The sequence below is a fragment of the Neptunicella sp. genome (assembly GCF_048268085.1).
In the GTDB taxonomy this organism is placed as follows: domain Bacteria; phylum Pseudomonadota; class Gammaproteobacteria; order Enterobacterales; family Alteromonadaceae; genus Neptunicella.
The window spans coordinates 1-57,671 of the sequence record NZ_JBLWWF010000008.1; the positions used below are offsets into that span (position 1 = coordinate 1).

Here is a 57,671-nt window from a genome sequence, read left to right on the forward strand (position 1 = left end):
GCGTGTAAATCTATTCCACAGTAGTATGGATGCAGGTTAGTATAGAATCTCATTGAGTCTTCTCCTTTTGGGTTTGAGCACCTTCAGCTTAGTCAAAATGACTGGGCTGAGGGAGGAGGCTCAATGAGTATCAAGTTGCTCCACACGGATAAATTACTCGCTGCACTCATAATTTACCGGTGAGCAAGGCGTTAGCAGGCCAGTTCTTTTTTCAGTGTTTTTAACTGAATGTGGTGTGCCAGGCGGTTGGCATTTTAGCCTTGAGTTGTGGGTAAAATCGGTGCAGGCTAACCGGTAAGTTAGCCAAACAGTAAACATCAATTACTGAAGATAAAGAGGCAACGGAATGTCAGTCATACAATGCAAAAGGAGTTCGCACAGTTTGTTAGTTCATCAAATAATTCAAGCAGTTATGCGCTATGCGGCTGCTAATAAGCGTTATGCATCATCATGAAGAAACTTAATCATTGGCAAAGACTCGGGGTAGTACTTACAGGTATTTATGTTCTGAGTGCCTTGGCATTTAGTATAAATTCCTACACTAACTCCGACAATCCAAGCCCTTCGGGTACTAAGAGGACATATTTCTTTGTCATTTATACACCGTTTGATGAAAACGAAGTTGCTAGCTACAAAAAAGCGAAATTTGAGAAGTGCCAAAATGAAGGGATTTGGCTTAAAGACCACTCTGGAAATGACACAAGGTTAGATGATGATGGCTGCAAAGGTCTTGCAGAATTAGATCTTGGGCAAATGGCTCATAAATCGCCTAATTATATTGGTTTTTCAATTTTTTTAATTTTAGTGCCAATGCTTTTCTGGCTAGCCGTATGGCTAGTTATAAAAACCATTGGCTGGGTGCTGGCTGGCAAGTCCAATGCATAACAAGGCCATTAAATTTGCTCCCTTCGGTCGCCCGACGCTCGCAAGCTCGCGCGGTTTATGGCGGCGTTATGTTGCAAAGGAGATGCAGAGTATGAATCAAGTTAAGAATAAATTTCAGGTAATTGCGGCGACAATATCTACGCTTTATTTTGGGTTATTTGCCTACGGGGCTTTTCTCGTTATTCAAGAATTCGAAAATGTATTCAATTCTCTAGAAGCTGAATTACCTATTCAAACTTCTATATTAATTAACTCCTATCGTTATTGGGGTGTTTTAGGTTTAATTTCGGCTTTTATTCTTTATAAAGTTAGCAAAGGCCACAGTAGTAAATCCATGAAGCTATTAACTTTGCTATTTGTATTATCAGTTTTACTAGTTGTTTTTGCTGTTTGGGGTATTTATAGTCCTGTACTGGAAGGTAATGAGCAACCTGCAACATAACAAGCCATTACAGTAACGGGACTGCTAACAGCTTGCTCGGTTCCGCTTCGCTTCACATTTTAGCAAGCTATTATCAGCTCCTGAATGGGTCGTTATAAGCACAAGGAAGTTTAGTTATGAAAAATAAATTTGTTTACTGTTTAAAAATGGCAATAGGTATTTCTATTGGTACAGCTATATATCAACTATTAATTCATTCAGAGTCTGCGTTTGACTTCTATAGACCTGCTTTTGTGGGGGGATTTTCATTCGTGCTTTTATATATTTACTATTCAATAAAGTCCCGTAAAAATGGTTAATGTGCGTATAACAAGTTTATTAAATATCGTTACGGCCAAAAAACGGCCTCTACTGGACGGGCAAATAACGCGCGCCATTTATAAAAAGCGTTATATGACTGTTTAATACATATGGATATTTTAAGAATTAATAAATTAGCAAACATGAGCGCCTTAACGTTTTCAGTTGCTCTTATGGCGTACATGTCCTTCGCATTTTATTCTGAAAAGCTAGTGGGTACTTTTTTGATAGGTTTAGTGGCGACTGTAATTCCGATCTTGTTAGCTACAGCCGGTAGCAATTTCTTTTTGAAGCGAACACAAGGTATCACTTCTATATTTATTTTTTGCGCTTTCTTCGTGGTTGTTTTAACTGGTTGCTGTATGTACCTTTACTTTTTCTTTTTCCCATCTGACAAGGCTACTGGATTAGAGTTTCTATTAATTCCTATATCTCAACTAATGGCACTACCATTTGCAGCTCTTTTAGGGATGGTTTTAAAAAACAATGTCAAAATCACATAACAAACCAATATTGCTGGGACGTTATACATATAGGGATGTAGCTTAGACTCATGATTAAAACTATAAATATTTCTAAAGAAGATTACTTAAAATACTCTGACTACGCGGTAAAGAGGCTATGGAAATCAAAGAATAAAAGCTCCGGCTTTTTGAGAAATATGATTGTATGGTTCTTTTTAGCTATTGGTTTCATGTTTATTTTTCAGGTCAAAGCAACCACTTTTGAAAGCTTTCATTGGCAGTCTGCAGCAATAGCTATCGCCCCATTTTTAATTTTTATAGTCGCTTACTATTTGAATGTGCGTAAATTCAAGATGCTCTGCATTCCAAACGAAAATGGGCTGATGATTGGCGAAAAATCAATTGAAGTAAATGCTGAAGGGATTGCGGAAGCTAACTCTCTTGGTAACTGCTTTTATAGATGGAAAGCTATTGAAGCGATAGAAGAACATGAAGGCAGCATATACATATTCGTAGATAACCTACTCGCATTAATTCTGCCACCTGAATCATTTACTTCAGAAGAAGAAAAAGAAGAATTCAAAGGATTAATTAAAAAACATAATATAGTCACAAACCTGTAAATTTAGCATTCACTCGTAAGAATGCGCTAAAGCTTTTGAGAATTGTCGCCAATCCCAAAGACGCTACACTCCGTTAATGAGTTGTAAATTATCATCATGGCAGTGTAAAAAATGGTTATCCCACAAGCCTTGCGTAGAACCTTAATCAAGGTACGTTTAAGCCCCTCACCTTGACACTTAAGAGTTATTACTAATGAGAAATATAAAAACCACTCTGTTAGGCGGACTATTCGTTTTTACACCGCTTTCTCACGCCGATTTTTTTGACGACTTTGATAATAAATCAGTAGCGGGTTGGCAAACCTTTACCGGTGATGGCAATGCGCAATTAACATTTTTACCCATGGATGGTTTTGCCCGTATGCAAGTCGATGCAACCAAAGACCAACACAATATTTATTGGACCATTATTAAACGCGATGTTGCACAGTCGTTGGATATGGAAAAGCTTAAAAGCCCAGACTACGAATTGCGCGTGGAAGCTCGCGTACGGCCCAGCCATTCGCCGCGCCGGGTCAACTTTATGATCAACACACAGCGCACAACGGATTTTCACGAACACCTTCGTGAATATGACTTAGGGCAGAATTCTGATTGGCAAATTATCAGTATGACCACACACAACTTTGACGCTGTTCCTGGTGATCAAGTTAATGTACAACTTGGCGTTACCGATTGGGGGCCAGGCAAATATTACTTAGATGTGGATTATTATCGCGCTGAAGTGGTTAAAGTGAAGAATGCAAAACCAGATGTCGGCGAACCGCTTGTTTATCATCCTCCGATCCCTGCGCTTGAAACCTTCAAACACCATGTGAACGTAGCACACGATGCGACCATCAACTCAGCGTTCCCTTTAGTTAATTTCAATAATTGGACATCCGACAATGAACGCGTTTTAACGGTTAGCGCAGGGCAATATCCTGTGTTGCGTTGGGATCTGCAACGCTTTCGCGGGCAAAAGGCGACTGGTCCGGGCGTACTGGAACTGACTACACAATCGGTACAGAAAGGTGGCGACTACATAGGGGCACTCGGCGAAGATTTTGGTATTGAGTTCGATAAGGTACGCGTATTTGAAATTCTCGGGGGCGATGAGAACTGGCAACAAAATAGTGTGACCTTCGCCAGTTTTACCCGGGGAAAAGATCTGCAATCCACTATTAACGGCCAAATGATTTTCGATACCGACGTTGCTCAAGCTAAGGGTAAAACCCTGGTTACTATCTCGCGCCCCGTAATGCAACGCATACTCGATGGCACCACGCGCGGACTCCTGCTGCAACCACTCGGTGCGCTCGAAGTGTCGTTTTACGACTCTGAACAAGGCGATGGTAGCCAAGCTGCCAAATTGCATTTCAACACTGGCGCTAATTAACTATTTGATGCGGTGCAAGGAAGCACAAGCAATTCTCAGGTGAAACATCAGCAATTTAGGTCAATTTAAGCTCAAGTCTGTATTTGCTAACTTCCTGCAAAACTTTATTTATAACGAGGCTAACAATGAACCGATTTTTTAAAAAGTTATCCATAGTTAGGCTGCTAGTGCTATGCGCGGCAATTGGCCTTATGGGTTGTGCGGCACCATCAACAAAAAGCCCGTCGCAGAATCAAATACATACCTGGGAGACGCAGGAAATTGTGCTTCTTGCAGATAAGTCTTACCCAAATTATTACACCGATGTAGACATGTGGGTTCAGCTTAAAGGGCCAGGATTCGATAAACGTGTATATGGTTTCTGGGATGGCGACAAGCGTTTTGTAGTGCGCGTGGTTGCTACCAAACCGGGCAAATGGACGTGGCTTAGTGGGTCCAACCATCCTGATGACGTTGGGTTGAATGGCCACTCAGGTTCCTTCACTGCAATTAAGTGGTCTGCTGGTGAAAAAAAACAGAATCCTAACCGACACGGTTTTGTCCGTGTCTCGCCCAATGGTCACGCCCTTGAATATGCCGATGGTACGCCCTTCTTTATGGTGGGTGACACCTGGCTGGCAGGTACAACGTGGCGCTTGCCATTTCGCAATGCGCCCACCTCAAACGATTACCAACCTGGCCCAGGCATTGGTTTTGAAGATGCTGTCGCTTTTCGCAAGAAGCAGGGGTTTAACTCTGTCAGTATGATTGCTTCCTTTCCCAATTGGGATGCAGATTTAAACCCCAGTACCTATGCAGATAAAAATGGAATTTACCTCAGAAATGCGTGGGAAAAATTCGGTTATGACGTAGCGAGCGAAAAAGGAACCGATGCGTCGGGCGGCGTGAGTTATTGGGGGGCGTTCACTGCCAAGAGTATGCGCGATGAGTACGGCAACTTGCCATTCGCTATGTCTGAACAGCATAAAGGTGTTTCAGATTTTACGCGCATCAACCCTGCGTATTTCAAAAGCCTCGATCGCAAAATGGCTTATTTGTCTAAAATGGGATTTGTGCCGCTGTTAGAAACGGTGCGCCGCGATGCGGGCCCGTCATGGAATGCCTATTTTAATTTCAATGAAACGTTTGCGCGTTACATGCAATATTTAATTGCGCGTTACGGTGCCAACAATATCCTATTTAGCGGTATTCATTTGGATTGGATCCCAAAAGATTTTAGCCTGACCGCCGCACAATTTAATGAAGCGCTCACTTATCACTTAAAAAAATATGGCCCGCCACCGTTTAACCAACCGGTTACGGTGCTAATTGATCGCTCCACTTATGCAGCCTTTGGGCATGCTGAACAAGTCCCTTGGCTGACCATGCACAGCGTGGGTAACAAACCGCGCGATCATCGCGTGAGTGAAGCATTGGAAACGCAATTCAAACTGACACCCGCTTATCCAACGATTAATTTCGAACCCTATTACACCGGCTGGCTGCACGAAATTAACAAACCGGCGGGTGAAGAACCACCGGCAAATTCTGCACGGGATAATTATTTTTCGCGCGCACAAATGTATGGCTCGGTGCTTTCGGGCGGATTGTCTGGTCATGTTCACGGCACGGCCGCCTATGATCTCACCTCTACCGGTGAACCCGCAGGTGCGAGGCCGCATTTCTGGGATGCATTGAATTACGAATCCGCCAACTACATGCAGCATCTGCACGCATTTGTGCAGTCACAAGGCCGCCGCTATCAGGATTTATTGTTAGCGGCTGATCAGATTTCGCCGCGTAAAGCGCCTGGCAGTCCAGAAGATGGCCTCGATGGTTGGTCTTACATGATGCGCACTGCGGAAAAAGATTTTGCCCTGCTTTATTTTGAAAATAAATCGGTTGTGCCACAGTTAAAAGGCTTCGTCCCCGGAAAAACGTATACATTGAATTGGTTCGATCCAATCAACGGTAAATGGCAAAAACCGGTTTCGATGACTGCAAATAGTGAAGGCACCTTAAACATGCCGAATTTTCCGCAAGATGAACAAATCGCCAGCCGCGATTGGGCCGCAAAAATTACTCTTTAAATTGATGGGCAAGACGTTCTTTAAATTAGAGCCTAATTAACGAACGTCTTGCCGATCCTTTTCAGTCGTGTTTTCACAGGTCAATTCGCCCCAGGAGACGTTAGGGCAGCTCCCTCCTATCTTTATTTGCATGCTTGCTATCTGAAGGTTTGACCCAAGATCAATTAATATTACTGTCTTGCATTTATTTTAGATAACCCGGAGTTTCGATTATGCAACAACTTAAAATTGATATTGTCTCGGATGTTTCCTGTCCCTGGTGCATTATTGGTTACCAAGGCTTAAAAACTGCGCTGCAACAACTCGATGGTGAGATTCAGGCCGAGATTGAATGGCATCCTTTTGAGCTTAATCCGACTATGCCCGCCGAAGGGCAGGACATTGTTGAACATATTACCGAAAAATACGGTATTAGCATTGAGCAAAGTGAACAGAATCGCGAAAACATCAAACAAAGAGGTTTAACCGTGGGCTACGAATTTGGTCATCGTGGTGGGGGGCGAATTTATAATACCTTTGATGCCCATCGCTTACTGGACTGGGCTAAACAGCATAACAAGCAAACCGAGTTAAAACTGGCACTGTTTGATTTGTATTTTAAACAAGGTGGCAACCCTAGTGATCATAAGCAATTGTTAGAAACCGTTGCCCAAATCGGCCTGCCAATTGAGGAAGCAAAAGCCATTCTCGATTCAGATCAACGCACCCAACAAGTGCGTGCTGAGCAGCAGCAATATCAACAAATGGGTATATCTTCGGTTCCAGCCTTTATAATCAATCAAAAATATCTAATCAGTGGCGGTCAGCCACCCGCTACTTTTAAACAAGCTTTACAGGACATTGCTGAAAAAGAGCTCAGTTAACCCCGCTTCCCCCCAATGCGCCTATTGACGGGCGCATGCTAATTTCCCGTCATTGAATACCAATTATCCAAGCTCAATTTTATTTCACCGTGCTATTGCATACCTAGAAGTATTAGGTATATATTTTATACCTAATACTTCTAGGTATAATATTGAGTCTTATATGAACCTTTCAAAAGATTTAATGGCGGCGTCCTCCACCCCTCTGGTTCTGGGGATTATCGCCGATGGTGAGAGCTACGGTTACGAAATCGTCAAGCGAGTTGAGGAGCTTTCCGGCGGCGCATTGAACTGGACTGACGGAATGATGTATCCCCTGCTGCATCGTTTGGAGAAACAGGGATATTTACAGGCCAATTGGCATATGGCCGAAACCGGCCGCAAGCGTAAATATTACGCCATCACTCCCGCTGGTCATCAATTTCTGGCGCAGCAGCAACAACAATGGCAAGTCATTAATAAGACGCTAAGTCGTATTTGGGATGAAATGAAAGACATTAATCACAGGAGTCACGATGATGGATTCCAACCAGCCTAGTAGTGATGTTGCTATGTTCGATCTCGAAGCGCAAATCCAGCAGTGGAAAACCTATTTGGCCCAGCATTCTGCCATTGTTGAAGATGATTTATATGAACTGGAAGATCATTTACGCGGCCAGATTGATGATCTTAAAACGGCAAGACTCAGTGAAGACGAAACGTTTCTGATTGCAACCAAACGCATTGGTAACCTGAATGCCCTCTCCCGCGAGTACGCCGAAGTTCATTCCGGTAGACTGTGGAACAATCTTGTTGTATCCGATCCCCGTCATACATCCAGCCATGTCGATCTGCTCAAAGTACTGTTATTAGCAGTTTGTGCCGCCATCAGCGTTAAAGTACCGGTGTTATTTGGACTCGATTTTGACGACGACGCGACGGCCTGGTTTTTTCTGCACAATATCAGTCTTTTCTTTGTGCCTTTTATAGGTAGCTACTTTATCGACAAACGCCAACTGGGAGTGAATGGCTACAAGTTACTGCTTGCGGTGATGATTCCGTGTGTTTTGATAATGAACCTTTATCCTTTCCAACTGGAAGGTTCTACCAACATTCTGGCGATAATGCATTTGCCGCTGGTTATCTGGTTTGTCGTAGGAGTGCTTTATACCGGTGACTGGTGGCAGTCAGATACTCGCAGAATGGATTTTGTCCGTTTTAGCGGTGAATATGTCATTTACTTTGTTCTTATTGCCTTTGGCGGGGTGCTACTTACCGCGTTTACGCTAGGTATGTTCCACTTTATCGGCTTCGATATTGAATGGTTGGTACAGCAATGGATTATTCCCTGTGGCGCGATAGGTGCGACTGTCATCGTAGCTTGGCTGGTTGAGGCCAAACAAGCCGCAATCGAAAATATGGCGCCAGTTCTGACTCGAGTATTTGCTCCGTTATTTACCCTGATGTTAATGGTATTTTTGGCCACCATGCTCATTAGCGGCAGCGCGTTTGACATGCAGCGAGATGTCCTGATTGGGCTGGACTTAATGCTAGTCTTGGTACTGGGATTGGTTCTATATGCAATTTCATCACGTGATGCGATGACACCGGTTGGTTTATTCGACTGGTTACAATTGCTGTTAGTTAGTACAGCGTTACTAGTGGATTTGTTTGCGTTACAGGCTATTGCTGGTCGTATATTTGAAATGGGTATGACGCCAAACCGTGTTGCAGCATTGGGAGAAAACCTCATCTTGATGGTCAGTTTATGTGGCTACGCATGGCATTATAGTCGTTTTGTTAGACGACAAACCGGTTTCGCTGCACTGGAACGCTGGCAAACTCACTATATTCCCTGCTACGTTATTTGGGCAGCGATAGTCGTGGTAATATTTCCACTCATATTTGGTTTTAGCTAAGTGATACCCCGTTGGCAAAACAACGGGTTATAGACGTTAAGTCAGGTAACTCAATATCGGCAACACTTGTGATTTGAAGGTAATCCCTATACTCTTAAATCTCGATGTACTTGATTCGTATCATTTCACTAACATAGCCAGAATAAGGATAATCAATTGAAAAAAATATCGTTTTTTTTATGTGCCATGCTAGCTATATCCACTGCAAATGCTGCAGTTGTTCCTTCTAGTCAAGTTATACAAAAGCAGCAAAGTATTTATACTAGCCAACAAATTTCAGCTCTGCTTGATTCTTCCGAAGTACAAGCCAACCTGATTAAATTAGGGGTCAACCCAGCCGATGCTAAAATGCGTATTTCTCATATGACGGATCAGGAATTGGCGTCGTTTCATGAGCAAATGCAAGATATGCCCGCTGGTGGTGGTGTGGTCGGTACTATCGTCACCGTACTAGTGGTTTTAGCGGTATTGGATGTCGTCGGTATTACTGATGTTTACTCATTTATTCGGCCGATTAATTAAGATATTGCCAATCAATTTCACTACATGTAAAGCTGGCATCATTGCCAGCTTTTTATTATTACTATGTGCTTGTGCAACACCACCGCAAACGGCGCATATTCTGGCTAATCAGCCCAACATTCCCGTTAAGCATGAAATAACCAACGTCCCGTTTTTTCCCCAACAGGAGTTTTATTGTGGGCCGGCTGCGCTATCTGAGGTTTTCAACTATTATGGCGTAAAACGGTCCCAGAACGATCTTGCCGCCGATCTATTTGTCCCCAAACTTGAAGGCAGCTTCCAGTTAGAAATGGTTGCCACCACCCGACAAAACGGTTTTGTTGCTTATGCCGAACAAGGCAATCTTGAACAGTTATTGTCTTTGGTCAGCCAAAATATTCCCGTTGTGGTGTTACAGAACGTCTCTATTCCGTGGTATCCCATGTGGCACTACGCGGTGGTGATTGGTTACGACCTAGACAAACAGCAGTTAATCCTGCGCTCAGGAGAAATAGCAAGGCACATCGTTGAACTAAGCGTATTTGAAAGAACATGGCAACGGGGAAAATACTGGATATTGGCGGCCGTTCCCCCCTATTCCACTAGCCCATATTTTCATTCATTTACTTATGCCCGTGCCGCACAGGATTTACTCGATGTTGGCAAAACGGCTCAAGGTAGGACGGCATTACAAAGCGCTATAAAACAATGGCCAGATTATTGGTTAAGTTATTTCCTGTTGGCTAACCAATTTCTTGAACAAGATCTAATGCAGGCTAATCACTGGTATCAGCAGGGTTATCCCTTCGCAAAATCCCAACCCAATTATCTAAACAACTATGCTTATGCATTACATAAAATGGGTTGCCAATCCGCTGCCGAATCGATGATCACTGCGGCCCTAAAACTGACACCAAATGATGCCAATCTTATCGACACCCAACAAAGCATTTCAAAGCCGGTAACTGACCAACAATGCCCAGCATGGATTAAAACGTCCCCTGCACCGGCAGAAGAATAACATCGCCACAAACCTCAATTAGCACCAACCATCAGGATGCGTTAATTTCGGTCTGCTTAACTTTGCTATTGATTAATTTCCGGTTCAACCAGATTAGCCAGGTATTGCAAGGACTCCTGCCAACCCAAATAACACATTTCCACCGGGATAATGGCTGGGATGCCCGTTTGTTCAATCAATAGTTCAGTACCACACGTCACTTCTCTAAATTCAATGGTCACTATTATTTCTCCCGGTAAATTGGGATCATCAAACACGTCGTTATAACGCAACTTTTTAGCCGGCTCGACTTCAAAATAAGTCCCACCAAAACTATGGCTGTGGCCGGTAGTAAAATTGCGGAACGACATTTTAAACGTACCACCAACGGTTGCATCCAAATGCTCTACCGTACAGGTAAAACCATGTGGCGGGATCCAGCGCGCCACCGCATCGGGCTCGACAAAAGCACGAAATACTTTTTCCGGCTTGGCTTTCAGTACGCGATGCAAGGTAACAGTGTTAGCGCTTGTCATGATGTTGTCCTCAATTATTGGGTTGTTTGAACAGGGATTGTAAGTATCGTCTCAAGTGCTGCAACGATTCGACAACCACTTGTGTGTCTTGTTTGGCTTTGGCAAAAATAAACGCTCCTTGTAGTACCGACTGAATAAAATAACCGACGCTTTCGGCACTCCATGGGGCATCAGATGCATATAAGCGTTTAGCTTCTCTCACATCCAACGTTAATTCGGCAATATGAGCGGCCATCCCCTTATCACACGCTTCACGAACAGCCGGATGAGTATGATAGGTTTCTTGCACCAGCGTACCGAGTAAACAGGTAAACTCGGCTACGTGGCCCTGAATGATCGCCATGCGTAAATCCACATAGCCCAATAAACGATCAACCGGATCGGCTGCCTGATGATAATCAGCATTGGCAAATAGCTCACCGGTAAATTCATTCCAGTATTCAACCGCACTAAGGACGAGTGTTTGTTTGTTTTTAAAGTGATGGAAAAAACTGCCTTTGGTGACACCGGCACGGGCACAAATTTCATCTACGGTAGTGGCTGCATGACCTTTTTCTCGAAACACCTGTAACGCCACTTTTAGCAAGGTTAGACGAGAAGAAGGTCGAGTTTTATTTAACGTTGCCACAATCCGCTAACCGACTTGCTCTTCACAAAGAGCTTTAGCGCGCGACTTGGCATGAGAGATATTTTCCATCGACATAATGATAAACGCCAATGCACCTAGTAGCATAAATCCCAGTACTAACGGCACTATAGTGCCATTATACAATTGTCCAATATAGGTTCCCAAGGCAATACCGAGCACCGATGACAAGGCGCCAACGATGGCGGCCGCTAGTCCGGCAATATGCCCCATGGGTTCAAGTGCTATCGCATTTAAGTTGCCAAACATGATGCCGAAACAAAACAAAATGACTGCACCATAAGCAAAAAACACAAAAAATGGCGGATCCTGAAAATAACTGTAAATAAACAAAATAGCCGATGTGCCACTGATAATGGCCGCTCCAATCAAGCACAGCTTGCGCATTCCAAAGCGCTCAACAAGTTGAGAGTTAATAAAAGAAGATACGCCCAAGCCAAAGGCCTGCAGACCAAAATACAGTGCAAACATATCCCCCACAGCATACTGAACCTGAAAAACTTGTGGGATGGAATTCAAATCACCAATGAGTGCACCAAAAATACAGCCCATTACCACGGTGTAACAAAGTGTGGTTTTGTTAGATAACACGGTAATTGTGCCGTTAATAATATTAGACACTCTAAAGGGCACTACATTTTCCGGATGTAAGGTTTCCTCTAGGCGCAACCAGGCCCACGTTCCTATGCCGATGGCGTACACGATATAGAGCGTAAAGATCGTTTGCCAACTGGCAAAAGCGAGAATCAATTGTCCCAATGCTGGCGCCAGGATAGGGACGGTCATAAACACCATCATGACCAGAGACATAATCTTCGCCATTGCAGCGCCGCTGTATTTGTCGCGCACAATCGACATTACTGAGAGGTAGGGCCCAGATACACCTAACCCCTGGATAAATCGCCCTGTCAGCATCACTTCAATACTGCCCGCTGTCACACAAATAACACTACCGAACAGATATAGAGTCAGACCTACAAACAATACTTTTTTACGACCTATCGCATCAGATAAAGGCCCACTGACCAGTTGCCCCAAAGCTAAACCGATAAAAATCGCACTAATGATAAATTGAGCCTGGTTAGGGTGTGATACCTGCAGGTCACGCCCGATAATGCCCAGTGCAGGCAATAACGCATCGATAGAGATCGCCACAACTGACATCATAATTGCCATCAATGCGATAAATTCTTTATTACCCATCACGTTTTTTACATCCGTCATCTAATCTAACCTTCGACTAATACGTTAAATCCGCCATAGGTCATGCGCTTGCAATCAAATGGCATGTTTTCAGGATCACAACCTTCCATGATTTGTGGATCCGCATGTACCTTGGCATTAACTTCATCCCGATGCTCACGGGATTGATAAACGACAAAGGCAAACACTATCAGCTCTCCCTGCTCGGGCTTAAATAACTGCGGAAAGGTTTTACAGAAACCATTATCTGTAACATCATCCTGAACACATTCTTTGTATTCCAAGGCTCCGTGTTTTTTCCACACTTTAGCCGCATTTTGGGCCAGTGCTTTGTATTCATCTATACGTTCGGCAGGCACTGCCAATACAAATCCGTCTACGTAGCTCATATCACTCTCTCATCATGGTTAATCTTCAAGGAATCAATCGGCATATAAAAACCATACCAATTAGTATGGTTAAAACATACTCGCCAGTATGTTCATTGTCAAAGACATAGTTAAATTTTATTTGTACAAATATGCATCACTCAATTATACTGTATATAATTACAGTAACCGGAATTGAATTATGATTTCTAACTGCGGAATTAAAGCTATTGATGAACTGGTCATAAAACATGGGATCAGTTATGAACAAGTAGATAACCCTTTTCAAAAAACATTGCATTTACCGGCGTGTGAATCGGCCATGTCCACTCGGGCGGCAATTCTACCTTTTGGATTACATCGCTTTCCTCCATCCATCTGGTTAAAACTCACCACCGACTGCCAAAATAAAAGCACTATATTGCACCAGTTCCGTCTACCACAACTAGGGGGCAAAAGCATATGTTGGGTATTGCTGGATACCCGTGGCCAAGTGTTGGAACTGGCGGTATGCATTCACAAGATACGCTATGTAAAAGCAGCCAAATACTTAGTTAATTTATTGATACATCATGCTGAATCACCACAATATGACGAATTGGCATTTGCATAAAGCAACCTGTTAAAAGGGTCGCGTTAACAGGATTAATTTGTAATAGTAGCAGGGTCATAATTAAACTATTACAAAAGCTATAAACATGAAAAAATTTTTATTCCTATTCTTGTCGTTACTGTTTACTCATGCGGCAATTGCACAACTCTCCCCTACCGAAACTAAAATTATTGAGCATATCGATTCAAGCAATCCACAAGCGATAAAACTATTAGAAAAAATTGTAAATATTAACAGCGGAACCATGAATTTTACTGGTGTACGTCAAGTTGCCGAAACATTGTTACCAGAATTTATTCAACTCGGTTTTAACGCTCATTTTGAAGACGGCAGTGTATTTAATCGAGCCGGGCATTTAATTGCAGAATTGCGCGGCGGCAGTGGACCTAACATTTTATTGATAGGTCATCTGGATACCGTTTTTGCGGCCAACAGCCCATTTCAGCAATTTAAACTATTAGATAATAATCTGGCCAGCGGTCCCGGTATTTCAGATATGAAAGGCGGCGATATAATAATCTTACAGTCACTCAGAGCATTAAAAGCCGCGCATCAATTAGACGATATGAACATTACCGTGGTAATGACCGGTGACGAAGAACTAAGTGGCAGACCTCTAGCATTATCTAAAAAGGCGCTTATCGATGCCGCAAAGTGGGCCGATATTGCCATTGGTTTTGAAGATGGTGATGGTAAACCAACCACTGCTAATATTTCACGTCGCGGTACTATCGATTGGACTTTAACAGTTAAAGGAATTGCTGCGCACTCGTCACAAGTGTTCAGCAAAAGTGTTGGCGCTGGAGCCATTTATGAAGCCTCGCGAATTCTCAATAGCTTTTATCAACAATTACGCAGTGAACCATTATTGACCTTCAACCCAGGCAGAATGATGGCTGGAACAGACGTAACGAATGAAAAATCGACCAATACTGGCACCACTTTTGGTAAGAATAATGTCGTTGCACAATCTGCCATTGTTACCGGTGATATTCGATCTTTATCGCTTGAACAATTAAATCGAGTGAAAGAAAAAATGCGTCGTATTGTGGCTAATCATCTTGCCAATACCAACAGCGAGATCGAATTTGGTGAAGGTTACCCTCCCATGGCTCCCACTCAAGGCAATAAAAAACTACTTAATCTGTATAGTCAAATCAGTGAAGATCTGGGTCAGGGTAAAGTCGTTGCGGTTAATCCACTTGATGCAGGGGCGGCCGATGTATCATTTACTGCTAATGATGTTGAGATGGCACTGGATGGGCTTGGCTTAAGCGGCTCGGGAGGACATACCGTAAATGAAACTGCCGATTTATCAGCCCTGCCTGCACAAAGTAAACGGGCAGCATTGTTACTCTACCGATTAAAACAATAAATCTTGTTTACACGGCGTTCCGTATACATTAGCGGAACGCCGTATCCTATTTTTCCTGTTTTATATTTGAATAATCTTTATTTGCGGTTGCAAGCAGCTTAACTCATCCCCATTATCAGCGGTTGCTAAATTAATTTGCATCACCTTCGTCCCCAATCCACTGCAATTAACCGACAAGGACACAATGAAAATACCTAAACAAATCCAGCCACTGGTTGATGATGGCTTGGTAGATGAAGTAATCAGTCGCTTAATGAGTGGCAAGGAAGCGGATGTTTATGTCGTGCGCTGTGCTGATCAAATACAGTGTGCCAAGGTATACAAAGATGCAGTAAAACGCAGTTTCAAACAAGCCGTGCAATATCAGGAAGGTCGCAAAGTACGCAATAGTCGACGCTCTCGAGCTATGAGTAAAGGCTCCAAATTTGGCCGTAAACAGCAAGAAGAAATATGGCAGAATACCGAAGTTGATGCACTGTATAAATTAGCCGAGGCCGGTGTACGAGTGCCCAAACCTTTTGGTTGCTATAACGGTGTACTGCTTATGGAACTGATCACGGACGAAAATGGTGATGTCGCAGACCGTTTGAATGACGTTAGCATGTCTGCTGAACAAGCCGTAGAAGATCACGCCTTAATGATGCGGGATATTGTACGTATGCTTTGTATCGGGTTAGTACATGGCGATTTATCCGAATTTAATGTTCTGGTCGACGAGTATGGTCCGGTGATTATTGATTTACCCCAAGTCGTCAATGCCGCAGCGAATAACAATGCAAAGTCACTGTTTTTAAGAGATGTGGAGAATATGACCCGTTATTATGGCCAATATGAACCAACGCTGCTCAATACCCGATATGGAGAGGAAATATGGTCGTTATACGAAGAAGGAGCCTTAACACCAGACACAATATTGAGTGGCGAATTTACCGATAGTCAACAAAGCGCGGATGTAGACTCAGTTTTAGAAGAAATTAAAGCCGCCTTTGAAGAACAGCAACTGCGTGAAGCTCGCGCACGGGAATCTGAAACACCGGATTAATCGATTTGACACCAATATGCTGGCAGGCAGCTTAGTGATAATTTAGGAATTTTTCATTTTATTGCAATTATGCTTTAGAATGGCTGGCTTAACATTATATAGATTTTCTGTAGTGTTTTTGCCTGAATTAAATCAACTACTTACAACAAAATAATAAAAAGAATAAAACGACAAGGCTGAACAGCTATTATGCGCACATTACTACTTGCCATACTATTTTTTACCTGCCAAATCAGCGCTGCCGAGAAAGTGCTCAAAGTTGCCGTTAATCTCGGCCAACCGTGGGCTTATTATGAGCAAAATAAAGGGGTTACCGGAATCGATGTAGAATTGATCCGCTATATCTTCAACCAGCATGGGTATACCACCGAGTTTCATCTGTTAGCGTATAACAGACTGATCAAAGAGTTCAATGACGGTAAATTTGATGTAGCCAGTCCTGCCGCATTTTCATCCGATACGGGCTATTTCAGCCAACCTTACCTGCCGTTTAAAGATGTCGCAGTGTCATTAGAAAAGCATCACCTGAACATCAAAAGCGTAAGTGACTTAAAAGGCAAAAGCATCATCGCTTACCAACAGGCTAAATCAGTTTTGGGGAATGAATTTGCAGATGCCGTAGCTCACGCAAGTTATCAGGAATTTGCCCAACGTGAAGTCCAGTTAAAACTGTTAGCTAACGATCGAACCGATGTCGTCATTGGGGAACGTCGCTTATTAACCTATATCAATAAAAAGCTTTACCCAAATCAACAACTGACTATTCACCCAATATTTGCCACGCAATCCTATGGCGCGGTATTCAAAGATCAAAACCTACAACAATTATTTGATTTGGAACTGGCAAAAATGAAAGCATCTGGCAAGTTTCAGGAAATATTAGATATGTGGCCTTAATTCCACCGACGGGAGTGAATTGCAGTGAAATGTTTTGTTAAAAGCCTCATTGGCATGTTTTTACTTTTTAGCAATTTATCAGTTGCGACCGAAAACGAAACTGCAAATTTAACTATCAACGTTTTTGCTATTCCTTCTCAACCCATTATTCAACTGGTCAATAAAACCAGTGACGAGCTACAAAAGCTCGGAATGCACAGTTTTTTTGCTCAATATATTCCCGTGCATGCCACCCTTTATTTAACTGACTTTCCATCCGGTGCCAAAGCGTTAATCAAGCAACGCATTGAACAAATTGCGCAACATTATCAAGCCTTTGCAATCGAGGCTAACGGCGCAAGCATCACTCAAGGTAACTGGGTATTTATTGACTTAGACTGGAATAAAACGCTACAAAGATTGGCCGATGACGTGACCTTGGCCATAGAGCCTTTGCGTATAACCGAGCCAGCCTTACCTGACTGGGTTAAGCACTACCCAACCAAACTTCAGGCATTTAAACGCTACGGTAGCCCGAACGTATTCCAGAATTTTGAACCCCATCTGACATTATTAGCTGCGGAAACTGATCCTAAACTGGCTGATTTTGCTCAACACATTCAAACCCATCCGCCTCAAGCCTCAGGGCAAATCATCGGGATCGGCATTGCGATTGTAGACCAATGGGGACAACCTCAAGAAGTTCTGGCGCGTTACTTGTTTCAATAGGCATGTAGTCACACCAATTAGATAAGGTTAGCGTTATTGACATCCGGATTTTACAATTCATCTGCAAATACAGTTATTCGATGACAAATTTTACCAACAAGGTGCACAGCCATTCTTGGCACAAATAGTTGAATTGGATTTTGATGGAACCACATCGCAGCGAACAAGAAAAAATTAACCTTGAACATCAAGCAGCCAAGCTGTTTATGCGCTGGTATGAACATGATACAGGTAAACATATCCGCCACTTGTGGCACAATCGCCCCAATAAACCAGACACTTCCTGTCTGCTAGAAGGCCAACGGCTGGATTTGGAAATTGCTCATTTATACGGCAGTGAACAGGAAGCCATGGAAATTCTGGGACGGGAACTAAGCGATGAAACTCGTCAGGAATTACGCAAACTGACCCAAACCAATACTCCCGATAAAAGGTTATTAAACGCCCTGAATCGAATATTATTCAATAAATCCCAAAAGCATTATAAAACCGAGCATGTCTGGCTAGTCATTCGTAATGCTCATCCAGCCTGGGACGCTAAGCAAATTAGTGATCTTCAACATTGTATCAACATTCCCGCTTCACACCCCTTCGAACAAATCTGGATGGTCGCTGACTGGGATGGTAAAAGCGGCATAGTGCAATTATTCCCTTGAGCACTGCTTCCACCAACAATTTATAGCGGATCGCAACTATCCACTGAGCGACTCCCAACCGGTATTTTTTCCACTTTGTATTGGCGAAAAAATGTGCTGTACTAATTCAGTATCCACCTTGTTGTATGTGTTACACCCATTTTCATCTTAAAATAGTACGAACTGGACACGACACGATGACATCACTTAAACGAATATCCCTTTATCTGCTGGCGGCCTTGTTCGCGCTGATTATACTTAGCCTGGCTGTTATCTGGATTTGGAGCAGCATTATTCTGAATCGCTCCTACGTGCCACAACAACGACATTTTAAGGTGGCTGTAACCGCCGATATCAACGAAGGAGAGCGACTGGCCCGGATTGTCGGCTGTATCGGTTGTCATGGCAATGCGATGCAAGGTGAAACCATGGTTGACGATATGTTGATCGGCAAACTGGTGGCACCCAATTTAACCGAATTCGTAAACAAGTATTCAGATGAACAACTGGAAGCAGCGATTCGTCAGGGTATCGCCGCTGACGGGCGCGGACTGTTAATCATGCCCGCCAGTTACTTTTCTGCCTTACGTGACAGTGATTTAAGCAATATTATTGCCTATATTCGCCAAGCACCGCACAGTAACGGACCAACGGACAAAACCTCGCTGGGCGTGATGGGACGGCTACTGGTGATTAACGGTGAATTACAAACTGAGCCCAATTTACCCATGTATAGCGCCAGTCCCGAAATCGACAATAAAGCGTTTATCGGTGGTGAATACCTCACGCAAATAAAATGTGGCGAATGCCATGGTCGGGATCTATCTGGTTCTACTGCTATGGGAATGCCGACTCCGTCCCTGATCGTTGTCAAAGGTTACGACCTGACTGAGTTCAGTAAACTGATGCGCGAAGGGGTGGGAAAAGGTAACCGCGACGTGGGCTTTATGGGTGAATTATCACGCAGCCACTTTAGCCATCTGAACGATACCGAAATCGAAGATTTGTATTTTTATTTGCATAACCGGACGTAAAGTAAAACGGATATTGTCCAGCTGTACGTGCAAATAAAAAGGCCAATGAAAGATCATTGGCCTTTTTAAATCAATTCACAATATTATTTATTAAGCTTTCTTCTTTGGGTAAACAATCCTGCCAATGCCAAACCAAATAATGCAAATGTACCTGGCTCAGGAACCGCACTGAAATTCAGATCCCAACCAATTACATCAAATGCAACGGCATCAATGAAAGTTACGTCACCATACTCACCAAAAGCAAAAGTAGGATCCATAATACCAATGCCTAGGTTATCTTTAAAATGACTGGCTTGACGTCCATCTCCGCCATAAACACCTGTTGAAAAGTCTGCAATGTTTGTTAATCCACCATCGATGGAGAAAAACGCGTCTGAACCCGGATCAAAATCCCGCACACCTAGACCTGCCAATACGCTTGCATCTGAAAAGCGGAATAAATCCAAAGCAGACGCCTCAACGTAACCATCTAAATCCAAATTAGGATCAATCAGTCCCGAATTATAAACAATGTCATAATCATCTACGGCACTTACAAATCCCAATGCATGACCTATTTCGTGAATTGCCACTCCCACAAAATCCATTTTGTCACTGTCTATTCCATCGGTGCGGTCAAAATCAAAAGCGAATTCACTACTGAAAGTAATTTGTGCATCATCTTGTTCCCAGCCCCAAAAGCCTTCACCTAAACCTAATGCTTTGGCATTAGCCTGAGTCAAATATAATGTGGCATTATCTGCAGTGCCATCATTATCCAATTCAGGCGATATGGGCGCACCTGGATTTTCTTGATCTAAAAAACTAAAGTTACAAAGATTATTACCTTGATCTTCACAAACCAGACTTGAAACGGCAGACGCATCAAATACAGACGAGGCATCATTAAACATTGCATTAGCGACGTCTTGATAATAATAACCATCTCTGTTTGAACCAGTTTGTCCAATAACAAACTCATCTAATGCAGCAAAACCAATTCCTAGGTTAACGGTAATATTGTCAGTAAATAAACTAGACCAGAACCCTGCAGCTTCCTGAAAACCTGCCAACGCCTTTTGCCCTTTCTCACTCGCAAAATCCAACGCGTCATAATTCAAATTAATCATTGTCGCATTGGCACAATTAACAGCTAAAACCGCCGTAACTGCAACTACCGTTTTTTTTAAATTTATATTAAGCATATATACCCTTTATTTATAATTTTATTGTATACACAGTACATGTATTCCATGTCCCCTGAATCAGACTTAGTAGCAAAATTCACACCAAATAAAATAATGATTAAATTTCAATACCTTGTGTAAAACCTTACTAAAAAGCCTTAGTAATATGTAAAAAATTCAGACACTTACATAATTATGCATTTACTTGTTAAGGTTAAGTTTTTATGCAAGATAAATGCATTTTTATTGAATTTTCACATGCTCGGTTTATAGGGATATCACGACATTAACTTTATCTGGGAATGTCGGAATGAACGGCAAAATAAGAGGTTATTTTATAGGAGGCAGATCTATTTTACTGGCCACTCTGATTGGTAACGGAAAACGCGATTAGACTAATAGTTGCTGTGCTCGCTGGCGAAACAACTTACCCATTTTGAGCACTCTGCCCCCTTCCAGCGTCAAGGTATCGGTATTGATTGCGGTCACTTTGCTATTGTTAACCACATAGGATTTATGCACCTGAGTAAACTGCGTATCCGGTAAACTGGCTTTTATCTGTTTTAAACTGCTGCTGATCAACGTCATGTTATCGCCCTGCCACAGTTTTACGTAGTTACCGTAGGCCTCTAACAAACTTATATCGCTCAACAACCACTTACGCTTGCCACCATCCACTTTCAAGACAATAGATTTTGACTGCCGGGATTCAGTGACATCAGACAATTGCGTTGACGCACGCAAGCGCACTTTGTCTAGCGCCATGCTCAGACGCTCGGCACTTACCGGTTTTAACAGGTAGTCGGTCACATCCAGCTCGAATCCTTGCAACGCGTATTCCTGATAGGCGCTGACAATGAGTACTTGGGGTCGGTTTGCCAATACTTTTAGCAATTCAATGCCACTGAGCGCCGGCATATTGATGTCCAAAAACATCAAATCAACCTGATGATTCGCCAACCAGGAAAGTGCCTCGGTGGCGTTATAACAGCGGCCTACTACCTCCACATCAGGGTGTGCCATAAGATGATGCAATATCACCTCATGGGCCAAAGGCTCATCATCGATGATTAATGCTGTTAGCATGGCGTCAGTTCCAGATGCATATCAACCCGCCATTTATCATCCTTGATCCCACATTCAAACTGGTGTCGCCCGGGATAAATCAGTGTCAGTCGCCGCTTAAGGTTGTCTAATCCCACCCCTGGAGAATGGTTATTGGTGTGGCTCGACAAGGAGTTTTCACATACCAGATGCAACGTATCGCCTTTTAGTTGCAAATCAAACCGGACAAAACTTTGACCGGATTCAGGTTCAATCCCATGTTTAAATGCATTTTCCAACAAGATAATTAACAGCAATGGCGGCAAACTGTAATGCTCCGCGCCCTCCGGCCAATTCAGTTCCAGTCGGCATTTATCGCCAACCCGAATTTGTTGCAAGGCGATAAAATCTTGCAGATAAGCGACTTCTTGAGCCAGTGTCACTTGCTCTTTTTGGCCTTCATAAACGGTGTAACGCAACAGGTTGGACAATTGCATCACCATTTCCGGGGCATCTGCGGACTTTTTCAGCGTCAGGGCATAAAGATTATTCAACGTATTAAACAAAAAATGCGGATTAATCTGTTGCTGCAATAATTTAAGTTCGGTACGCATTTGCTGCCGCGAGATCTGGGCTAATTCAGCATCCTGTTGTTGACGTTCAAAAGCCAGAATCAATGGTGTGCTGACTGCGAGCAGAGCAAACATAAATTGATAATTGTATTTATCAAACAGATTGTGATTGCCCGAAGGTAACAGCGTAAAATCGACAATATTATTGATCGGCAACAGCAATGCCAGTGCAGCCAATATAGGCGTCAGCACAATCAAACACACCATCACCACCATCACAAAAGCCAAGACGCCCTGTTTAGCTAATGTTTGACGAATAAACCAGTAGCGGTTAATGATATAAACTAACCCCATCAACAGCGCTAACAGCGTGAATTGCCAAAGATAATTACAAAATCGCAGGAATTCAGACAAGATAAGCCCTACATCGATAATCGGATTGAGCGGCTGGTTTATCATAGGATCAACATGACTATTGAACAGTCCTGCCATTGCAATCGCCCACAGGACCAATAAAAATAACACAGCAGCATCCAGCGAAAATAACCGCGATATAAATTGCATCATTCTATTGTGATGACGGGTTTTTAATCCGCGATTCATAAACCAGCTAAAACTGGCCAGCATGGCGAATACCCAGCCTTGTACACTGAATAACGATATAACAGCAATAAAGCTGAACGATTCACCTAACAAAAATAATGTCAGCGGATAAAGCCAAAAACCGCTCAACCAGATAACTATTGACCGTTTTCCCTGTTCAACGCTGGCAAAATAATGTGCCAGTAACAGTGGCAAGCTCTCGACAAACAGCTGCAATACAATATTCAGATAGCCACTGACCGCATGTAATCGTAGCGATAAAAACCGGATATGAGATTCAAGCAGGATCGCAGCAAACAGCGGTAACAGACAATAAAACATTGCCTTGATCTTATGGTAGTGATTGGCAATAAAAACAGCCGCCATCTATTTTCCCCAAACTGTATATGACTGATTATCCTGCCGATGGCCGCCCTATTTTGCAATATGATGATGACCAAATGGCCAAATTCGATGATAAAAGTCAGTTTGGCGGTTAATCTCCACGGTTCTGGCACTTGGTCATTATTTTCAGCCCCTTTGTCATTGATAAATTGCTCCTTCGCTACATCGTCCTTACCTTAATCAGCATATTCACATATAGGGATAACAACGATGCTGAACATTCGTCATATTAATAAAACGTATCCGGATGGCACCCAGGCGCTAAAGGATGTCTGTCTTGATTTACCCACAGGCATGATCGGATTACTGGGACCCAACGGTGCCGGAAAATCGTCGTTAATGCGTACTTTAGCCTGTTTACAAACCGCGGATAGCGGTCAGATGATTTTTGATGGTATTGACCTCACACAACAGCCGGATGAGCTGCGTAAAGTGCTGGGATACCTGCCGCAAGATTTTGGTGTTTATCCACATATCAGCTGTATGGCCTTACTCGAACATATCGCGATATTAAAGGGGATGGACAAGTCGGCCAGAGACCAACAGATCCCGCAATTACTCGCATTAACCAATTTGTCTGATGTAGCGAATAAAAAAGTCGCAACATTTTCGGGCGGCATGCGCCAACGTTTTGGTATTGCCCAGGCATTGTTGGGCGATCCTAAATTTATCATTATGGACGAACCTACCGCCGGACTGGATCCGGTGGAACGTGAACGGTTGCATAATATGCTGGTTAGCATCAGCCAAAATAGACTGGTGCTGTTATCCACCCATATCGTCGAGGATGTGGAAAACCTCTGCCATCATGTTGCGTTGATGTTTGCCGGTAATGTCACCGAAAGTGCCGATGTACAAAGTTTAATTGCGCCACTTGCCGGACATATATGGCAAACCGGTACGATCCCTTCAAACAGTACCAGCCAGATACTCAGTAAAAGCTTCCGTTTTGGTGTCCCGTCTTTTCGTCTTTATAGCAAACAAAAACCAACCGAAGACGCGGTGCTTGTTGAGGCCAGACTGCAAGACAAATACTTCTTCGATCTGTTGGCCCAGGGAGAAGCCTGATGCTACTACTCAATGAACTGCGTTTTTGTTTTCGGCAACCGATTATTCTACTGGGCAGTGTGTTGTTACCGCTATTTGCCTATATATTGTCAGTCGGTTTGGCAGTGGGCGATGTCAGTGCCAGCAAACAGCTGATCCTGACCCAAAATAGTTTGGTTATGTTGGCCGTGCCGTTAATCCTTGGCGCATTTGCTCCGGTGATTATGCTGCGTGACAGCCATGCCAATATGCAAGATCTGATCAACGTAACACCGGTCAAATATTCCCGTCGCTGGTTACTGCGCTTTGTTACCGTCGCAGGACTGGCCACCCTGTTGCTAACGTTCAGTTTTATGCTGATCCTGATAAGCCAATCCATTCACGCTCAATTGACTTCTCAATTGCTGGGTATCAGTGTATTTAATCTACTGCTGGTGGTTTTGCCTGCCGTGCTATTTAACAGCGCTGTCGCCCTTTGGCTCACTAAACGCTTTTATGACGGGATCAGCATTTATGTATTTTTTGGCCTACTGCACCTTGGTTATTTGATGCTGGCCAGCATGACAGGCTCGCCAACTCTTGCCGGTAGCAGTATCACCAGTCAATCCTTGTATACTGGCATGTTGTGGCTGGATCCTTACGGTATTACTGCCCTGATTAAGTATATCGATACCGCTAAGCCTTTTTTCAATCTTCCTTTGTTGGGTAACCGTGTTTTTTACCTTGGCTTAACCGTCATCATTATCTGGCATGCGCTGAAACTACCTAGCGAAAGACAATCCGCCAAATCTCACCGTCAGCAACCTCATAAGGACACCGTTCCTGCGGCTATTGCACCGTCTCAATATCAAGCCAGTCCGGTTAGCAACAAGTCCCGCTCGCCTGTTGGCACCTTGGTTAGAACCGCATTTTCAGAGCTGTTAAACAACAAAGCGACGTTATTACTGCTATGTATTTGGCCATTGCTGTTATTCAACGAAGTGTTTTCCGGTATTGACTATGCCGAGCCTATGTCAGTCGTTGCACCGACCAGTATCGATGCACTAAACCGTATTGCCTTTGATGTTGTTCCGGTGTTCGGTGCCTTTTTACTGGCATTATGGAGTTGGCAAATTTGCTGGCGCGAAAAGATCTGCAATATCGCCGAACTGGTCGCCGTCACACCGGTGAAAAATCGCCACCTGCTGATGTCACACTTAATAGTGATGTGGTTGATGACTTTGATATTGCTTGTTCTTGCATTTGCCGCAAGTAGCATGGCCGAATGGCTAGCCGGCAGCCAGTGGATAGTATCGCATTATCTTCTGCAGTTCGGACTAACCGGGTTGCCGTTGCTGTTACTTGGCGCGATATTGGTTGGCATTCATCACCTGTGCCGCTCCAAAGCGTTGTCAGGTGGGGCAATAGCCCTTGTGTTACTGGTTAAATTTACCCCGATAATGACCAGTCTGGGTCTAACACATACGCTATGGAATATTGCAGATAGTCCTTTGCAAGCACCGGATCATTTTTGGGGGTATAGCAACAGTTTATCGGTTTATTGCCCCTATATGTCATTTTGGCTGTTGATCACCGCGAGTCTAATTTTCGTTGCTATTCGCTATTCTCATCGTGGTACCGCGTTAGCCGCGCCGTCGCGAAAATCGAGTTCATTACCTTTGTGGGCAGCGTTAGTCATAAATTCATTGGCCGGGTTAGCCCTGCATCACACGCTAATAAGTGAAAAACCGCTAATGAGCACGGATAAACAGAACGCCTGGAAAGCCTTATATGAATCAAGATTCAGTCAATGGCAACACCAGCCACAGCCCAGTGTGGTGCAAATAGATTCCAATGTGGATATTTACCCCAACCAGCAATTTGCCAAATTTAACCTCCGCTTTACTCTGGAAAACCGCACCAACACGCCTGTTAGCGAAATATTGATAGGACGTTATGGTAACTATCCTGCGGCTAGCATCAGTATCAATAACGCCACACTTAAGACATTCGATAACGATTTAGGACAGGTCGTTTATCAGTTCTCACAGCCCATGCAGCCAGGAGATAAACGCGAGATAGTAACAGTATTTAATTATACAACACCGCAACTGTGGCCATTGCGCTCACACCAGTTTGTCAAACCCCAACTCAGTTACCTGCGTTCTGTTCCAATACTGCCGACCATCGGTTACCAGCCAACGTGGCAAATACGAGATGAGCAAACGCGGATTAAATATGATCTGCCAGCGCTGAATTTGCCCAAACCTTCTGAACTGTTCAAGCATGAGCTACAACCTAATCGCCAATACCAGTGGGTGAATCTGAATAGCCACATTTCCACGGCCAAAGGACAATACGCCTTAACACAAGGCAAACTGGTCAGTCGCACAGAAGATGATGAACGGGTCTATTTTCACTATCAAACCAGTCAACCGGTTCGCAATATACCAGCCTGGTTCTCGGTACCTGATTCCATGCTGGTGAATTCCGAGTCGACAAGCCCGTCTGTTGCAATAAAGGTGTTTAGCACCGAAAAAAATGATGCCGCACAACTCAATTTAACCGCGATGACTGATACGCTTAACTGGTTTAGCCAACATATTGTTCCTTATCGTGCTTCGCAACTTAGTCTGGTAGCAATACCGGATATTGGTGCAACAGGTTATGCTCTGCCGCAAATCATATTAATTGGAAATCGGGTTGGATTTCATGCCTCCCCTTCAGCCACGGCCGGCTTTGATCAACGTTATCGTCGCGCCGTGCACGAAACCGCCCATCAATGGTTTGGTCATGATATTGGTAATGGCGTGCTGGAAGACAACGCTTTTTTAGTCGAGTCAATGGCCAAATACGTCGAACTGGTATTGATTGAACAACGCTACGGACACAAAACGATGCTGGCATTAGTGGATTATGAACGGCAACGATTCAATAATGTCCAGCGCGGTAACGTACAACAGCCATTAGCGTTAATAGATGCGACGCAATCCCATGACATGTATTCACGCGCCACACTCGTATTTTATCACTTGCGCGATGCGCTCGGTGACGAGGTGATAACGACTGCACTTAAACAGTTATGGCGGCAACACGACTACCCGAATACACCGGCAACCTCGATGGATTTTGTGCGGGCGTTAAAACAGCAAAGCCCTGAACAGCAACATCAACTTATTGATGAATTATTACTAGGCACCGACTTGAGTAAACTTTAACGTGGAATATTAAGAATGACATTGCAGAACGGAAGTTCCGCAGTGTCATTTAACCATCTACGAACATATTGATTTAAAATAAAGCAATTCTATTATTCATTATAATTTGGTGCTAACTTATTGAAAGGCCATGGATAAAGGTGAAATAAAATGAAATTAGCAAATATCCTATCGACAGTGAATCAAGTCGAAAAATCAAAATTTATCAATTTCCTAGATCGAATCTGTACTGAAGCTATTACCCACGACAAAGAACTCGCGCTCAGAATTAATAGTATCGACGGTCAGATTAAAAATGCCTCCAGTGGCGAAATCACTCAGCTTTTTAACCTCGTATTACCTTACTTTGAGAAATGTGTAAAAGAGCACCTTGCGATGATCGGAGCTCAGGCAACCTTGCTTACAAACATATTAAGTAGAGATGGCAATAGCATATCCCGCGTATCATGGATCGAAGCACTTTATACCAAAGAATGGAAGTTGATTAATACTCGATCTAAAGAACTACAAGAAATCATTCAAGCATCAAGTGATGATACTTTTGATGAATCTAAACGATTAGATATTTATTATTCATGCTTGAAAGAAGCTTATACAAATGATGAAAGAAATAATCGTGATGCCAAAATAACAGATGATGAAAGAGGTATTATAAACTTACTTGCGAAGAAGTTAGACATTACATCAGATAACAAAGCCGCAATAGAACATCTCGTTAGTTCGATCCCTAAATCAGGTGTTCAGGATTCATTAAATGCTTTAAGAGAAATTGGATTGCTTTTTATCAGTCGCAAGCGTCAAGTTGTATATGTTGCGGATGAAATTGTTTCATTACTCAATCAAATGCAAGGAAAAGAGCTTGCTGATAAACATTTGCAGAGAATATTAAGAACCTTTAGTGATCCAGAGTTATCGAATATTTTAAAAAATCACGGCAAACGAATTCGTGGTGTTGAACGGAAAGAAAAAATAGATGTAACTTTAAAAATGGGACTTCCTGTATCTCAAATTCTCGAAGTAGATCTTTATAGTAGCGATACAAACATTAACGACAGAAAAGAACGTTTAAAACAATTAATAACTGACTTGGATTTAGATCTAGATAAACTTGGAACAACACTCAATGAACGTTCAGGACTAATTATAAATGCATTAAATACATCTGCTGAAAGAGAATTTAATGCATTGAGTGCAACCGGGTTTAAAGAATTATTTCTGACTTTACAAAAACATTTCCCGATATTACCTAAACTTCTTCGTAACGAATTTGAGCTGGAAGACAATGAAGAACTCGATATTGATAAACTAAGAGCCTTGAGTATTACACCTCATGATATTCTTTTCATGCTCTCAAATGACGAGATAAAGTCAGTCAACGAAAGTATGGGTTTAAGCAAACGCGGAAACTTACGACTTAATATTTTAGAGAGTTTTGCTGATGCAACAGATAAGTTAGTTGAAAACTTTGATGCTCTTGCCAAACGTGATTTAGCGACACTTAAAAGTGAAGGTATTGAAATTTCCGAAGCCGATATTGGTATTAAATTTGAAGAAGTAACCAAAGCTATATTTGAACAATTAGGACTATCGGTAGATGAGGATCTGCGCAGGTCAATTAATACAGCTAAAGACAAGGCCGATATACTAATATCAGTGAGTGAAGACGACGTTATTATTTGCGAAGCTAAAACCTGTAAAAATGGTGACTTTGCAAAATATTCATCTACGTCAAGACAAGTAAAAGCCTACGTTAATCGCTGTGAAGCAACAGGTAAAAGAGTCGCACAGGTTTTAATCGTTGCCCCTAGATTTTCAAATGATTTTGTTGAATCTGCAGAAATGGATACTGAAGTGAATATTTCTTTGCTAGAAGCTGCTGGATTAAAGCAAATATTGGATGCATTTAACGCCAGAAGACATCCTAAATTTTCTGCAAAATTATTCACCAAAGGTGGATTGCTAAAAGCAGATTTAATTGCTAAAAATATCTAGCGATATATGTTCAAATCATAAACAACGGTGCTATAACTCCTGCTTAGATTGATTAGCCTGTCATTTGTAAACGACTGCATGATAACAGCGAAGGTTCGTCGATCGCCCCCTGATCCCCTCAGAATATACAACTGTGAAAGAATATGGCTTAACAGCAGATCAATCAGGATGATTGATCTGCTGTTAATTAGCTCAGTGTAATTGCTGAGCCTGTTTGGTGGCCTCAGCAATAGTGCTGGCGGCCCTGCCGCTGATAGGGCTAATCATGAAACGGTAACTGTATGGCTCAGCTTTAAGAATATACTTGTCGATAGGCATTGCCCCCCAACTGTCGTTTCCACCCAAACCGTTTTGTCGATAATCGATGAGCACTTCCACCAAGTCACGTTTGACAATATCGGTATAGTGTCGCTGAGCTTTATTAATACCGGGATCAAAATCCTCGCTCAACTGATGATGGGCGCTAAAGTCGATGGTTTGTAATCCACTAAATTTAAGCCCTTCACCAGAAGCATCGGTTAACGCTGCCCAACGCACATCAGAACGGTTGCCGTTTTCTTGTGGACGAATGTAGGCGAAGCCCAAATCATCAACCATACCGCTATATAGCCCCACAAAGGCGGCACTTTTTCGATCGGGATAATTTTCATAGGGGCCACGGCCATAATAAGTCACATGTTCGTAACTGACTGGCAGTTGTAGCGAGGTACCAAAACGTGGCAATTCACTGGGTTGGTCGGCGGCATCCCCAACATCTAATGCCAGACTAACCAATATCTCACCATTGGCATTAATTTGATAACGAGCGCTCGCCGATGCATTAGCCGCAGCCAGCAAAATATGTTGCTCCAACTGCACGACATTGGCGGATTGCTTGGTAATTTTAACGCCATTACCCTGTTGTTGTTGGGTCGCAGTTTTCCATGCCTTGGCTCGCTCTGGTAGTTTATTACCAAAATCGTTATCGGTGGGCGCACGCCACAGATTCATTTTCAACGGCTGTTGTAATAACGATTTGCCATTGAGTACATAGGAAGCCAGATAGCCCTGTTGGTCAAAACCAATCTCGGCATTAGCCGTATGTACCACTAATCCATTGGTTGACTGGGTAACCGACAATTTTCCGGGCTGAGTTAGCATCTCTATGTTATCACCAGCTTGCAGCTGGATTTGTTGTTTGGCCAGCACCTCGCCGGACTCCACCAATGGCGTACCGGGTTTAGCCAGAGCATAAAATTCAATAAAATATTCTTTACCTTTGCTCAACTTTGACAATTGGCTTGGCATCGCAAAGCGCACTCGAACCTGTGGTGCGGCTTTAAGATCCAGTTCACCTTTTTTAATCACGGCACCGTTTTCCACTAAGCGCCACTGGAAATCATAGCGACTTAAGTCGGTGAAAAAGTTCTCGTTATATACTTCAAACGTTGTTTCTCCCAGTTGAGAAAAGTGTACGTCCTGATAGACCTTTTTCACTTCATATAAAGCAGGATGCGGGGTACGATCCGGATTGACCAACCCGTTTAAGCAGAAATTAGCATCGTTATGCACATTAGCTGGTTCAAAATCACCGCCATAAGCCCAAAACTCATTGCCATCCTTATCTTGCTTAATTAGCCCCTGATCGACCCAATCCCAGATAAAACCGCCCTGAAATTGCGGCTCTTTGCGTACCATATCCCAATCATCTACCAGGTTGCCTGTACTGTTGCCCATTGCATGAGCATATTCAATCCAGATAAACGGGCGTGACGGTTTAGTATCCAGATAATCTTGTATTTCGGGCATTCTGGCGTACATCCAGCTAGTGATGTCGGTGTGTGGCTGATGGAAGTCAGTTTTATGTCGCTCGGCTCTTTCATAATGAACCACCCGCGAATCATCGCGTTGTTTGAGCCATTGGTAACCCTTGATAAAAGTAGGTCCATCACCAGCTTCATTACCCATTGACCAAAAGATAATAGAAGGATGGTTTTTATCTCGCTCCAACATGCGCTGGATACGATCCAGATGCATCGCCTCAAATTCGGGTTTGTTGGCTGGCGTATCATCCGATTCATAGCCGAAACCATGGGATTCGATGTTGGCTTCATCAATCACATAAATGCCGTATTGATCGGCCAATTTATAAAAATACGGATCGTTCGGGTAATGCGAGGTACGCACTGCGTTAATATTATTCTGTTTGAACAGCTTGATATCATTCAGCATCGACTGTTTGGATACGACGTGCGCAGTGCGCTCGTCATGTTCATGGCGATTAACGCCTTTAAACAAGATAGGTTGACCGTTGACTAATATTTGCCCGCCTTTTGATTCAATTTTTCTAAATCCAATCGACTCCCCTACCACTTGCTCAATCTGCCCAGATGGCTGCACCGTTTTTAACACTAGCGTATATAGATTGGGAGCCTCTGCTGACCAAGCCTTAACATCTTTTATCTGCATAGCCGTATCTATACTCGTGGTCTTGCCTGACGCAATTGCTATCTGCTGGGCGTTTTGCTCGATTAGCATTTTATTGGCATCGTAAAGCTCGGTTATCAGCGTAACCTTATCTGCGGTTTGTTTGCCCGCATTGGATACGTCTACCGACAACGCCAATACGCCATCGGTATAATTATTGGCTAACGAGGTTTTGGCAAAGAAATCGCTGACATGCACATCGCTCGCCTGATAGATGTACACATCCCGCTCAATGCCGCTGACTCGCCAAAAATCCTGATCTTCCAGGTAACTGCCATCACTAAAACGAATTACCTTTACCGTTAATTGGTTTTGGCCTTCTTGAAGTGCCCCATTGATATTAAATTCCGTCGGGGTTTTGCTGCCTTCGCTGTATCCAAGATACTGCCCATTCAGCCAACAATAAAAAGCTGAATTAACTCCGCCAAAATGCAAAATGGATTGTACTCCGTCCTTGATAGCTGCCACCTCAAAGGTTTTAACGTACACTCCTGTTGGGTTGTTATCATGGGGAACTAATGGTGGTTGTTTCGCAAAGGGGTATTCAATATTGGTATAAATAGGATAGTCATAACCGTACATTTGCCAGTCAGACGGCACTGGTATCTCAGCCCACCCGCTTACATCCAAGTCAGCTTTGCCAATATCCAACGGCACGACCAAGGGGTTGGCATACCATTTAAATTTCCAATTGCCATTTAGTGATTGATAAAACGGAGAGCTTGCATAGTCATCGGCAAAGATCTTGTCGGTCGTATCATAAGGAACAAAACTGGCGACTGGCTTGAGCGCATTAACCCGAAACACACTTAGATCTTCCCATTCGCGACTGTCCGTACTGACCGTATTGGTCGTTGGCTGCTTGCCAGACTGACAGCCGACCAGCAGTACAAAAAATGCGGCACCAAGCCCTAGCCAAATGTGCTTTTTCATCCGATGTGTCCCCAAAACGTTAATTAAGTTGCCATAAACCTATCGTTTTAATCAAAGTTACATATAATTCAGTTACTTATATAAACATACTAAAACATTTTTAGGCTAACCAATCAATTGGTTAGGGCACTTTCGTTAATCATCATGTGGGACTTATCCAATCTAGCCCATTGCTAACTGTTCAACCGGTTCTTTCATCAATACATCCACATGTCCAATCACAGAGTCACAAGCCAATTCAATCAGGTCATATAGTTTGTTTAACTGCGAGGTTAAGCGCTGAATCGGCTGTTCACCCGACACCTGCATATTGAGACGCATAGCCCCACTCGCGGTGTACATTTCACATTGCTCAATACTAAAACCACGATAGCGTGTGACTTGCAATACTCGCTCCATCGAGGCCGGAGTATTAGTTAATAATAAATTCAGTTGGTAGTGCATTTGGGTTGCTCCCACATTTTATGGTTGGCGGTATTCGGTGGCACAATCGGCCATACGTTGTCGGTTGAATTGAGTTGAACATGCAGTAAATAAGGTCCTGAATGCGCCAGCATGCGTTGTAAGGCCGCTGCTACCTGCTCACCGTGCTGGATAACCTCGCTGGCGATATCAAACGCGGCTGCCACCCGAGCGAAATCGGGATTGTCAGACAGATCGGTTTCGCTGTATCGCTGTTCATGAAACAGCTCTTGCCATTGTTTGACCATGCCAAGACGCTGATTATCCAGTAGCAGGATTTTCACCGGCAAGGGATAACGACGTAATGTCGCCAGTTCCTGTACATTCATCATAAAAGAGCCGTCACCGCACACCGCAATAACCTGTTTATCCGGATGGGCTACCTGAGCACCGATTGCAGCCGGTAAACCAAAACCCATGGTACCGAGTCCACCACTGCTCAAATGACAGGTCGGGTGATTAAATAACATGTGCTGGGCGACCCACATCTGGTGTTGGCCCACGTCACAGGTTATCACCGCGTCATGGCTAATTTGCTCACTTAAAGTGCGCAACATGGAAGGAGCGTCAACAGGTTGTCCGGGTTGTTGAGCGGAATAAATGCGGGATTTTTGCTGCTTTAACTGGTGAATATACTCAAGCCAGTCGGATTTTTCCGTGATACAGGTCAGTTGCGGCAAGATGTCATTTAAATTACCTAACAAACTAACCTCGGCATGGCGACGTTTATTGATCTCAGCCGGGTCAATATCGATATGCAACAATTTGGCATTAGGCGCAAACTCGTCAAGTTTGCCGGTTACCCTGTCATCCAGTCTGGCGCCGATGACAATCAACAAATCACATTGTTGTACGGCCAGATTGGCTGCCGGTAGTCCATGCATACCCAACATACCCAAATAACCGCCATGCCTGTGATCTGCACAGCCTAATCCCTTTAACGTGCTGACTACCGGAAAATGATTGCGCGCCACAAAATGTCTAAAGCTGCTAACCGCATCAGCCATGCCCACCCCACCGCCTACATACACAATCGGTGAACGGCTTTGATCCATTAACTGATTGGCTTGCTCGATTTGTTGCTCACTACAATGGGAATAAACAGTGTCTTTAGCAGGCTGAGTCAAAATTTCAGGAACAGCGCCCATCAGAATATCTTTCGGTACATCAACTAAAACCGGTCCGGGGCGACCTTCACTGGCAATCTGGAATGCGTTGCTCAGGCTGGGTAATAAATCCTGGGGATCCATCACCTGCATACTGTGTTTACAGATACTTAATGACAAGCCCAACACATCCACTTCCTGAAACGCATCCGAGCCCATTGAAGGGCGGGCAACCTGGCCGGTAATTACCACCAGTGGCACCGAATCCAGTTTGGCATCGGCCAAACTGGTTAACAGATTGGTGGCACCAGGGCCAGACGTTGCCACGCACACCCCCACACTATTGGTTGAACGGGCGTAACCGATGGCGGCAAAGGCTGCGCCTTGTTCATGACGACAAAGGTAATGCTTGATGGGTGATTCAATCATTGCGTCGTACAAAGGCATAATCGCCCCACCGGGATAGCCGAAAATGGTGTCTATTCCTTGTTGACTCAAATAATCCAAAATGGCTTGTGCGCCTGTCATTGTCTTTCTCTCTTTTTTCGGGGCCAAAAACGAAAAAACCCCCGGACTTTCGTGCGGGGGTTTTTATGAAACTAGGCTTAATTTAGGCCAAACGCTTCCCCCGCGGAGATGGAATAATCACCACGACGAGTACGACGTTTAGTACTAAAGAAGCAAAAAGGTTCATGTTAAATACAGTTTCTCAAATCAATTCATTAACTTATATACTAGGAATAACACGATGTTAAAAATCAGGTCAACCATTAATTTTGATTACATCTCAATTTATTTTACCGGCCGGTCTGCCGAATTTTCATATTCTTATCAAAATTATTTCCTTTCAACAAATTGGGTATATAGTAAACAACGGTAATTGATAACCTTTCTTTTACTGCTGCGTAGCAGCTTTGCTACAAACATTCACAAGAGGATCGTGTATGAAAATGTCGAAAATAAATCTAACTATGTTAATCACTCTGGCTTTATTTGGACTGTCGAGTTGTAGTGAAGCCAGCAAAGATAAAGCGGAAGAAGCACAAAAAGAAGCGGCTGCCAAATTAGAACAGGCCAAAGAAAAGGCCGGAGAAATGATGGATGATGCTGGAGACGCTACCAGTGATGCCTATGATTCAGCCAAAGAAAGTGTCGAGGACACCTATGACTCAGCCAAAGAAAGTGCTGAAGATATGATGGATGATGCCGAGGACAAAACATCAGAATTAAAAGAAGACGCCGCTCAGAAAATGAAAGAAGCCTGTATCGCTGCCAAAGAACAAACTGGCGATGATCCGGAAGATTGTGAGTAGCTTATCACTGTGAGAAATTGATCCTGAAATCAATTTCTCACAACCTTTTGGCTTTTACCTGATTTCAGGCAATTCCAACCTCATCAATTACTTCAAATCAAAACCATGAATAGTGGACATCAGACGATAACGTTTTTGCAGCAGTGACATATCTTGCGTCGTTATTTGTTTATCAATCACAATACGTTGGTTATCTGCAAATTCAGGCCACTCGGGTAATTCAGACCCGTTAGGGTTACCGGTCTTGATAAAATTGATAAAATACTGCTGCATTTTGGCAGATATGGCGTAATCGTCCTGATTCCAGTCAAAGACTTTATTCGTCGCCAAATTACCCATGGCATATTCAATTTCAGCCGAATGCACCGCTCCACGACTACTAGGCTGAACGGGCTTATCGTTGCTCTTTTTGACCAATCCACCGGCAAGAGCGGGTTCCATGTCTCCGAATTCCGGCAACATTTGTGGTCTTGGGTGAGCGTATAAATAATAGAAAACATTCTGTTCACCACCTTGATTGACCAAATCGACCCATAACCAGGTGCTATAACTTAAAAATTTATCGCTGGCCAATTCTTGCGCAGCATCCATCACCGACTCACTATCTCGCGCCGGATATAACGGCAGCAGTTGTTGATAATGCTGAGGATACAAATGTTTAACAGCCGCCTTAAAGTTATCGACAGTGGGAGGATGCTCGCCCAACACTTGACTAGCGCTGCCTTCCTCAGAATTGACACCAGCCAATAGCGGTACTTTGGCGTACTGCCCTTTTTGTAGCATGTGCAAAGGATCGTCGGGGAAAAAATAATCATCAATATTGGGGTTAAACCAAATAAGCTGTTGCTGCTTCGTCTTTTCAAGCAAGGTTTGCGCACTTAAGCTGCGTAATTCATCAATCGATTTCGCTCCAAGCTTTGTCACCATATCAACGCCTTGCTGTTCGGCCTCATTTAATGACTTGGGAGAGTGATGGGAACCAACGGTGGATCCGCTTTCTCCAATTGCACCGGCAATTAAATCGCGACTTAACGGAGAAACCATTAATGCACTAACCGACATCGATCCTGCTGATTCTCCAGCAATCGTAATACGTGTTGGATCGCCACCAAATGCCGCAATGTTGTCTTTTACCCAACGTAATGCCGCCACCTGATCAAGAAAGGCATAGTTACCTGAACCGTGATAGCTTGACTCAGCACTTAATTCAGGGTGCGCCAGAAAACCGAATATACCTAAACGGTAATTAACCGTTACCGTCACAATACCGTTTTGCGCCATGCTGGCCCCATCATAACGAGGCTCGGAACCGTCACCGGCGATAAAGCCGCCACCATGGAAATACACCAATACCGGCTGTTTGGTTTGTGGAGTTAAATCAGCACTCCAGATATTTAAATATAAACTGTCTTCACTAATGCCTGGCGAACGAAAATTCATATCACCAAAAATGGGGAGTTGCATGGAACGTGCAGCAAAAGCCTTAGTGGCTTTAATCCCCGACCAAGGATCCATTGCTACCGGTGCTTTCCAGCGTAATTCGCCTACCGGAGGTTTGGCAAACGGCACGCCTTTAAATTCATACAATTTACTGTCTGGTTGATATAGCCCTTCGATGGTGCCTTTAGTGGTATCAACTTGTGGGGCGGGGGTTGCTGCACCAACGTCAACTGAAACCATTGCCAATACCCCAAACATTAACGTTAACCTTTTGATTGTACTGATATTAATCATCATTTTTTAAATCTTAATGGACAAAAAAATTACGTTAACATCAATTTAACAGCACATCTAGAGATTATCAGCACTCGCGTCATCTGACTCTGACGATACCTCTAACTTGGCAGCATCTTCCAACTTGGCCCGTTCAGCTTTGGAAATATAAGGAGGCTTTTTTTTAGTAGCACTTTTTGCTTTAGCGGCTTTAAGGCGTTTCTGAAATATTTGGTTTAATTTCTTTTTTCTATTCATCGAAAATTCTGGCTCATTGGCAATGGAAGTGGCAGGAATACAGTGAATCACCGCATTGAAGTTGCCATTATAGCGGATTTGCCAGGATCTGTTGATCTTTGCTGTGTGTTTTACTTCAATACACATTGCAAAAAGCTGTTAATATGCGCGCCCTTGGCCACGCTTAGTCGGGCCTCGTTCTTTTTAGCTTTTTATAGGTAGCAGAATGTCAGAAAAAACCTCCCGCAATAGACGTATCCGCAAGAAATTGTACTTAGATGAATTTGCCATTTTGGGCTTCGAATTTAGTTGTAAACTCTCTGGTAAAACAGAAGCCGAATATGAGCAGTTTTTTAACAGCCTTGCAGAATTGATCAATACACAGCATCTTTATATGACGTTTGATAACGATAGCGAATGGCTTGAAGGCTCGGTTACATCGGCCGATCGCTATGGAAACGCCACAGAAGAAGACCGCAGCGCGTTACAAACCCTGTTGAATTCCAGTGACATCGTTAGTGAAGTAAAAGTCGGTGAGCTGGTTGATGCCCTTTATGGCATGTAAACACTAAATAGCGAATCGATTAAAACAGTCGGCAAGACATTCATCAAGGTCTTGCCAATCATCATAATTGTCGGCGTTACAACGTTGTTCAATCGTCAAAAAATGCGTACCTAAACCTATACTGCCGCATTTTATTTAATTGCCTCTGAGACTAGAAAATTCACCACGATTTACTGTATAAATGCACGTTGAGATGGATTTTCAGGTTGCAGTTTAGTTTGTTGCATTTCCCTCAAAACCACCAAACGATATTTTTATAAAATCCCGTATCAAAAGGAATTATTGTGTTCAACATCAAATCAAAAACATTACATGCAACAATACTCGCCGTTGCTGTTGCCAGCGCTATTTCTGGTTGTGCTACCACCTCATCTAAAGTGATAGAAACGCCCACTGTTGCAAGTTACAACACCAATTACACCGGTGAAAAAAGTAAGCTGGTAGTAGGCCAATTTGTTAATCGCTCCAGTTTCCAGAATGGCATTTTTTCAACCGGTCAGGACAGATTAGGTAACCAGGCTAAAACCTCGTTAATGAGCCACTTACAGCAAACCAATCGATTTGTAGTGTTAGATAGAGACAACATGCAGGCATTGGCTGATGAAGCCAAACGTGCCGGTACTCAACAAACTATATCTGGTGCCAAATTTGTGATCACCGGTGATGTAACTGAATTTGGTCGTAAGGCTATTGGTGACAAACAACTTTTTGGTTTACTGGGTAAAGGGAAATCTCAGATTGCTTATGCCAAAGTGACATTAAATGTGGTTGATGTGACGACTTCCGAAGTTGTGTATTCAGTGCAGGGAGCCGGTGAGTATAGCCTTTCTGAACGTGAAATCATTGGTTTTGGTAGCACCGCAAGCTACGATGCCACTCTTAATGGCAAGGTATTGGATTTAGCCATCCGCGAAGTGGTCAACAAACTGGTTACCGGAATCGAATCTGGCGCCTGGAAGATATAACGCAAGGTAGCTTTATGAAAAAATTACTTTTGGCTGCAATGCTAATTGTTGGCGTGTCCGGCTGTAAAACAACGGAACCAATGTACTACTATGGTGACTTTAACAGCGCCGTTTATAGCTATTTCAAATCTAACGAAGTGACCGTTGAAGAACAAATAACAATCTTGCAAGAAGTCATACAAAAAGCAGCAGCCCACAGTAAACCTGTCGCTCCTGGGGTTCATGCACACTTAGGCATGCTTTATTTCGAAACAGGAAATAATGAACTTGGTCGTCAACATTTAGAACAGGAAGAAATGTTGTTTCCCGAGTCAAAACACTATATTGATTTCCTGCTGAAATCATCCAAGGAGGCCTAAAATGCAGCACATTAAATGTTTAATGGCTCTTCTGGTCGTGACTCTGGTTAGTGGTTGTGTAAGCTTGCCACCAGCCCATGATTACAGCGCCTTCAGAAACGCGGATCCACACTCAATTTTAGTGTTACCACCGATTAACAATACCACTGAAGTCGTTGCTCCCTATAGCGTGATGTCGCAGGTTATCGCCCCTATTGCCGAATCCGGTTATTACGTTTTTCCGGTGGCGGTTGTCGATCAGACTTTCAAAAATAACGGTCTCACTATCGCCAATGATGTGCATGCCGTTCCAATCGATAAGCTACATAATATATTTGGCGCGGATGCGGCCTTGTATTTAACCATTGATGACTACGGTACAAGCTACGTGATTATTTCCAGTGAAACACGCGTCACTGTATCGGCATCATTGATTGATTTACGCAATGGTTTGGTGTTGTGGCAAGACACCGCGACAGCTTCTTCTGCGGAAACCCAAAATAGCAATGGTGGCGGGCTTATCGGTGCGCTGGTTGAAGCGGCTGTAAGCCAAATTGTAGATACCGTTACCGACAGAGGCTTTGATATTGCAGCCATCACCGCCAACCGACTGTTATCATCCGAAACCCACAACGGTTTACCCTATGGTCCTCGTTCGCCCAAATATGGCCAACCTGCCCCCAGTGAAAAAGCTAAATAATGCTTTATTTAGTGAAAGTTGATTAACAATTAACTTACTGATAATAAGCGAGTATTCGCTCGCTTATTATCCTGTTTATGTCACCAATGACACCATTAGCCAGCTCGTTATTTACACTGCCGATAATGCAAGGGAGATTGGCCTAACTCGCGTTTAAACACCCGGCTAAAATAAGTGGCATTAGTAAAACCCAGCACCTCAGCCAACGTCGCAATATCGGTTTTGCTGTGCGTAAGTAAACGGCAGGCTTCGGTGATTAATCTATCCATAATGATTCGACTGGCGGCGCGGCCTAAATGTTGTTTGCACAACACATTCAGATGCCCGGGTGTCACCGCCAACAACGCAGCGTATTCTGAAACTTTATGATAGCGATGATAATGTGTTTCAAGTGACTGACGAAAGCGGCTGACGGTATGGTTGACCGCTATTTCCATTACTTGCCCATAGCAACCGGTATACCAGCGATTAAGATACACCAGTACCTCGTAAGCAATAGCTCTCAATAAATTGGGGCTATCCGGCTGGAGTTGGTTGACTTCCTGATGCATCGCCTCAAGTCTGTCCAGCAAACACTGTTGTTGGTCGTGTTCCAGCCTTAAACTGAATGGCCCGGTATGGGTATGGAAGTAATGCAAGCGATGCAAAAAAAGCGGATCGCTGAAGTGCTTTAATAAAAACTCGGCAGGAAAGAATAAACATATCCCCTGTAAATCCTTTACATACCAGCGTCGTACCTGCCCGGGAGTGGTGAAAAATACCTGTCCGGCAGAAACCGTATACTCTTTGTCATCCAGCCAGAACGTCCCCTGCCCTTGGGTAATCAGAGTAATATCATAAAAATCCAGTACGTAGGGCTCAATCGTCCGGGCAAAGGATGGCATATCGCCGATCCAGGCAACATCAATCAGTAATTCGGTCGCGTATTTATTGCGTGAAAATGAAACCGGCCTGATTTGACCAGATTGAGTAAAAATAGACGTTGTCATTATTCCACCGCGTTAGCATTTTCGTTGAAAAGTATCATTTTTTGCAGGGTTTGTTCATTTTATTATCAACCGGGCTGGCATAAACTCAAACCAGAAAACAACAATAAGGCAGTATCCTATGCACCTGTTAACATCGTTTATATTATTTTTTATTTTAGCTTCAAGTACAGCACTGGCGGTTAGCATCGAGCAGGATATATCACCCGATGACTGGCTAATATCACCCAAAGGGGTAACAACGGAAAGTATCGACGGGCAAAATGCCTTGCGTTTCGACAGTGGTGAAATCACCGCTCAGAACATTCAACTTCAGGATGGCACCATCGAATTTGACATATACTCTTCAGGACAGCGAGCCTTTGTTTATGTGTATTTTCGTGAACAATCTGAGTTGGAGTCGGAGGTATTCTATATCCGCACCCATAAGTCCAACACCCCCGATACGTTGCAATATGCGCCAGTATTTCAGGGGTTAAGTGCATGGCAGTTGTACCATGGCAACAACGGCACTGCCTCTGCGACGTTACCGGTTAATCAGTGGACTCATATCAAGTTAGCGATTGAGGGGCAATCACTAACGGTTTGGGTAGGCGATCAATCCCAACCGGTTATGCATAAAATACCGTTAACCCGTGCCGCAAAAGCCGGTAGTGTAACCTTACGTGGTAATATCCCCCGACAAAGTCACGCACCATTTAGCGCTTATATTCGCCATATCAGCATCCAGCCAACGAAGCCAGTAACGACGGCACTTCCAGCAAAATATTATAACGATAATCAACTAACTCAGTTTAGTGTATCGCCCGTTTTTGCTGCAGATAAAAAAGCTGTAATACAGCTTCCAGCCCAAATAACCAAACAAGCATGGCAAGCAGTGCAAGTACAACCCAATGGCACAATAGAGTTTTTGCGCTGGCGCACCATCCCTGACGATTTAAACACATGGGCAGTCGCAGCCGATACCGTTTTGGTTTCACCAACGGATCAAATATGCCAATTGCAACTGGGCTACAGTGACACGATCACGTTATCGTTAAATGCACAGCCTATCGCGTTTGCCGATGGCAGTTATCGATACGACAAGGATCGCCAGGAAGGATTAATGCATAAGCAACAATTACAAGTTTTTATGTCGCTCAAAAAAGGACGCAATCATTTACGTGCAGTGGTTGCAGATAGTTTTGGGGGCTGGGGACTGTCAGCTTATTTATCAGGCTGTACAGGAGTAAAACAACAGTTACCCGAATACGATACAAGTCAGCAATAAACCCCATGACGTAATACAATTAATATATTAAAAGAGTCAATATTGAAAGACAGCATTATGCCAGGTTATTTGTTTGTGATTGGCGTTAAGGATTGCCCTTTCACGTAGCTCTTACTGAATACGTTTTTCGCTTTCAATAACCTTTCCGTTTGTTCTACTTCCAAGGGTTTGGAAAAAACGAAACCTTGAAAACAACTGCAACCCAGTTGTTGTAGCACTTGTACTTCTTCACGTTTTTCAGTGCCTTCTGCCAAGATATTTATATCTAACACACGACACATGGCAATTATCGCTTCTACTACTTTTGATTTTCTCTCATCCAGATGAATATCTTTAATAAACTGTCGATCAATTTTGACCGCTTTTACTGGATAAGAGAGTAATTTTGCTAACCCCGAATAGCCTTTACCAAAATCATCCAAGGTAATGGAAAACCCCCAATCATCCAACGTTGACGTAATTTTTAAAGCTTTTTCTACATTACGGCTAACCGCAGATTCAGTTAATTCCAATTCTATTAACTTTGGATTAATACGGTGTTCCAATAATGAGTAAATAAGATGCTTTTCAAAATCGTCTTGGTCAAAATCTATACCCGAAATATTTAGTGCAATCGGAACAATCTCAATATCCTGTTTTTGCCAGTGAGATATTTGCACACAGATATTGGTTATCAGCCATTGCGTAATTTTAGGGACTAAACCAGACTTTTCGGCAATGGGTATAAAAATAGACGGAGAGACCAGGCCAATGACGGATGAATCCCAGCGCAACAGCGCCTCTAATCCAACAACGTGTCCGTCTGCTTTTACTTTGGGTTGGTAGACAATCTTAAGTTCATTGGTCGATATCGCTTCATCAAGTAAAATACTGATTTCTTCATGTTCAATAAAACGTTCCAAACTTGACGTTTCATAAAAATTAATTTGCGACCGGCTTGAATTAACCGCATATAAGGCATTGTTAATGAGCTTCTCAGCATTGCCATTATGTGAATCTGGGAACGAAATACCAGCTTGAAGATTGAGGGCAATCGAATGACCATTCAGTTCTATCACTTTAGGGATATTGTTCAGAAACGACTGGATTGTAGCACGCACATACATCATTGATATTTCACACACGATGGTCAAATTTGTGCTATCTATCGAGGCGAGATGACTTTTCACTTGTTGTCCTGATTGCCAATATTTAGACAATTCTTTAACTAACAAAGGTAAAATTTGAAAACCGTATTTTTGCTCAATGAACTGAGCGTTATTTATTTTGATTGTGATTAAGCAGAAGTCATTTGTTTTTTCAGTCAGCATGCTCTTAATTTTATTGGTCAACCATAGACGATTCGGCAACCCCGTTTCCTGATACAACTTTTGCTGACGATTCAGAACCGTTTGTGCCGCAAGGGTTTTATGAAGCATCACTTTTGCGGTGATATCGTGAACGGTGAGGAAAAAATACTCCTGCGAAAATAGCTTACTGCGAGTTAATTTAAACGCTTTCATTTTCCCTTTTATGAAACGATTAACCACTTTCTCACCCGCATCTGTTGGAAAGTCACTAAACAATTCAGCCATATGAATGGGGTGAATACTGTTCTGCTGTCTGCAATCGAGTAACAATTCTGCAGCCAAGTTAATTTCTTTTATTAAACCACTGCTATGCACAACCAGTTTAGCAATATCGGTATCGACGAATAATGTTTTGTAGAAATCTTTCTGTTTTTGCAAATCGATGTTGGTTTCTGTTAGTTGCTGATTTAAACGCCTGGCGGCAAGACTTGAGCGAGCAACACCTAGTGGGGCGCAAACATTAAAAAACAGAAAGATGATGCTCATAATATAAAAGTTGGCATGTTCGAACGTTTGATGCGGAGGTAAATACTGACTGAGGTGGAAACCATTCAGCAACGCCATAAAAGGCAGAATATTGAGCAACATACACACAAAACCGATTTTCGCTCCGAGCAATATAAATGCGGCGAGTGGCAACGAAAATACAAAGACCGGACCAAAAATAGCCAAGTCAGGATCCAGTGCGATGATATTTATTGAAAGGGCAGCGGCCAAAATGGTAAATAGCAGAGAATAGGCGCTGATAGTGTAATGTGAGCTAGATAACCACAGTTGTATCCCCGCAAAGAGATAAAAAGCCAAAGTTAGTGGAATAACTTCACTAAAGTTTATCTCAACAGCGGTCAAACAACTATGGATCGCCACGACAGAATAAAAACTAAAACCGGTAATGATCATGATGCGCAAAGCACTTATTCGCCATCGCTCTATGCCATTTATATTGCCTTCTAAATCAGAAAGCATGACATAACTGAGAAATCTGGTAGTTAAAGATCGAATCATTGCTTGCATGGTGAATTACCAGTTCATTACCTCAACTAGAATACAGCCACTATAACCTAAACAACTAATAAGACTAATAATTTTTGAATTCGCCCTATTTTTACACTTGTTTATGTTGAGGATGAAAAACCTTATCAATTCGCAAAAATAGCAAGGGGCAGATTTGCCTCATACTTTTGATGATGTTTTTGCTTAATAATATTTTCAATCTCCTATGTTACGACATATTCAAAATATTAGGTAAAGATGAAACCTGTCATCAGCCGTTAATTATTTCCTTGTCTCCATTATTAACCCACTAATTTCATTAGGTTTAATTAATAATCACGGTAGGACGCAATCTACTGCCTATACTTAGCGGTGACACCCGAGTCCTGCACGCAGTAAATCGCACACAGAAGTCAATGTTGGACTTTTTATTCCCTAACCCTGAAACAGGACTAAATCATGAACAAAGCAAATTTGTTAAAACTTGCTGCACTGTCCGTCGTTAGCAGTTCGACTTATGCAACCGATACTGCAGAGGATAAAATACTGCGAGCCATGTCGGCCGCGCCCTCTTCTGTCAGCGAGCAGGCAACCATAATGGATACTGACGGAACCGAATTACGCAAAGGAACCAACGGCTGGACATGTTTTCCCGATACCATGACCGGTGATAAAGCCCCAATGTGCAACGATGCGCTATGGATGCAAATGATGCAGGCTTTAATGAATAAAGAAGATTTTACAGCCGACGGTATTGGTATTTCATATATGCTTCAAGGTGAGCCTAGTGGTTCTGGAGTGAGTAATTCAACTCCGTATCATCACGATCATAAAAGTGCCGCGGACTACGTTGAAACCGGCCCACACATTATGATCATTGTTCCAAAAGCCATGCTAAAAAATATCCCCACAGATCCGAACGCTGGTGGGCCCTATGTGATGTGGGGTGATACCCCTTATGCCCACATCATGTTACCCGTATCCTTAGAAGGCAAACAAATCATTACTCCAAACGTTGCCGAATAAAAAAGGGGAGCCAATATTGGCTCACCTTATACCCCTTTGTTAATTTTAACCTGCTATCAACTTCTATTATTCCGTTGTATCCACAATTAGCGCACTTGATATTTACCTGATAATCTGTGGTGTAAGGATTGAGATAATGCAATAAGTCGATGTAAAAATATAACAAGGAGCATTATGAAAAAGATCATTAGTACCATCTTGATTTTTTTGGCTTGTAGTTTGCCAAGTCGGGCTGATGATACGGCTATCTTAAACATTCTAGGGATGGAATATACCGGTTCAGTGCAGGCTAACCAGCAAGGTGCCTTCGATATGATGTTACTGGATTTTATGCGGCAACTCGAACTTCCTTTTCGTTACGACATAGTCAATGCCGCCCGGGGTTATCGACTTTTCACCCAGAAAAAAGCCGACTGTCTGCTTCCATCCGTAGACTATCTCCCCTACTTCAATAATCTGAATATAATTAATAGCTCTAGCTTTGCCATGGCACGACATGTGGCATTTACCTTACAAGGTGAACCCATTACCTCCCCGCAACAATTACAGGACAAGGTAGTAGGTATTATTCGTGACGATGGTACATGGGATTATAAAAAACGCATTCCTTCTGACGACATCATCTGGTTGGGACTCAATAATCTGAATACGCTAGCCGCCATGCTGGAAAAAGGCAGAATTGACGTCGCCATTCACGATCGGGATGACTATTTAGCCTTTATTCGCCAACATAACATGCGCCAACCTATTTACTCAGGAGAGCATCCCATGTGGCAGGATAACGTGGTGATTACCTGCCATAACACCCCGAGTAACCAAGCCTTTATCAAACAACTTGAACCATTAATTGACGATGTCAGGCAATCACAAAAACTGGTCAAATACTATCGCAAGGCAATAGAACTCGCTGAGCAATAAACCGCTGTGATCTCATCGTTGTGTTGAGTCTGAATAAACTCATCAGCTTGGCGAAACAGCTACCCAACCCTGCACGGTAAATGCACACAAATCAGTGTAGGTTCTGTTATTCCTATAACCTAAAACTCTCCACTTAATTGAGTGGCTAGTCCCCCAAAGACGAACCACACTATTCTCCCCCTAACAATAATAAAAGTGACAGAAAAGAGCAGGCTTTTCGCTATATAGGTTAGGGCATCAATAGCCAGAATAAGATGCTTACTCCAATACGATTCAATTAATCCAAACACGCTAAAGGAATCCCCATGCGAACCACGTTCTTAAAATCCAGATTGTTATGTGCGGTCCTTTTACTCGGTAGTGGAATAAATACCGCCTATGCGGGACTAATCGGCTACTTTGAAACGCGCTATTCTACAAACGAAATAGATACATTACTGGGCGGTAACATAGACGTTATTTGGGGTGGAACGACGATATTCGACCTTAATAATTTGACGGAAAGTGATAGTGGCAAAGTCTTTTCGTTAACTACCGGTAGCGCATTTGATAGTGTGATCGCGTTAATCAATAATGGCGTTAATGATGCTATCAAAATCAAGGCGGTCATTGACCCATTTAGCTTTTTATCTGCACCCGACTCAATTTCCTGGGATGAAAGTTTTTTATCTTCCGATCCGTTAACAACCTATAACATAAGTAACATTGATTTCAGTTTGCAGAGCCTCACCAAATCCATCTTGGATAATTCAACGAACGAAGAGCAACTGTATCGATATACGTTAGGAATGAAACTAGCGGTTTACGGCAGCGAAATTCAAACTAATGATGTGCCAGAACCTTCGACACTGGCGATTTTTGCACTAGGTTTGGCCGGCTTGGGGATCCGTCGTTTTAAATCCTAGCTGCACGTAACGACAAGAGCTTAAATAGAATAATACCTGCACCAGCTCTTGTCCGTTAATTTCATCGATGGTATTGCTTTTAAATCGTTCCACCGGGTCGAGACAACGTCACTGAAACTAATCCTTACCCAGTAAGTCTTTTAATTTACTGCCGGCCTTATCCAGTAACTTGTCTTTTTCTTGTTCAATTTTATCTTTGACTTTTTGCTTGGCTTTTTCTGCCAGGATCGTTTTAGCGCGTGATTTTGCCTGACCAATAATATTGTCCAGCATACTATCGAGAACGGCAGCCATAGCCTGATCTGCAGGTAAACCATTTGGTTGACCCACCGGACCCGCGTTAAAAGTCGGTAACGTCACCTTATAACTTTTTTTATCCAGCTTTAATTCTTCCGTGTTCAACTTTTCAAAATCAATCAACAGACTCGCATTGGCAATGACAACATTATCGATGGTGACTAATGGCATCGGTTTATCAGAGGTTTTAGCGGCAGAACTCTCCGTGGGTAAATTGTTTTGCAGATTGCGCTTTAACACCATTAAATTGCCCTCACCGGACGCATCCACCTCATAGCGAATTTGTGGCGCATTGATTCTGACTTCCTGAATAGAATAAGGCTCGCTAAACGACCCACCGAGATCCACCGAAACCAAATCAAAACTGATTGCATTTTCGTCACTAAATCCTTCAGGATTACTAACTTGCAGGCCTCCAATCGCCAATTTACCTTGCTGTGGGGTCAACTTAACAGACGACACTTGTACCGACGTTTGCAAAAAAGCACTTCCCTGCTTTTCAATTTGTGTTCGAATAAACTCATCCGCACCGCTAAACAGGTACCAAACCCCACCGGCCACAATCACCACCAGAAGCCCCACAACAATCAATAATTTTTTCATCAATCTTTCCCTTTGTTTTTGTGCGTTAAAAAGCGAAATAAGTTTAACTGCATTGTAGATTGGAATGATGCCAACAACTAAACCGCTGCTTAAGTGCGGTTATTCATATATCGTCATATTGTGCACCAGTGAATATAGAATAAAAGAGCTACCCCAGACTATTGGGTTAATCGAACTGTTATTGGCAGTAACCAACGTCTCTTGCTCACATTTTCAACACTTATAAATAAGTTACATGCTGACCGTTTCCTTTTTACAAGCTTAAGTAGCAATAAGCGCTTTTAAATCAAAACCAAATAACCGACACTAAAGTCACCTAGGACGTTGGAGAGTTACGTATGGATACGTTGATTGCAATTTTACTGCCTTACCGCTGCTTAAGTGCAGTTATTCATATATCGTCATATGTTAGCCTGTTTTGTAAGTTAGAGACCCCAAAAGAGTCAGATAATCTTGGGCGTAATCATGTAACTTGGCAAGCAGTTGTTTTGCAGTCCAATTAAGGAAGTCGAAACTATAATATCTTGGTAATATAGTTGCATTCATTGTTCATTAGAAACCATATGATCTATTTAGACACAGCAGCCTCTTATCCCTTACTTCCTGAAGTAAAAGAATGCCTTATTCATGCTTTTGATAACACTTACGCAAACTCTGCTTCTAGTCATTCTCTAGGTGAGGAAGTTTCATATGAGATCAATAGAGTCAGAGAGCTGTTGGCAAATGAAATCGGTGCCTACCCTAGTGAAGTCATTTTTACTAGTGGGGCAACAGAATCAAACAATGTTGCCTTTAAAAGCCTTTTATTAAGCGAGAAAGGACTAGAAGATAAAAAACATATTGTAACTACTCAGATTGAACATAAATGTATATTTGCCATTACAGAGTATTTAGTAACTCTGGGATATGAAGTTACTTATGTTAAACCTAATTCAGACGGATTGATAACAGTTCAATCTATAAAAGAGGCTATCAGACCTGATACTGCATTAGTTTCAGTGATGCATGTAAATAATGAATTAGGCTCCGTAAATCCCATTGAAGAGATTGGACAGTTGTGTTTTGAAAACGAAATCCTATTTCACTCAGATGCTGCCCAAAGCTTTCAAAAAGTTGAGATTGATGTAGATGATTTTAACGTTGATATTATGTCTTTCTCAGCGCATAAAATTGGCGGTCCTAAAGGAATTGGAGCCATTTACATAAGAGATTTAAGACATAGGCAGTTAGCACCAGTCATACACGGAGCTGGACAAGAAGAAGGTCTTAGAGGCGGAACTGTAGCAGCTCCTCTAATTTTAGGCTTTGGGAAAGCCATTGAGGTATTTAAATCTTATTACTCTGATTTTTCAGCCAACCAAATTAAAGAAAAGCTTTTAGAAAAATTAAGTTCCCTTGATATTGAATTTGTAGAAAATGGCATTAACACATTACCTCATTGTATCTCGATTACATTCCCAAAAGTTGATACGGAAACATTGGTTCGAGACAATGAAAACGAGCTTTGTCTTGCCCAAGGATCAGCATGTTCGTCTAAAGAGATTGAGCCATCACACGTATTAACAGCTATAGGCTTATCCAGAGAATTAGCTGATAAAACCTTTAGGATTAGCTTTCCTATTAATATTTCCGAACAAGATTTAGATTTTTTGTGTACGGAATTACTGAAACATAGCCAGCAGACCTAAACCTAAATGGTAATAACAGGGTAGTTTGCACTCCCCCAGATTTCTCTTGGGTTTTCCATCATTACATTTATCAAGATAGGAACTAGCTTACTCAGAAAAGCTACTCCATCTTTAATTTGAGAGCGATTAGCACTGCTATTCCATGTTGCTCCACCATGTATTAACTGATTCCTTAAGGTATATAGTCTTTGTAAGACGACAGAAATTAGCACATCAGTTTGTCTATTGGATAAAGCTATGTTGGCTTTTGCCTTTGCTTTAGAAAATTTGTTTTTCCATTCGTCTTCAGTCAATTTTCCATTATGAAACTCCCAAAAGGGCTGAAAAACAAATTTGTTATCGAGAAGCAAGCGAATGCTTGATGAAAACTCAGACCATATTAGATCGTAAAAAGCTTTCTCTTCATCAAGCTCTACAAGCTTTGAAATGAATAGTGAAAATGACTCGGCTTCAGTGTGACGAAGCAACTCAGTATCTTGAGAATAGGCCGCATTAAATGCTATCCAAAGAAAGATGAAAGTACTATCTAAATCCCCAGAGCACTGCTCTGATTTCTCCAGCCAACTCAGTGCGCGGTGCACTCTTAAACCGAGGTCTTCAGAAAATCCTTCTCTTACATTCCTTTGCTTTTCTTTTAATGATCTAAAGTCCATTTTTATCTCCTAATTGTGGAAGGTTTGTTATTATTTATAACAAGTTACACAGGCTCCCCCACCTTCTACTTCGTCATATATCTCATCCATTCTGTCAGTATCAGATATTTTTACTTTGGCTCTAAGCAGGTTTGCTCGTCTGTTTAGTTTATTCTCTAGTCGTTTAACTCTTAATTCGTGATTCTCAATGATTTCTATCTTGCGTTCTTCAGTTTCAAGAGTGGATAAAGGAGTCCCTTTTCCAAGCCAATAGAAAGTCCCATCACCTCGATCTTCTTCTGCCTTTTTCTCATAAGACTTGGCTTCTTCAAAAGCATCAGGGTAGATTTCTTTTAATCTTAACCACTCAATTTTTTGTTGATAGAAACAGAAAGTGCAACCACTTCTGGAACGCCATCCGTAATACCCCGGTTTCCCTTGATCTTTAGCTTCAACAATTTTTAATAAAGTTTCAGGAGTAAGATTGGGTTGAAATGTGTTGGCTTCAGAAGATTGTGATTCAGATCTATTTGCTAATAGTCTATTCATTAATGCCAACCTATCTTCTTCAGATGGATCAACAGGCTCACCTGTAGAGGAATCAACGAATAGCTTGCGATACTCAATAACTTCTTCATCATTACCAAGTAGATCAGCTTTTCTTAAAATTTCAAAAATGTCATCTCTTTCTAATCCATCTTCTCTAAACGGCATTTTTATTGTTAGGTATTCTGATGTAACGGTATTAGTCATAAAGCCCTCGCGTGCGGGTTCATCTGCTCTAATACCTACATAAGAGACTACTTTAGTGTAGCCTTCCTTTTCCATCTTCATTTGAATCCACTTTTCAAATGGAACCAATTTCATCTGAATCGTACACCAACGGGCTTGAGGTGAAGGAAGGTAGTTTTTATGCTGTTTTAAGTGATAGTCAAAATCTTTTTTCTCACGATTTGAGCTAAACACTTCTTCATACGGATCAACAATTTTTCCTACATATCCTTCTAAGCGATTAACAAAATCAATTACTTCAGGCAGCTCTTTCCCGGTATCAGTGAAATAGTACTGAATGTCTAAATCTGGATAATTATCCCGCATATACATGGCCAAAGCAGCACTATCTTTACCACCTGAAAGGCCTAGTACGTGTAACGTTTTTTCCATTTTTAATTTCTCTATACTTCCATAAGATCATCAAGCATTGTCATCAAGATAGCCTTCTTTTCTTTGATTTCTAATTGGCTAATATTGCTATCAATTTCTTTTAGTTGCTTTTTAAAGTCACTTTTAACACTTTTATAATTAATGTCACCAAAGTCAGATAGATACAGGTCTTTTTTAAATCTTTCTATTATTTCAATAAGTTCAGAATTAGCCTTCGCTAAGGAACTGTCATCCCAGTTTCTTTCGGCTCTACCTGATAGCAAAGAAATAATTGCCGAAACCCAATTATTTGAGCTTGCGTATTCAGATAGGCGTAATGCAAAAGTTTGAACTTTTGGATGGGTTGTAAAAGCTGCAACCTTTCTACAATTTGCAACTAAATGGTGGTTGAAAGTAATATAATCTTTAATTCTACTTTCGAACTTTAGTAGTTCTTTTTCATGAGCCTTTTTAAGTTGCTCAATAATGTGACTAAAGTCTTCAGAGCTAACATCCTGTAATTTAGTATTTTTACCAAAAATAGCTGGCAATTTTTTAAACAAGTAATCATTTGGATCAGAAGCAATTTTTGTTTCATCCTTAAATTTTAATAGCTTTTTATCTAATGACCTCGTATTTCTCGTCCAAGGAGATAGGCTCGCATAAAATGCCACTAATGATTGGGCAATTGCTAAAGGCGCTGTATCACCTTCTTTTAACTCTAAAGCAGAAGCTATTTCATTAAGGTAGCTAGTCGTAGAGTGATCTATTTTAACTATTTGAACACCTATAAATTGAGGTTGTTGAAAAAGCTTCATAGCGAACTCTTCATCTGCCCCATTTATAAATGTTGGCTTGCTCGTGACACCGTTGTAGTCATAGAAAGCTAATTGGTGATCATTGGCCTGAAGAAAAGCTAATAACCAAATTGGAATTACACCTTTAGCTATTCCAAACGGTTCACTTTGCCATAGCTCAACAATATCAGACATTTTAACAATTCCACTTTTTCCTGAAATGTATTCCAGCGTTTGTTCAAACAGTTCAAGTAATCGTTCTTGTTCCTGTGAAGGCATGGCAAATTTGTATTTACTCGGATTTTCAGGATCTGGGATGTGGAGACCAAAGTTACTTAGTGCAGAATAGTACAATCCTTTCTCTGCCGGAAAAGTCTTGTCAGGTAGAGCTAAAACAGGCTCATCTGCATTTTCAGACATAGCTCTAAGTAGCTTTTTAAGCGCGGCATTTGCACTGCCGGAGGGCTTATTCTTGTTTATCAATTCATTAATAATAACAGGAGATTTGTTAAATATTTCACCTGCAACTAACGAAGCAATTGATGAAAGGGGCTGCCGATTTAACTCATTATCAAGATAGTTCCAAACTGCATTTGAAAAGGCTCTATCTAATTCATGAGAAAGTTGTTGTTTAAAAGAAATAATCCGAGAATCCAGTTCTTTAAGAGCGATTTTATCTCTTACAATCGCAGCTTCTTCCTTCTTTGCTTTTTCCAAAGCAATAAGTTCAATAGATATATCCTTTAATCTATTAATTGTTGAGGACTTTCCAACAACGACACATTTATTTGAGCTAGTTGCATTGACTAAGTCTTTATAAGCCTTCTCACTAACTGCTAACACAAAGTTTAGAAATACTTTTCCATGCTTAGGTTTCAAATTGATAGACGTAAGTAACTTATTATCTACTTTATTAATTAGCAATTTGTTAGCCCATCTCATTGTTCCTGCTTTGTGATAATGAGACGTTGCTAGTACGCTATCAGTTAAGTCGCAAACAGTAGTCCAATCAATACCAGATTCAAGTTTTTCTTTTTGTTGCTTAATCAAGGTATTGATATCGATATCGCTACCTTCGAATATGAAGTAACCGTTGTGAGCTGGACGAAATATAATAACTGTCCACGATTCAAGATCTTTTATGGCTTTGGTAACATCACCTTTTTTAAAGCCTTTCTGTTCAAAATAGTTTTCTAAAAAGTCTTTGGTTGAATGGAAGTGTTGATTGAAACCAAATAATGTAAGTAACGCAACAACTCTAGCAATAGAAGCGTGTAATTCATTACCTTTCTTCATTGCTCGGTGCACTGCATCACAACTTTCTAACCAAGCTTTACTATCAGAAGATGTTACGATTATGTGATACAGATTGTGGTGTAAATATTCCCATAAGTTATCTAATGTATAGAGCTGATAATCAGGTGCAATAGGCAGATCACCTTCACACTCATCTATATAGAACTCAGAAAGAAATTCTCTAAATCCGTATTTTTCATGTGAAGCCAAAAAGCCAAATAAACTTCGCTCATTCTGTGAAAATCTGCGTTTAGATATAGGCCCTAAAAGTAGGCTAACTAAAGGATCTAAAGGTAGGGTTTTGAATAAATCTGAAGTATTTCTAGTCTTGCTTTTAAAAGACTCATCTACTATTTCAACTAACTCCTTATTCTCTCTAGTTAACTCCTCAACTAGCGGTTTAGAAGATTTACTAATTGCATCTCCTAATAAGAATAAGGATTCATCTACAGATGGGTTGTAACCTAAATCCCTATATCTACCTTGTACTTTTGCCCAATCCTCTTGAAGTTTAGATTCCTTATTTTTCGCGTATTCGGTAAATGACTGATGTAAAAAACCAATAATAACAATGTTGTTATTAGATTGTTGAGCAATGTCTGCTAAGAGTTGAAATATGTACAAATCTTTATTATTACTGGCGCAGAAGTCTAAGGCTTTACCCATTTCATCTAATAGGACTAAAACACCATCTTCTTTGATTTTATTTGAGTTTAAAAATTTCTTTATTAGCTCTAGGCACTCAACATCAGAGTAACTTTGTACGTCTTCTTTTTTTAATTTCATATTTAGTGACGTAGCTATTGTGAGCAGTATTGAATGTGCAGGAGATTCCATTGCACAAACATGTTTTATAGTTTTCCAACCTTTACTGATTTTGAAACGATTCGGAAAGTCTGATTTCAGCCCTTCAGCTATATCAAGAGAGTCTTCTGCATAATCTCTCTCATCTTTATTTGTAGACAATAATAAAGATAAAAATAATGCTACAGTAGATTTTCCTGACCCATACGGCCCTGTAATAGTATAAGCTCTTTGCTCACTCCCTTCGTAGTCTCTACTAATAGTTTCGAGAACATTAATAGCCGTTCCATGGAGTATAAAGTTATCTATAAATAGTTTGCTGTCCTCTAAATGTCCATCGATTCGAGTAGAACTTTTATATTTTTGTTTTACGTCTACTAATAGATTACTCATTGCTAGACCCTTTGTAATAGCTGTCTAAGACTTGTTGTTCTTGACCTAAATAGCTTTCATCGACTGATACCTGCCTAAGACCCATTGAGTCAATCCAAGATATTTGTCCATTTGAGAAGTTTTGTGCTGTGTCCAATTGTTCGCCAAGTCCTTGTTCAGAAAGTCTGAAAATTCTGCCGGGGGATAATGGATCTAGAAGCAAGGATTTAAAGTTAACCTTTGAAACTTTAGATACTTTAGCTTCTTTCTGCACAAACTTAAGTAGAGCATAAATAAAAATTTGAACAGGCAGATCCGACTTACTATTCAGGCTACTTAAGTAGTAATTCTTGCCGCTTTCTTGAATGAGAGATAGCTCTGTCAAAGGCGAGTTAAACTGCTCTTCATCTCCCACTTTAGTAACGTGTTTTTTACTGTATGAATTTAGAAAGGTATCAATATCTTTTTGAATCGTAGATTCATTTATTGAGGCATCACCTGAAGATAGCTTTGATGAATCATCAGAAATATGAGCCAACAACACTTGCTTTTCGAAGTACTCCCCGTTAAAAATATTAAAGAAATACCTATAAGCAGTCATTTCGTCTTCATTAAAACATAGCCAAAAATGAATAAGCCAAATTGAGCCTAAATGCTCCAGATATGGATCTTTTCCTGATAGTTCGTTGAAGAGGTAGTTACCATTTGAAGATGTAAAATAATCTATATTTGATTGTTTTCTTTTACTGTCAAGCAATCCAGCAGACTCTGCCCAATAACGAATTGCATTGACCATGTTTTTACCAACGCCAAGTTTTATAATTGCCTGTTGAGTCTCTTCTTCTTTGCTTGTTTGTAGTTTTCCATTTGAATTCAAATGGTTAACAGCTTTATATAGCCATCCATATCTAAGAGGAAACGTATCATGTCCCGAAAACTTAGCTCTCATTCCTGTTATTACCTCACCCTATAGCTTCGTCTGGAGAAAACCTCCAGAGGTTCATGTTATATGTTTTGCCGTGTAGAATAAAGAGATAAACGATTAGTAATCTGTTTATATATACAGTCATGCGGGGCTGTAAAAAATTAAATATATCAACCATTTATATAAAAATTGAAATTGATATCCATGGATAATGATTATAAAGTTTAATGTAATCAAACAGCCATCATTCTTCGAGGGAAAACACATTTGAGTGCAGGGAGCCGTTCACAGGGATTAAAAGCATTAGAATTAAAACACGTATATAGAACTGGTGATGATGATTTATTTCATGATTTTTATAGATGTGTTTTATCAGAAGCTGTCAGGTATGACAGAGCAGTTGGTTTTTTTTCCTCTTCAATATTAGCCGCAAACCTAGGCGGACTAGGTTCTTTAATTAAATCAAATGGATTAATGCGCCTAATCATAGGGCATCCCTTAGCAAGAGATGAGTTTGAAGCAATCCGCTACGCTGTTACCTCACCTACTGAACTTTCACAACAATACACTAATACCTTATTAGATTGGATTCAGGCTGAAAAAAACGTTACCTCAAAAAGACTCGAACTTTTAGCTATATTAATTGCTTCAGGCAGATTGGAAATTAAATTCGCGTTCAGAAAGGCTGGCATGTATCACGAAAAAATCGGCATCATTCATGATAATCAAGGAGATGTGGTTGTTTTTCAAGGTTCTGCAAATGAAACTCCCTCTGGTATGTTTGAACATTTAAACGCTGAATCAATAAGTGTATATAAAAGCTGGGAGCCTGAACTATACAATGCCTATGGAGATACCTACTATCAAGGATTTGAAAGACTATGGAATGGTGAGCAGAAAAATACTTTCGTTGTAGATATAGGATCAGAATTTTACTCTGAAGTTTCAAAGTACGTTGAAAACTCACCTCATTTACAAAAGTTATCGCTGTTAGATATTGATGGTATAGAAGAGCAAATATCTCAATATGAATTAGAGCAATCCAATATTACTTCCAAGATTGAACCTCATGTTCCAGAATTCTTAAATGGACATAAGTTTAATATTAAAGAACATCAAAGGCATGCGTTGAAAAAGTGGAGAGCTAATGAATACAAAGGAATACTTAAATTAGCTACTGGTTCTGGCAAGACTATCACTTCTATATATGGTGCAGTGAAAGTTTACGAATCGCTCAAACAGCAAAATAGAGGCTTGTGTTTGGTAATTGCCGTTCCATATATAGAGCTAGCTAGCCAATGGGTTGAGAACTTACTGGACTTTGGAATTAGCTCTCACAAATGTTACAACAACAAAAAGAGCTGGCTGCCAAATCTTCAAG

Annotated in this window: 51 protein-coding genes (1 of these 51 running past the window's edge); 32 read left to right on the forward strand and 19 right to left on the reverse strand. The window is 41.9% G+C overall.

All coding sequences use genetic code 11. The features are described 5' to 3' along the window. Window positions 1–450 precede the first annotated feature (450 nt). From ACTD55_RS08205 to ACTD55_RS08255, 11 genes are all read left to right on the forward strand, one after another. The gene (locus ACTD55_RS08205; protein ID WP_438863841.1) at window positions 451–885 is read left to right on the forward strand and encodes a hypothetical protein; all 435 of its coding nucleotides are present in this window, start codon (window positions 451–453) and stop codon (window positions 883–885) included. Beyond that, complete coding sequence (locus ACTD55_RS08210) at window positions 878–1,327, forward strand: hypothetical protein (RefSeq protein WP_438863842.1); 450 nt, start codon at window positions 878–880, stop codon at window positions 1,325–1,327. Before ACTD55_RS08205 ends, ACTD55_RS08210 begins: the two co-directional genes overlap by 8 nt. Window positions 1,328–1,737: 410 nt before the next feature. After that, window positions 1,738–2,130, forward strand: coding sequence for a hypothetical protein (locus ACTD55_RS08215; protein ID WP_438863843.1), 393 nt, complete (start codon window positions 1,738–1,740; stop codon window positions 2,128–2,130). A 50-nt stretch (window positions 2,131–2,180) separates the two neighbouring features. Then, entirely contained in the window at window positions 2,181–2,714 is a 534-nt protein-coding gene (locus tag ACTD55_RS08220; RefSeq protein ID WP_438863844.1) for a YcxB family protein, read from the forward strand. 193 nt (window positions 2,715–2,907) lie between these two features. Then, the gene (locus ACTD55_RS08225; RefSeq protein ID WP_438863845.1) at window positions 2,908–4,092 is read left to right on the forward strand and encodes a hypothetical protein; all 1,185 of its coding nucleotides are present in this window, start codon (window positions 2,908–2,910) and stop codon (window positions 4,090–4,092) included. A 125-nt stretch (window positions 4,093–4,217) separates the two neighbouring features. Next, on the forward strand, window positions 4,218–6,161 hold the full coding sequence (locus ACTD55_RS08230) for an apiosidase-like domain-containing protein (protein WP_438863846.1): 1,944 nt from the start codon (window positions 4,218–4,220) through the stop codon (window positions 6,159–6,161). Between the two features lie 209 nt (window positions 6,162–6,370). Next, complete coding sequence (locus ACTD55_RS08235; RefSeq protein WP_438863961.1) at window positions 6,371–7,024, forward strand: DsbA family oxidoreductase; 654 nt, start codon at window positions 6,371–6,373, stop codon at window positions 7,022–7,024. A 163-nt stretch (window positions 7,025–7,187) separates the two neighbouring features. Next, window positions 7,188–7,562, forward strand: a complete 375-nt coding sequence (locus tag ACTD55_RS08240; RefSeq protein WP_438863847.1) for a PadR family transcriptional regulator — start codon at window positions 7,188–7,190, stop codon at window positions 7,560–7,562. Beyond that, on the forward strand, window positions 7,540–8,922 hold the full coding sequence (locus tag ACTD55_RS08245) for a hypothetical protein (protein ID WP_438863848.1): 1,383 nt from the start codon (window positions 7,540–7,542) through the stop codon (window positions 8,920–8,922). The genes ACTD55_RS08240 and ACTD55_RS08245 overlap by 23 nt, the downstream gene beginning before the upstream one ends. A 156-nt stretch (window positions 8,923–9,078) precedes the next feature. After that, on the forward strand, window positions 9,079–9,444 hold the full coding sequence (locus ACTD55_RS08250; RefSeq protein ID WP_438863849.1) for a PA2779 family protein: 366 nt from the start codon (window positions 9,079–9,081) through the stop codon (window positions 9,442–9,444). Further along, entirely contained in the window at window positions 9,395–10,444 is a 1,050-nt protein-coding gene (locus tag ACTD55_RS08255; RefSeq protein ID WP_438863850.1) for a PA2778 family cysteine peptidase, read from the forward strand. Before ACTD55_RS08250 ends, ACTD55_RS08255 begins: the two co-directional genes overlap by 50 nt. A gap of 65 nt (window positions 10,445–10,509) precedes the next feature. Here the strand turns inward: ACTD55_RS08255 and ACTD55_RS08260 are convergent, their stop codons facing one another. From ACTD55_RS08260 to ACTD55_RS08275, 4 genes are read right to left on the reverse strand one after another with little or no spacing between them, the layout of a single operon-like run. Further along, window positions 10,510–10,959, reverse strand: coding sequence for an SRPBCC family protein (locus ACTD55_RS08260; protein WP_438863851.1), 450 nt, complete (start codon window positions 10,957–10,959; stop codon window positions 10,510–10,512). Window positions 10,960–10,969: 10 nt separating this feature from the next. After that, window positions 10,970–11,587 (reverse strand): TetR/AcrR family transcriptional regulator, encoded by a 618-nt coding sequence (locus tag ACTD55_RS08265; RefSeq protein WP_438863852.1) that lies wholly within the window; start codon window positions 11,585–11,587, stop codon window positions 10,970–10,972. Between the two features lie 6 nt (window positions 11,588–11,593). After that, on the reverse strand, window positions 11,594–12,829 hold the full coding sequence (locus tag ACTD55_RS08270; RefSeq protein WP_438863853.1) for a multidrug effflux MFS transporter: 1,236 nt from the start codon (window positions 12,827–12,829) through the stop codon (window positions 11,594–11,596). Between the two features lie 5 nt (window positions 12,830–12,834). Continuing rightward, window positions 12,835–13,197 (reverse strand): DUF1428 domain-containing protein, encoded by a 363-nt coding sequence (locus tag ACTD55_RS08275; protein ID WP_438863854.1) that lies wholly within the window; start codon window positions 13,195–13,197, stop codon window positions 12,835–12,837. A 181-nt stretch (window positions 13,198–13,378) separates the two neighbouring features. Between ACTD55_RS08275 and ACTD55_RS08280 the strand changes: the two genes are divergently transcribed. The 7 genes from ACTD55_RS08280 to ACTD55_RS08310 all read left to right on the forward strand — a co-directional run bounded on the left by ACTD55_RS08280 (window position 13,379) and on the right by ACTD55_RS08310 (window position 19,480). Next, entirely contained in the window at window positions 13,379–13,789 is a 411-nt protein-coding gene (locus ACTD55_RS08280; protein ID WP_438863855.1) for a hypothetical protein, read from the forward strand. A gap of 85 nt (window positions 13,790–13,874) precedes the next feature. Then, window positions 13,875–15,164, forward strand: coding sequence for a M20/M25/M40 family metallo-hydrolase (locus ACTD55_RS08285; RefSeq protein ID WP_438863856.1), 1,290 nt, complete (start codon window positions 13,875–13,877; stop codon window positions 15,162–15,164). Between the two features lie 184 nt (window positions 15,165–15,348). Continuing rightward, a complete protein-coding gene (locus tag ACTD55_RS08290; protein WP_438863857.1) occupies window positions 15,349–16,206 on the forward strand; it encodes a PA4780 family RIO1-like protein kinase in 858 nt (285 codons plus the stop codon). Window positions 16,207–16,395: 189 nt separating this feature from the next. Then, entirely contained in the window at window positions 16,396–17,103 is a 708-nt protein-coding gene (locus ACTD55_RS08295) for a substrate-binding periplasmic protein (RefSeq protein WP_438863858.1), read from the forward strand. A gap of 24 nt (window positions 17,104–17,127) precedes the next feature. Further along, complete coding sequence (locus ACTD55_RS08300; RefSeq protein WP_438863859.1) at window positions 17,128–17,811, forward strand: 2'-5' RNA ligase family protein; 684 nt, start codon at window positions 17,128–17,130, stop codon at window positions 17,809–17,811. Window positions 17,812–17,954: 143 nt separating this feature from the next. Next, a complete protein-coding gene (locus tag ACTD55_RS08305; RefSeq protein WP_438863860.1) occupies window positions 17,955–18,467 on the forward strand; it encodes a hypothetical protein in 513 nt (170 codons plus the stop codon). Between the two features lie 176 nt (window positions 18,468–18,643). Next, window positions 18,644–19,480 (forward strand): c-type cytochrome, encoded by an 837-nt coding sequence (locus ACTD55_RS08310; protein ID WP_438863861.1) that lies wholly within the window; start codon window positions 18,644–18,646, stop codon window positions 19,478–19,480. 83 nt (window positions 19,481–19,563) lie between these two features. Here ACTD55_RS08310 and ACTD55_RS08315 read toward each other — a convergent pair whose 3' ends face one another. The 3 genes from ACTD55_RS08315 to ACTD55_RS08325 form a co-directional block, all read right to left on the reverse strand. Beyond that, complete coding sequence (locus ACTD55_RS08315) at window positions 19,564–20,667, reverse strand: NF038122 family metalloprotease (protein WP_438863862.1); 1,104 nt, start codon at window positions 20,665–20,667, stop codon at window positions 19,564–19,566. Window positions 20,668–21,039: 372 nt separating this feature from the next. After that, on the reverse strand, window positions 21,040–21,735 hold the full coding sequence (locus ACTD55_RS08320) for a LytR/AlgR family response regulator transcription factor (protein WP_438863863.1): 696 nt from the start codon (window positions 21,733–21,735) through the stop codon (window positions 21,040–21,042). Further along, the gene (locus ACTD55_RS08325) at window positions 21,729–23,234 is read right to left on the reverse strand and encodes a sensor histidine kinase (RefSeq protein WP_438863864.1); all 1,506 of its coding nucleotides are present in this window, start codon (window positions 23,232–23,234) and stop codon (window positions 21,729–21,731) included. The genes ACTD55_RS08320 and ACTD55_RS08325 overlap by 7 nt, the downstream gene beginning before the upstream one ends. Before the next feature lie 228 nt (window positions 23,235–23,462). Here ACTD55_RS08325 and ACTD55_RS08330 point away from each other — a divergent pair, with 228 nt between their 5' ends. The 3 genes from ACTD55_RS08330 to ACTD55_RS08340 all read left to right on the forward strand — a co-directional run bounded on the left by ACTD55_RS08330 (window position 23,463) and on the right by ACTD55_RS08340 (window position 29,488). Next, entirely contained in the window at window positions 23,463–24,320 is an 858-nt protein-coding gene (locus ACTD55_RS08330) for an ABC transporter ATP-binding protein (RefSeq protein ID WP_438863865.1), read from the forward strand. Further along, entirely contained in the window at window positions 24,320–27,496 is a 3,177-nt protein-coding gene (locus ACTD55_RS08335; RefSeq protein ID WP_438863866.1) for a M1 family aminopeptidase, read from the forward strand. Before ACTD55_RS08330 ends, ACTD55_RS08335 begins: the two co-directional genes overlap by 1 nt. Before the next feature lie 150 nt (window positions 27,497–27,646). Continuing rightward, on the forward strand, window positions 27,647–29,488 hold the full coding sequence (locus ACTD55_RS08340; protein WP_438863867.1) for a hypothetical protein: 1,842 nt from the start codon (window positions 27,647–27,649) through the stop codon (window positions 29,486–29,488). Window positions 29,489–29,680: 192 nt separating this feature from the next. On the opposite strand, the gene ACTD55_RS08345 is transcribed toward ACTD55_RS08340, so the two are convergent. The 3 genes from ACTD55_RS08345 to ilvG all read right to left on the reverse strand — a co-directional run bounded on the left by ACTD55_RS08345 (window position 29,681) and on the right by ilvG (window position 34,983). Next, a complete protein-coding gene (locus tag ACTD55_RS08345) occupies window positions 29,681–32,887 on the reverse strand; it encodes a glycoside hydrolase family 2 TIM barrel-domain containing protein (protein WP_438863868.1) in 3,207 nt (1,068 codons plus the stop codon). Window positions 32,888–33,049: 162 nt separating this feature from the next. Then, window positions 33,050–33,331 carry an acetolactate synthase 2 small subunit gene (ilvM, locus tag ACTD55_RS08350; RefSeq protein ID WP_438863869.1) on the reverse strand — a complete coding sequence of 94 codons (282 nt, stop codon included), beginning with the start codon at window positions 33,329–33,331 and terminating at the stop codon, window positions 33,050–33,052. Then, a complete protein-coding gene (gene ilvG / locus ACTD55_RS08355; protein ID WP_438863870.1) occupies window positions 33,316–34,983 on the reverse strand; it encodes an acetolactate synthase 2 catalytic subunit in 1,668 nt (555 codons plus the stop codon). Before ilvG ends, ilvM begins: the two co-directional genes overlap by 16 nt. Before the next feature lie 416 nt (window positions 34,984–35,399). On the opposite strand from ilvG, the gene ACTD55_RS08360 reads away from it, so the two are divergent. Beyond that, window positions 35,400–35,768, forward strand: a complete 369-nt coding sequence (locus tag ACTD55_RS08360) for a hypothetical protein (RefSeq protein WP_438863871.1) — start codon at window positions 35,400–35,402, stop codon at window positions 35,766–35,768. A gap of 87 nt (window positions 35,769–35,855) precedes the next feature. On the opposite strand, the gene ACTD55_RS08365 is transcribed toward ACTD55_RS08360, so the two are convergent. Beyond that, entirely contained in the window at window positions 35,856–37,466 is a 1,611-nt protein-coding gene (locus ACTD55_RS08365; RefSeq protein ID WP_438863872.1) for a carboxylesterase/lipase family protein, read from the reverse strand. 93 nt (window positions 37,467–37,559) lie between these two features. Next, on the reverse strand, window positions 37,560–37,865 hold the full coding sequence (locus tag ACTD55_RS08370; protein WP_438863873.1) for a DUF2986 domain-containing protein: 306 nt from the start codon (window positions 37,863–37,865) through the stop codon (window positions 37,560–37,562). 79 nt (window positions 37,866–37,944) lie between these two features. Here ACTD55_RS08370 and ACTD55_RS08375 point away from each other — a divergent pair, with 79 nt between their 5' ends. The 4 genes from ACTD55_RS08375 (at window position 37,945) to ACTD55_RS08390 (ending at window position 40,286) form a co-directional block, all read left to right on the forward strand. Then, window positions 37,945–38,283 (forward strand): YggL family protein, encoded by a 339-nt coding sequence (locus tag ACTD55_RS08375; protein WP_438863874.1) that lies wholly within the window; start codon window positions 37,945–37,947, stop codon window positions 38,281–38,283. Between the two features lie 293 nt (window positions 38,284–38,576). Beyond that, window positions 38,577–39,248 carry a CsgG/HfaB family protein gene (locus ACTD55_RS08380; protein ID WP_438863962.1) on the forward strand — a complete coding sequence of 224 codons (672 nt, stop codon included), beginning with the start codon at window positions 38,577–38,579 and terminating at the stop codon, window positions 39,246–39,248. Window positions 39,249–39,262: 14 nt separating this feature from the next. Continuing rightward, window positions 39,263–39,607, forward strand: coding sequence for a DUF4810 domain-containing protein (locus ACTD55_RS08385; protein ID WP_438863875.1), 345 nt, complete (start codon window positions 39,263–39,265; stop codon window positions 39,605–39,607). 1 nt (window position 39,608) lies between these two features. Beyond that, window positions 39,609–40,286 (forward strand): DUF799 domain-containing protein, encoded by a 678-nt coding sequence (locus ACTD55_RS08390; protein WP_438863876.1) that lies wholly within the window; start codon window positions 39,609–39,611, stop codon window positions 40,284–40,286. Window positions 40,287–40,393: 107 nt separating this feature from the next. Here ACTD55_RS08390 and ACTD55_RS08395 read toward each other — a convergent pair whose 3' ends face one another. Then, window positions 40,394–41,275 (reverse strand): AraC family transcriptional regulator, encoded by an 882-nt coding sequence (locus ACTD55_RS08395; RefSeq protein ID WP_438863877.1) that lies wholly within the window; start codon window positions 41,273–41,275, stop codon window positions 40,394–40,396. Window positions 41,276–41,393: 118 nt separating this feature from the next. Between ACTD55_RS08395 and ACTD55_RS08400 the strand changes: the two genes are divergently transcribed. Beyond that, a complete protein-coding gene (locus ACTD55_RS08400; RefSeq protein ID WP_438863878.1) occupies window positions 41,394–42,542 on the forward strand; it encodes a hypothetical protein in 1,149 nt (382 codons plus the stop codon). Between the two features lie 65 nt (window positions 42,543–42,607). Here ACTD55_RS08400 and ACTD55_RS08405 read toward each other — a convergent pair whose 3' ends face one another. Next, on the reverse strand, window positions 42,608–44,905 hold the full coding sequence (locus ACTD55_RS08405) for an EAL domain-containing protein (RefSeq protein ID WP_438863879.1): 2,298 nt from the start codon (window positions 44,903–44,905) through the stop codon (window positions 42,608–42,610). Between the two features lie 438 nt (window positions 44,906–45,343). On the opposite strand from ACTD55_RS08405, the gene ACTD55_RS08410 reads away from it, so the two are divergent. The 3 genes from ACTD55_RS08410 (at window position 45,344) to ACTD55_RS08420 (ending at window position 47,733) form a co-directional block, all read left to right on the forward strand. Beyond that, the gene (locus tag ACTD55_RS08410) at window positions 45,344–45,910 is read left to right on the forward strand and encodes a hypothetical protein (RefSeq protein ID WP_438863880.1); all 567 of its coding nucleotides are present in this window, start codon (window positions 45,344–45,346) and stop codon (window positions 45,908–45,910) included. 174 nt (window positions 45,911–46,084) lie between these two features. Further along, entirely contained in the window at window positions 46,085–46,828 is a 744-nt protein-coding gene (locus ACTD55_RS08415; RefSeq protein ID WP_438863881.1) for a hypothetical protein, read from the forward strand. Window positions 46,829–47,133: 305 nt separating this feature from the next. Beyond that, window positions 47,134–47,733: a PEP-CTERM sorting domain-containing protein gene (locus ACTD55_RS08420; protein ID WP_438863882.1), complete on the forward strand. Its 600-nt coding sequence runs from the start codon at window positions 47,134–47,136 to the stop codon at window positions 47,731–47,733. 117 nt (window positions 47,734–47,850) lie between these two features. Here ACTD55_RS08420 and ACTD55_RS08425 read toward each other — a convergent pair whose 3' ends face one another. Beyond that, window positions 47,851–48,702 carry a DUF748 domain-containing protein gene (locus tag ACTD55_RS08425; protein WP_438863963.1) on the reverse strand — a complete coding sequence of 284 codons (852 nt, stop codon included), beginning with the start codon at window positions 48,700–48,702 and terminating at the stop codon, window positions 47,851–47,853. Between the two features lie 494 nt (window positions 48,703–49,196). Between ACTD55_RS08425 and ACTD55_RS08430 the strand changes: the two genes are divergently transcribed. Beyond that, entirely contained in the window at window positions 49,197–50,321 is a 1,125-nt protein-coding gene (locus ACTD55_RS08430) for a cysteine desulfurase family protein (RefSeq protein ID WP_438863883.1), read from the forward strand. A 2-nt stretch (window positions 50,322–50,323) separates the two neighbouring features. Here ACTD55_RS08430 and ACTD55_RS08435 read toward each other — a convergent pair whose 3' ends face one another. Genes ACTD55_RS08435 through ACTD55_RS08450 form a run of 4 tightly spaced genes read right to left on the reverse strand, consistent with a single transcriptional unit; the run spans window position 50,324 to window position 56,314 of the window. After that, window positions 50,324–50,974: a hypothetical protein gene (locus ACTD55_RS08435; protein ID WP_438863884.1), complete on the reverse strand. Its 651-nt coding sequence runs from the start codon at window positions 50,972–50,974 to the stop codon at window positions 50,324–50,326. A 30-nt stretch (window positions 50,975–51,004) separates the two neighbouring features. Then, window positions 51,005–52,117 (reverse strand): phosphoadenosine phosphosulfate reductase domain-containing protein, encoded by a 1,113-nt coding sequence (locus tag ACTD55_RS08440; protein WP_438863885.1) that lies wholly within the window; start codon window positions 52,115–52,117, stop codon window positions 51,005–51,007. Between the two features lie 11 nt (window positions 52,118–52,128). Beyond that, a complete protein-coding gene (locus tag ACTD55_RS08445; RefSeq protein WP_438863886.1) occupies window positions 52,129–55,386 on the reverse strand; it encodes a hypothetical protein in 3,258 nt (1,085 codons plus the stop codon). Next, on the reverse strand, window positions 55,379–56,314 hold the full coding sequence (locus ACTD55_RS08450; RefSeq protein WP_438863887.1) for a DUF4007 family protein: 936 nt from the start codon (window positions 56,312–56,314) through the stop codon (window positions 55,379–55,381). The genes ACTD55_RS08445 and ACTD55_RS08450 overlap by 8 nt, the downstream gene beginning before the upstream one ends. Before the next feature lie 243 nt (window positions 56,315–56,557). Between ACTD55_RS08450 and ACTD55_RS08455 the strand changes: the two genes are divergently transcribed. Beyond that, window positions 56,558–57,671: the 5' portion of a DEAD/DEAH box helicase family protein gene (locus tag ACTD55_RS08455; protein ID WP_438863888.1), read on the forward strand. The gene runs 1,085 nt beyond the window's last position; the window shows 1,114 of its 2,199 coding nt (coding positions 1–1,114); it begins with the start codon at window positions 56,558–56,560; its stop codon lies beyond the right edge, outside the window.

Bases quoted from the DNA above. Each gene is read 5' to 3' on its own strand.
- ACTD55_RS08205 (WP_438863841.1), top strand. From the start codon at position 451: ATGAAGAAACTTAATCATTGGCAAAGACTCGGGGTAGTACTTACAGGT.
- ACTD55_RS08210 (WP_438863842.1), top strand. From the start codon at position 878: ATGCATAACAAGGCCATTAAATTTGCTCCCTTCGGTCGCCCGACGCTC.
- ACTD55_RS08215 (WP_438863843.1), top strand. From the start codon at position 1,738: ATGGATATTTTAAGAATTAATAAATTAGCAAACATGAGCGCCTTAACG.
- ACTD55_RS08220 (WP_438863844.1), top strand. From the start codon at position 2,181: ATGATTAAAACTATAAATATTTCTAAAGAAGATTACTTAAAATACTCT.
- ACTD55_RS08225 (WP_438863845.1), top strand. From the start codon at position 2,908: ATGAGAAATATAAAAACCACTCTGTTAGGCGGACTATTCGTTTTTACA.
- ACTD55_RS08230 (WP_438863846.1), top strand. From the start codon at position 4,218: ATGAACCGATTTTTTAAAAAGTTATCCATAGTTAGGCTGCTAGTGCTA.
- ACTD55_RS08240 (WP_438863847.1), top strand. From the start codon at position 7,188: ATGAACCTTTCAAAAGATTTAATGGCGGCGTCCTCCACCCCTCTGGTT.
- ACTD55_RS08245 (WP_438863848.1), top strand. From the start codon at position 7,540: ATGATGGATTCCAACCAGCCTAGTAGTGATGTTGCTATGTTCGATCTC.
- ACTD55_RS08255 (WP_438863850.1), top strand. From the start codon at position 9,395: ATGTCGTCGGTATTACTGATGTTTACTCATTTATTCGGCCGATTAATT.
- ACTD55_RS08260 (WP_438863851.1), bottom strand. From the start codon at position 10,959: ATGACAAGCGCTAACACTGTTACCTTGCATCGCGTACTGAAAGCCAAG.
- ACTD55_RS08270 (WP_438863853.1), bottom strand. From the start codon at position 12,829: ATGACGGATGTAAAAAACGTGATGGGTAATAAAGAATTTATCGCATTG.
- ACTD55_RS08275 (WP_438863854.1), bottom strand. From the start codon at position 13,197: ATGAGCTACGTAGACGGATTTGTATTGGCAGTGCCTGCCGAACGTATA.
- ACTD55_RS08280 (WP_438863855.1), top strand. From the start codon at position 13,379: ATGATTTCTAACTGCGGAATTAAAGCTATTGATGAACTGGTCATAAAA.
- ACTD55_RS08285 (WP_438863856.1), top strand. From the start codon at position 13,875: ATGAAAAAATTTTTATTCCTATTCTTGTCGTTACTGTTTACTCATGCG.
- ACTD55_RS08290 (WP_438863857.1), top strand. From the start codon at position 15,349: ATGAAAATACCTAAACAAATCCAGCCACTGGTTGATGATGGCTTGGTA.
- ACTD55_RS08295 (WP_438863858.1), top strand. From the start codon at position 16,396: ATGCGCACATTACTACTTGCCATACTATTTTTTACCTGCCAAATCAGC.
- ACTD55_RS08305 (WP_438863860.1), top strand. From the start codon at position 17,955: ATGGAACCACATCGCAGCGAACAAGAAAAAATTAACCTTGAACATCAA.
- ACTD55_RS08310 (WP_438863861.1), top strand. From the start codon at position 18,644: ATGACATCACTTAAACGAATATCCCTTTATCTGCTGGCGGCCTTGTTC.
- ACTD55_RS08315 (WP_438863862.1), bottom strand. From the start codon at position 20,667: ATGCTTAATATAAATTTAAAAAAAACGGTAGTTGCAGTTACGGCGGTT.
- ACTD55_RS08320 (WP_438863863.1), bottom strand. From the start codon at position 21,735: ATGCTAACAGCATTAATCATCGATGATGAGCCTTTGGCCCATGAGGTG.
- ACTD55_RS08325 (WP_438863864.1), bottom strand. From the start codon at position 23,234: ATGGCGGCTGTTTTTATTGCCAATCACTACCATAAGATCAAGGCAATG.
- ACTD55_RS08330 (WP_438863865.1), top strand. From the start codon at position 23,463: ATGCTGAACATTCGTCATATTAATAAAACGTATCCGGATGGCACCCAG.
- ACTD55_RS08335 (WP_438863866.1), top strand. From the start codon at position 24,320: ATGCTACTACTCAATGAACTGCGTTTTTGTTTTCGGCAACCGATTATT.
- ACTD55_RS08340 (WP_438863867.1), top strand. From the start codon at position 27,647: ATGAAATTAGCAAATATCCTATCGACAGTGAATCAAGTCGAAAAATCA.
- ACTD55_RS08345 (WP_438863868.1), bottom strand. From the start codon at position 32,887: ATGAAAAAGCACATTTGGCTAGGGCTTGGTGCCGCATTTTTTGTACTG.
- ilvM (WP_438863869.1), bottom strand. From the start codon at position 33,331: ATGCACTACCAACTGAATTTATTATTAACTAATACTCCGGCCTCGATG.
- ilvG (WP_438863870.1), bottom strand. From the start codon at position 34,983: ATGACAGGCGCACAAGCCATTTTGGATTATTTGAGTCAACAAGGAATA.
- ACTD55_RS08360 (WP_438863871.1), top strand. From the start codon at position 35,400: ATGAAAATGTCGAAAATAAATCTAACTATGTTAATCACTCTGGCTTTA.
- ACTD55_RS08365 (WP_438863872.1), bottom strand. From the start codon at position 37,466: ATGTTTGGGGTATTGGCAATGGTTTCAGTTGACGTTGGTGCAGCAACC.
- ACTD55_RS08370 (WP_438863873.1), bottom strand. From the start codon at position 37,865: ATGTGTATTGAAGTAAAACACACAGCAAAGATCAACAGATCCTGGCAA.
- ACTD55_RS08375 (WP_438863874.1), top strand. From the start codon at position 37,945: ATGTCAGAAAAAACCTCCCGCAATAGACGTATCCGCAAGAAATTGTAC.
- ACTD55_RS08385 (WP_438863875.1), top strand. From the start codon at position 39,263: ATGAAAAAATTACTTTTGGCTGCAATGCTAATTGTTGGCGTGTCCGGC.
- ACTD55_RS08390 (WP_438863876.1), top strand. From the start codon at position 39,609: ATGCAGCACATTAAATGTTTAATGGCTCTTCTGGTCGTGACTCTGGTT.
- ACTD55_RS08395 (WP_438863877.1), bottom strand. From the start codon at position 41,275: ATGACAACGTCTATTTTTACTCAATCTGGTCAAATCAGGCCGGTTTCA.
- ACTD55_RS08400 (WP_438863878.1), top strand. From the start codon at position 41,394: ATGCACCTGTTAACATCGTTTATATTATTTTTTATTTTAGCTTCAAGT.
- ACTD55_RS08405 (WP_438863879.1), bottom strand. From the start codon at position 44,905: ATGCAAGCAATGATTCGATCTTTAACTACCAGATTTCTCAGTTATGTC.
- ACTD55_RS08410 (WP_438863880.1), top strand. From the start codon at position 45,344: ATGAACAAAGCAAATTTGTTAAAACTTGCTGCACTGTCCGTCGTTAGC.
- ACTD55_RS08415 (WP_438863881.1), top strand. From the start codon at position 46,085: ATGAAAAAGATCATTAGTACCATCTTGATTTTTTTGGCTTGTAGTTTG.
- ACTD55_RS08420 (WP_438863882.1), top strand. From the start codon at position 47,134: ATGCGAACCACGTTCTTAAAATCCAGATTGTTATGTGCGGTCCTTTTA.
- ACTD55_RS08430 (WP_438863883.1), top strand. From the start codon at position 49,197: ATGATCTATTTAGACACAGCAGCCTCTTATCCCTTACTTCCTGAAGTA.
- ACTD55_RS08435 (WP_438863884.1), bottom strand. From the start codon at position 50,974: ATGGACTTTAGATCATTAAAAGAAAAGCAAAGGAATGTAAGAGAAGGA.
- ACTD55_RS08440 (WP_438863885.1), bottom strand. From the start codon at position 52,117: ATGGAAAAAACGTTACACGTACTAGGCCTTTCAGGTGGTAAAGATAGT.
- ACTD55_RS08445 (WP_438863886.1), bottom strand. From the start codon at position 55,386: ATGAGTAATCTATTAGTAGACGTAAAACAAAAATATAAAAGTTCTACT.
- ACTD55_RS08450 (WP_438863887.1), bottom strand. From the start codon at position 56,314: ATGAGAGCTAAGTTTTCGGGACATGATACGTTTCCTCTTAGATATGGA.